This is a genomic window from Oscillospiraceae bacterium (assembly GCA_015067255.1).
In the GTDB taxonomy this organism is placed as follows: Bacteria; Bacillota; Clostridia; order Oscillospirales; family SIG519; genus SIG519.
The window spans coordinates 115,344-159,830 of record SVMS01000001.1 but is presented as its reverse complement, the minus strand read 5'-3'; the positions used below and the strand labels follow the sequence as shown (position 1 = coordinate 159,830).

At 38.6% G+C, this 44,487-nt stretch carries 32 protein-coding genes and 1 pseudogene (1 of these 33 cut by a window edge); 13 read left to right on the top strand and 20 right to left on the bottom strand.

Going from position 1 to position 44,487, the window contains the following annotated elements:
- Positions 1-66: 66 nt before the first annotated feature.
- The 7 genes and pseudogenes from E7480_00665 (at position 67) to E7480_00635 (ending at position 9,199) form a co-directional block, all read left to right on the top strand.
- Positions 67-114: pseudogene (locus E7480_00665) on the top strand (hypothetical protein).
- Positions 115-846: 732 nt separating this feature from the next.
- A complete protein-coding gene (gene lepB / locus E7480_00660; protein ID MBE6903106.1) occupies positions 847-1,386 on the top strand; it encodes a signal peptidase I in 540 nt (179 codons plus the stop codon).
- A 24-nt stretch (positions 1,387-1,410) separates the two neighbouring features.
- On the top strand, positions 1,411-5,046 hold the full coding sequence (locus E7480_00655; protein ID MBE6903105.1) for a Cna B-type domain-containing protein: 3,636 nt from the start codon (positions 1,411-1,413) through the stop codon (positions 5,044-5,046).
- A 48-nt stretch (positions 5,047-5,094) separates the two neighbouring features.
- Positions 5,095-6,834, top strand: coding sequence for an isopeptide-forming domain-containing fimbrial protein (locus tag E7480_00650; GenBank protein MBE6903104.1), 1,740 nt, complete (start codon positions 5,095-5,097; stop codon positions 6,832-6,834).
- A 101-nt stretch (positions 6,835-6,935) separates the two neighbouring features.
- Complete coding sequence (locus E7480_00645) at positions 6,936-7,796, top strand: class C sortase (GenBank protein ID MBE6903103.1); 861 nt, start codon at positions 6,936-6,938, stop codon at positions 7,794-7,796.
- The gene (locus tag E7480_00640) at positions 7,768-8,655 is read left to right on the top strand and encodes a Cna B-type domain-containing protein (protein MBE6903102.1); all 888 of its coding nucleotides are present in this window, start codon (positions 7,768-7,770) and stop codon (positions 8,653-8,655) included. Before E7480_00645 ends, E7480_00640 begins: the two co-directional genes overlap by 29 nt.
- Complete coding sequence (locus tag E7480_00635; GenBank protein ID MBE6903101.1) at positions 8,639-9,199, top strand: sortase; 561 nt, start codon at positions 8,639-8,641, stop codon at positions 9,197-9,199. The genes E7480_00640 and E7480_00635 overlap by 17 nt, the downstream gene beginning before the upstream one ends.
- A gap of 57 nt (positions 9,200-9,256) precedes the next feature.
- Here the strand turns inward: E7480_00635 and E7480_00630 are convergent, their stop codons facing one another.
- From E7480_00630 to rsmD, 4 genes are read right to left on the bottom strand one after another with little or no spacing between them, the layout of a single operon-like run.
- Positions 9,257-10,465 (bottom strand): mannitol dehydrogenase, encoded by a 1,209-nt coding sequence (locus E7480_00630; GenBank protein MBE6903100.1) that lies wholly within the window; start codon positions 10,463-10,465, stop codon positions 9,257-9,259.
- Positions 10,466-10,510: 45 nt separating this feature from the next.
- The gene (locus tag E7480_00625; GenBank protein ID MBE6903099.1) at positions 10,511-10,960 is read right to left on the bottom strand and encodes a hypothetical protein; all 450 of its coding nucleotides are present in this window, start codon (positions 10,958-10,960) and stop codon (positions 10,511-10,513) included.
- Entirely contained in the window at positions 10,960-11,460 is a 501-nt protein-coding gene (gene coaD / locus E7480_00620) for a pantetheine-phosphate adenylyltransferase (protein ID MBE6903098.1), read from the bottom strand. Before coaD ends, E7480_00625 begins: the two co-directional genes overlap by 1 nt.
- On the bottom strand, positions 11,435-12,016 hold the full coding sequence (gene rsmD / locus E7480_00615; GenBank protein ID MBE6903097.1) for a 16S rRNA (guanine(966)-N(2))-methyltransferase RsmD: 582 nt from the start codon (positions 12,014-12,016) through the stop codon (positions 11,435-11,437). The genes coaD and rsmD overlap by 26 nt, the downstream gene beginning before the upstream one ends.
- A 192-nt stretch (positions 12,017-12,208) precedes the next feature.
- Between rsmD and E7480_00610 the strand changes: the two genes are divergently transcribed.
- Positions 12,209-14,914, top strand: a complete 2,706-nt coding sequence (locus E7480_00610; GenBank protein ID MBE6903096.1) for a hypothetical protein — start codon at positions 12,209-12,211, stop codon at positions 14,912-14,914.
- 160 nt (positions 14,915-15,074) lie between these two features.
- On the opposite strand, the gene E7480_00605 is transcribed toward E7480_00610, so the two are convergent.
- Both E7480_00605 and E7480_00600 read right to left on the bottom strand, forming a co-directional pair.
- Positions 15,075-15,527 carry a hypothetical protein gene (locus E7480_00605; protein ID MBE6903095.1) on the bottom strand — a complete coding sequence of 151 codons (453 nt, stop codon included), beginning with the start codon at positions 15,525-15,527 and terminating at the stop codon, positions 15,075-15,077.
- A 331-nt stretch (positions 15,528-15,858) separates the two neighbouring features.
- On the bottom strand, positions 15,859-16,284 hold the full coding sequence (locus E7480_00600) for a hypothetical protein (protein MBE6903094.1): 426 nt from the start codon (positions 16,282-16,284) through the stop codon (positions 15,859-15,861).
- Positions 16,285-16,553: 269 nt separating this feature from the next.
- Here E7480_00600 and E7480_00595 point away from each other — a divergent pair, with 269 nt between their 5' ends.
- Both E7480_00595 and nifJ read left to right on the top strand, forming a co-directional pair.
- The gene (locus E7480_00595; GenBank protein ID MBE6903093.1) at positions 16,554-17,378 is read left to right on the top strand and encodes a hypothetical protein; all 825 of its coding nucleotides are present in this window, start codon (positions 16,554-16,556) and stop codon (positions 17,376-17,378) included.
- An 89-nt stretch (positions 17,379-17,467) separates the two neighbouring features.
- Positions 17,468-21,019: a pyruvate:ferredoxin (flavodoxin) oxidoreductase gene (gene nifJ / locus E7480_00590; protein ID MBE6903092.1), complete on the top strand. Its 3,552-nt coding sequence runs from the start codon at positions 17,468-17,470 to the stop codon at positions 21,017-21,019.
- 409 nt (positions 21,020-21,428) lie between these two features.
- Here nifJ and radA read toward each other — a convergent pair whose 3' ends face one another.
- From radA to E7480_00570, 4 genes are read right to left on the bottom strand one after another with little or no spacing between them, the layout of a single operon-like run.
- Positions 21,429-22,805 carry a DNA repair protein RadA gene (radA, locus tag E7480_00585; protein MBE6903091.1) on the bottom strand — a complete coding sequence of 459 codons (1,377 nt, stop codon included), beginning with the start codon at positions 22,803-22,805 and terminating at the stop codon, positions 21,429-21,431.
- 53 nt (positions 22,806-22,858) lie between these two features.
- Positions 22,859-23,638: an amino acid ABC transporter ATP-binding protein gene (locus E7480_00580; GenBank protein MBE6903090.1), complete on the bottom strand. Its 780-nt coding sequence runs from the start codon at positions 23,636-23,638 to the stop codon at positions 22,859-22,861.
- 4 nt (positions 23,639-23,642) lie between these two features.
- The gene (locus E7480_00575; protein ID MBE6903089.1) at positions 23,643-24,287 is read right to left on the bottom strand and encodes an amino acid ABC transporter permease; all 645 of its coding nucleotides are present in this window, start codon (positions 24,285-24,287) and stop codon (positions 23,643-23,645) included.
- A 25-nt stretch (positions 24,288-24,312) separates the two neighbouring features.
- A complete protein-coding gene (locus E7480_00570) occupies positions 24,313-25,134 on the bottom strand; it encodes a transporter substrate-binding domain-containing protein (protein MBE6903088.1) in 822 nt (273 codons plus the stop codon).
- 138 nt (positions 25,135-25,272) lie between these two features.
- Here E7480_00570 and E7480_00565 point away from each other — a divergent pair, with 138 nt between their 5' ends.
- The gene (locus E7480_00565) at positions 25,273-26,466 is read left to right on the top strand and encodes an HD domain-containing protein (protein MBE6903087.1); all 1,194 of its coding nucleotides are present in this window, start codon (positions 25,273-25,275) and stop codon (positions 26,464-26,466) included.
- Positions 26,467-26,641: 175 nt separating this feature from the next.
- On the opposite strand, the gene E7480_00560 is transcribed toward E7480_00565, so the two are convergent.
- The 9 genes from E7480_00560 to E7480_00520 form a co-directional block, all read right to left on the bottom strand.
- Entirely contained in the window at positions 26,642-28,960 is a 2,319-nt protein-coding gene (locus E7480_00560; protein MBE6903086.1) for a hypothetical protein, read from the bottom strand.
- Between the two features lie 157 nt (positions 28,961-29,117).
- A complete protein-coding gene (locus tag E7480_00555) occupies positions 29,118-32,015 on the bottom strand; it encodes a hypothetical protein (protein MBE6903085.1) in 2,898 nt (965 codons plus the stop codon).
- A 268-nt stretch (positions 32,016-32,283) separates the two neighbouring features.
- On the bottom strand, positions 32,284-33,198 hold the full coding sequence (gene whiA / locus E7480_00550) for a DNA-binding protein WhiA (protein MBE6903084.1): 915 nt from the start codon (positions 33,196-33,198) through the stop codon (positions 32,284-32,286).
- Positions 33,199-33,210: 12 nt separating this feature from the next.
- On the bottom strand, positions 33,211-34,275 hold the full coding sequence (locus E7480_00545) for an aminopeptidase P family protein (protein MBE6903083.1): 1,065 nt from the start codon (positions 34,273-34,275) through the stop codon (positions 33,211-33,213).
- A 3-nt stretch (positions 34,276-34,278) separates the two neighbouring features.
- Positions 34,279-34,695 (bottom strand): YjbQ family protein, encoded by a 417-nt coding sequence (locus E7480_00540; GenBank protein ID MBE6903082.1) that lies wholly within the window; start codon positions 34,693-34,695, stop codon positions 34,279-34,281.
- Positions 34,696-34,707: 12 nt separating this feature from the next.
- Positions 34,708-35,196: a cytidine deaminase gene (locus E7480_00535; protein ID MBE6903081.1), complete on the bottom strand. Its 489-nt coding sequence runs from the start codon at positions 35,194-35,196 to the stop codon at positions 34,708-34,710.
- Positions 35,197-35,217: 21 nt separating this feature from the next.
- Positions 35,218-37,635, bottom strand: coding sequence for a PBP1A family penicillin-binding protein (locus E7480_00530; protein ID MBE6903080.1), 2,418 nt, complete (start codon positions 37,633-37,635; stop codon positions 35,218-35,220).
- A gap of 17 nt (positions 37,636-37,652) precedes the next feature.
- Positions 37,653-39,116, bottom strand: a complete 1,464-nt coding sequence (locus E7480_00525) for a hypothetical protein (GenBank protein ID MBE6903079.1) — start codon at positions 39,114-39,116, stop codon at positions 37,653-37,655.
- Between the two features lie 11 nt (positions 39,117-39,127).
- Complete coding sequence (locus tag E7480_00520) at positions 39,128-39,895, bottom strand: sugar phosphate isomerase/epimerase (GenBank protein MBE6903078.1); 768 nt, start codon at positions 39,893-39,895, stop codon at positions 39,128-39,130.
- A 369-nt stretch (positions 39,896-40,264) separates the two neighbouring features.
- Between E7480_00520 and E7480_00515 the strand changes: the two genes are divergently transcribed.
- Entirely contained in the window at positions 40,265-41,083 is an 819-nt protein-coding gene (locus E7480_00515) for an ECF transporter S component (protein ID MBE6903077.1), read from the top strand.
- The gene (locus E7480_00510; protein MBE6903076.1) at positions 41,084-41,917 is read left to right on the top strand and encodes a pantothenate kinase; all 834 of its coding nucleotides are present in this window, start codon (positions 41,084-41,086) and stop codon (positions 41,915-41,917) included.
- A 411-nt stretch (positions 41,918-42,328) separates the two neighbouring features.
- On the opposite strand, the gene E7480_00505 is transcribed toward E7480_00510, so the two are convergent.
- On the bottom strand, positions 42,329-44,487 hold the 3' portion of the coding sequence (locus E7480_00505) for a hypothetical protein (GenBank protein MBE6903075.1). The gene runs 1,627 nt beyond the window's last position; only the last 2,159 of its 3,786 coding nucleotides appear in the window; its start codon lies beyond the right edge, outside the window; the stop codon is at positions 42,329-42,331.

Below are 44,487 nucleotides of genomic sequence, written 5' to 3'. Positions count from 1 at the left end.
TATTTTTTTCATTACTTCTTACTATAAATACTATATATTATGCATAATACTAGCCAAAATTAGGCCTGCGGCAGCGGTAAAAAATATAAGAAGTGTTGTGGACAAGATGAATAAAATACAACAAATTAAGGGGATGTAAAAAAGCACAGAACGCATAAAACAAGTAAATAAAAGAACATATAATATGTTTTTTAAAAGTAAAGAGCAAAAATTAATAGAAAAATATCTTTTTGATAGTTCTTTCAAGAAATATACGTTTTATGCTATCTGCCAATTTCGCCCTCGACGTACCTCTGTACGCCAAGTAGGGTAGAGTAAATAATTCGAACACGCCTCAAAGCGTAATCTTTCGGTTCTTTTTACCCAATTTATTCTTGCAAGGCACGAGCCTTGCTTCGCCTAAATTTATCAAAAATCCCTCGAAATCTTTTCACTTTGAGGTCGAAGATTTTAAAAAGAGAGGATTTTTGTTCGTATAAGGCATAAAACGGAGTTAATCCTTAATGGATTAACGAGTATTTTAACACAGTACGGGCGAAAATCCGCCTTTTTAAAACGTATTCGGATTATTCGCTCTACCCTAAACCGCCGACAAGGCTTTGCCGGCGCGAAATTGACAGATTCTGCTTGATTTTCCTATCCCCCAAAAAAGGGACTGTAAAAAACGAAAAAGTTTTTTACAGCCTCTTTTTGTTTAGATAACTGCCGAAAAAAACTTGATATTATTCGAATTATATGATATTATGAAATGTGGGACATTAGCATTTTTTTATAAAAAACTTAAAAAACAAACTTATTACAGGATATTAAAGATATTATCTGTATTTTTGTTTTTAGGAGAAAATTATGGGTAAGCATTCAGCACCGAGACAGAACTTTTTTAAAAGTCAGGTTTTTAAAAAAGCATTAACAATTGTTCTCACAGTTATTGTCACTGCTTCTCTTTTGCTCAATTTATTTACTTTTATTATGCCTGTTGTAAAATATTACGGAAACAGTATGTCGCCAACACTTAAAGACGGACAGATTTTAATTGTAAACAAGATGGCAAAAATTGAAAACGGCGATATCATAGCTTTTTATTATAATAATAAAGTAATTGTGCGCAGAGTTATTGCTTCGGGAAACGATCAGGTTACCATTGATGTTTTCGGAACTGTATCAATAAACGGTAAAGAGCTTGAAGAAAACTATATTGAGAATAAAACTTTAGGACAAAGTAATCTTAATTTCCCTTATAACGTGCCTGCAAATTCATATTTTGTTTTAGGAGATAACCGTGATGTTGCTATGGATAGCAGACTTTCGGAAATTGGCACAGTAACTAAAGACAGACTTTTGGGAAAAGTGATATTCTCATTAAAGCCTTTTGGCGATGTAAAATAAAATCCAACAAAGAGATGGCTTGTAATGGATGCTTTTAAAAGCAACAAATTACAATTGAATATCAGAAACATTTTGTTCTATACAGTATGTACGCTTTTCTGTGTTGCCTCCTGTGTGTTTTTGTTTTTTCTCAGCGTTACTCACGCGGTGGCTTTAGAACAGGAAATCCGTTGCGGAATAGAGGAGCATACTCACACAGACTCTTGCTATAACGGAGATTTTCTTACTTGCGACAAAACGGCGCACACTCATGACGGTAACTGTTATATCGTTCTTTTAAAGGAAAATGACATTAACGAAATTCTTACCTTGATTGGTGACAATGATGACCATTCTCTTGAAAATGTCATTACGGATACTATGTCTACGGCTTTAACCTTTAATTCCAACATAAACAGTCCAAATTCTGATACGAATAATGAGGTGCCGCTTACCCGTGATACGGTAGAGGAACTTAATAATACAATTTCCGATGAAGAAAATTTACCCGATATCGTTCTCAATGAAAACATTAACAGCGTTCAGATGCTTGCGGTAGGTAATCAGAATCAAAATACAGCGCAAACTTTTGCTGTCGATATCGGAGGAAAACCTGCCACAAGCGGAATGGTTGCCAATGTTTATGTTTATATCGACGGCGCGTGGAAATTCATTGGTACAACCGATATTACAAGAAGCGGAAGCGGTTCAAACTATTCGGTTCACGTTGCTACAGACGGACTTTTATCTCTCGTAAACGAGGCTCTTGATACTGATTACACTTATCAATCCTTTGATATTTCGGCTTCAAGGTATCAGTCATCAAGTTTTACTAAATATACTCTTGATGACCAGAGCACAACTATCGCAACAAGACAGAGTAACAGCAACTCTTCAAAGGTAAGATATATCCGTCTTGTTCCAAAGGGGACTAATTCGGCAACCAGTACAGCCTTTAATTTTTATACTGTATCATATTATTATCCGGACGGAAGTTCAAATCAGAAAATTCTTCGCGCAGGCTCAGAAGTAACCATTCCCGAGGGAAATTATCAATGGTCTGACGGAAGAAATACATATACGGCAGGAGATACTGTTACTGTAAATTCAAAAACCACTTTAACTGCAACACCTTTCTATACCGTTACTTATCAGTATCTTAACGGTACTGTAAGAGAAGAAGTCGTTTTGTCGGGAACTTCAATCAGGCTTCCTTCGGGAAATGCCGATTGGCAAGGCAACGGAAATATATATGAAGCGGGTGCATCCGTTGTTATTTCTAAGGATACAGTCTTTATGGAAATGCCCCCTTACATAAGAGTAAATTATAACGTTGCATTCCCGGATGTAAACGGAGTAACTGTTTCCACAAAGCCGACTGTTGCGGGACTTTCCGTAACAACTGTTAGCGATGGCTTTGCAGAGGGCATCTCAGCGGTAATAAGGAACGTTTCTCAGCAAAGTGTTTCGGGCAAGGTTTCAAACAACTCAACAGGTCTTTCCCGTGTAATTCAGTTCAGAGGCTGGAGAATTCAGAATACAGATATCATTTTACAGCCCAATACAACTCTTGTATGGGATGAATTAATGCAATATGCCACAGATTCAACCATTAATCTGACAGCTATATGGGAATACAACGCTTTGCAGACAGCTAGCTTCTTTATTCGTTTTGACTCAGTGGCGGTAGATACCGAGGGAAATATTACAGGACAGGACTCCAATAAATATACAAAAGAGATTTTTGCAGCCTATGTTGGCGGAGTTGATACCTCTCTCGGCACAGGCACTCTCCAGAACAGATACGGGATTGCCGACACAACCGCGGACAACTCTTACGGCGCCGACCAAAAAATCAGAGCGCTGTACGGTGAAAGAACTGACGGAGTATGGCTAAGCGCCTTCCCAAGCGATGAATTCGTTTTCTCAAGTCTTGTTCAGTACGCAAATACGGGCTACCTTTCTGTTGACGGTGTTCCTGTAAAAGCAGAGGACCTCAACGATAGAGAGTATGCAATTCGCTGGTACGTATTCAAATCGCAGGATGATGCGTGGCATATTGACGGCAAGCTTGTTAAAAAGGAAGGTCTTATACACGTTTATAAGACCTTTGCAGGTAACAAAGAGCTTATAACCGAAGCTAAATCTGATTTCTATATTGATGCAACCGACGTTTCAACAGGAGTAAATACTGTTTTAAATCTTAGCAATGCTACCTCTTACAACTCTGCTACTGATACTTATATGTGGGAGATTACCAACGTCGATTACGGCGAGCTGTGGACAATTACCGAGCATCCCCACTTATTCAGTGACCCCAGCGTTGAATTCAGCGTTTATTCAGAATATACCGTTGTAGATGCCCACGAAAATCAGTCAATAACAGGAAGCGGCACATCGCTGACAGTCCGCGGTATGACCTACGCTCTTGATGAAGGTACCGATGAGGTGCTTCGTGCGGAATTTACAAATATTTATAACAAGAGTAACTCCATTATCATTAAAAAGCAAGATGCTTTGACAGGAGTATCTATCGGCGGCGCTACATTCAGACTTGTACAAAACGGAAAACCGTTGAAATTCAGCTATGACAGCCAAAGCGACAGATATATATACGATGAACAAAACGGCACTCATACGGTGCTTAGCGGAACAGCAAACGGTTATTTCGAAATTTCCATTCAGAATTTCAGCTATGATTTCGGAAACATTATTGTTGAAGAGGTTAAAGCGCCTACGGGATATTCACCTATAGGAAATATTGAAATCGGCTACATTGATGACGATAAAACAATCGGTATTATCGGCGGTAACAGTCAGATGATTAAGTATGTCAACGGCATACTTATTGTGGGAAACAGTACCGACTCTATGTCGGTAACCGCTAAAAAGCTGTGGGACTGTCCCGAAAACGAATGGCAGCCTGTAACTCTTCAGCTTCTTGCCAACGGCAAGCTTGTTACAACGGTTATAGCAGGTGTTCAGCCTCAGGTGGTACTCAGCGCAGATAATAATTGGCAACATACCTGGAGCAATTTGCCCGTCTATGTAAACGGTGTTAAGATTGAATGGTCTATCAAAGAAACGGTAATCGGCACAGAACATACAAAGGCAGACGGTTCATTTGTAAACTGGCTGGCATCCTACGGAATACCTATTCAGTCTACTGATGAAAACGGCAACCCTCACGTTACACTGACCGTTACCAACACCACAAAGCGTGTTATGCTTCGACTTACCAAAACCAATATGAATAAAAGCCTGCAGCTTCAGGGTGCAACCTTCCTTCTTGAAGCGGTGGATGCAAACGGAAATGTAATTTCCTCTGAAATTGCAAAGAATGCTACAACAGGGGAAAACGGAACTCTTATTTTTGATAATCTGAAATGCGACATCCGTTACAGGCTTACTGAACAGCAATCCCCCGAAGGCTACCTTGAACTTTCCGAATATATATATTTTACCATTCACGAAAGCGGCGCAGTTACCGTTGAAGAAAGCTATTATGCACAGGCAAGCGGTACAGCCTACAACATTCTCGTCCGAAACGCCGAGGCAATTCCCTTACCTGAATCGGGCGGCATTGGAATTGATATGTTTTATGCATTTGGTTTAATGCTAATTGTATTATCCTTTTGCATTTACATATATTACCTCTGTAAAAGGAGGTGCCAAAATTAGAAAGTGCTTTCAAAAAATAAAAATATTAAAAGAAAGGAAGAAAAACAAATGAAAGCAATGAAAAAAATCTTAGCAACAACCCTTTGCCTCTGTATGATTTTAAGCTGTGTATCAATGATAGCTTTTGCAGCAGGCGAAAACGAAGGCAGTATTTCTATCGTAAATCCTACCAACTCCGAAGCTACAGTGGCAGGAAAAACCTTCAGCGTTTACAGAATTTTCTACGCTACAACAGCCGATGCAAGTATTGCATATTCCTGGTATGCAGACCCCAAAACTCCCGTAGTTAACCCCTTCTATGAGTTCTTTGCAACTGTAGAGGATGCTAACGGAGACCCCTTGGTAACAGCAGGAAAAGCTCCTGCAGAGTATGACAACATTCAGAAAGTTGTAGATTACATCAATGAAAATCACAACTCAAACTATGCACTTTCTATTTTTGCAGAGCAAATCCACGACTATATAGCTGCAAACACTGCTAAATTCAGCGATGTTGTTATCAGCAAGAGTGCAGCAATAGGTGAGACCAGCGTAACCTTTGATAGCCTTCCCTTTGGTTATTATCTTGTATATGATGATACCGATTTCGGTACTTCAGGAACAAGTATGGTTCGTTCCGCTGTTATGGTTGATACAGTAGATACCGATATTTCCATTACTTTAAAGGCAAACCGTCCTGAACTTGCAAAACAGGTTCTTGAAAATAACGGCAGCTACGGTGAAGCTACCTCTTCGGAAATCGGCGAAACAGTAACCTTCAAAGTTACAACTCACGTTCCCAGCCATGAGTATTACAAGACAAAGTACAACTACTACATCACTGATGAGCTTCCTGCAGGTCTTTCCTTAAACACAGATTCTATTGAAGTTTCAATCGAAGGCGTTGCAGATGCTGATATCGAAGATTATTGCACAATAGAATCAAATGAAGCAGACAATTCATTTAGCGTTACAATGAAGCAAACAGCTATGATTGGCGCAGATAAGCTTGCTACAAACACAGAAATTGTAGTTACATATACTGCTGATGTTACCGAAGAAATCTCTCTTGGACGTACTGTAAATACAGCAACACTTCACTATTCAAACGACCCCAATGAGCCTGACAAAGAAGGTAGCACAACAGACGATGCGTCTGTATATACATATATGTTTGTATTGACTAAGTTTGCTATCGACGAAACTAATGCAGTTTCTGCAACAGACCGTCTTGCAGGCGCAAAATTCCAGATTTACAGCGTTGACGAAAACGGTGTTGAAACTCTGTTGAAGTTTATTGAAACTCCCAACCCCTTTGTTTCGGGAAAGGTTATGTATATTCTTGATCCCAGCAATACAGTTGGCGCAATTGATGAGATACAGGTACTTGACGGAGAAGCTATTCCCAATCCTGTAAGAAATGCTGACTACTACGGCGGCGGTCTTGGTGATATCACAATCTTCGGTTTGAAAGAAGGAACATACAAAATTGTGGAGACTGTAGCTCCCGCAGGCTTTGTTCTTCCTACAAATGGTTTTGAAATTACAATTTCCGATACTATTGATGCTAACGGCAACATTTCTATTTTAAATGCAACAGTAGGCGCACATACAGGTGACGGCGCAATCGGTAAGTTCGGCGGAGAAACAACTACCTTCCTTGCCTGGATGGATATCGGTAACAGAGCAGGTTCTGTTCTTCCCGAAACAGGTGGTATGGGTACAACCATCTTCACCGTTTTAGGTATTATTTTGATGGCAGGTGCCGTAGCTTTTTTTACTTCAAGAAAAAGAAGTAGTGTGGCATAAAAGAAATAACTCTTTTTGACGGAGCGACTTATTTCTTCAGCCACCCCGCGCAAAGCTATTTCTTTTTCTAAACACAAATTTTTGAAAGGAGGGAAAGACCTATGAAAAAGCATATACCTACAATTATAGTGGTGTTTATTTTTCTATGCGGTCTTTCCCTCTTTCTTTATCCCACCGTCAGCGATTTATATAATCAATATCTCAATCGAAAGCTTATAGGAGATTACAGCAAAACCTTTGAAAATACCACTCCCGAGCAGTTTAACAAGGCTATGAGTGATGCGGTTTCTTATAATGAAAATAAGTCAGATCCCGACAAACTGCAAAAGCTTGGTTTAACATATGAAAACGTTCTAAATGCCGCAGGAAACGGCGTAATGGGATATATTGAAATACCTAAAATAAGCGCATCTCTTGTTATTTATCATTCAATTGATGAGAGCGTGCTTCAAAAAGGCATCGGACACGTGCCCGAAAGCCATCTGCCTATCGGAGGAAAAAGCACGCATTGTGTTCTTGCGGGGCACACAGGCTTACCTTCAGCTAAATTACTTACAAATATCGACCACCTTAAAATAGGTGACCGATTTTATATTCATGTGTTAAACGAGGTTCTTGAGTACAAAATAGATGATATATCCGTTGTTTTGCCCGAAGAGGTATCACGCCTCAATGTAATCAGCGGTAAGGAATGCGTGACGCTTGTTACCTGCACACCCTACGGTGTTAACTCTCACCGTCTTTTAGTGCGTGGCGTTCGGGTTGACGGCGTTGACCTCTCTGCAAGAGAAGACGGAATTATCAATGAACTGCTGAATATTGATTTGAAATATCTGATGACGTTTTCTCTTATCGGATTATTTATAATATTTATTGCTGTTAAAAAGTTAAAAAGTATCCGCAAAATGAAAAGAAATACAGAAGAAAAAGGAGATGAGCAAACAGATGAAAACGATAATTAAAAATATATTTATTGCTGTATTGCTTATAAGCCTTACTCTTCCTTGCTTAGCGGCAGCAGAAAGCGGTAAAATAACGGTTACGTTGGAAGACAAAGATAAAAATAAAATAAACGGACTGGAAGTATATTTTTGTCAGATTGCAGAGCTGAATAGCACGGGATATCATCTCACAAACGCTTTTGAAAATTCGGGAATATCCATTTCGGGAATTGTCAACACTCCCAATGAAATGACGGCGAAAACTATTGCTGACTATATAAAGAGTAATAATGTCAGCGCAAAATCTGTAATTTCGGAAAACGGAAAGGCAGTAGTATCTGATTTAAATTTAGGCATCTGGATTGTATACCCTCAGGAAAACAGTAAATATACTTTTAATCCTTATATTGTATTTCTTCCCTTTGAGTCAAACGGCAAGCTGTATTATGAGATCTCTTCTTCTCCAAAAGTTGAGGACAGCAATCTTAATGAAATGAATATCTACGTTGTGAAAAAGTGGGATGACAGAAATAACGCATCAAAAAAACGCCCCGACTCAGTAACAGTTGAGCTTTTAGAAAATGACACCGTAGTAACCGAAGCAGTTTTAAGCGAAGCAAACGGCTGGACACACACATTTACAAAGCTTTCAAAAAACGGCAATTATTCTGTAAGAGAAAAAGCGGTTGCCGACTACAAAGCAAGCTACAGCGGGGACTTTCAAAACGGCTTTATAGTAACCAATACCTATGTAGGAGAAAAGCTTCCGCAAACAGGTCAATACTGGTGGCCGATTGTTATTATTGCTATTGCGGGTATCGGATTTGTTTTACTGGGAATTTTCGAGCTTGGAGCAAAGAAAAATGGCAAAAAGAAATAGCAGTATAATTCTTTTGCTGATTGGCTGTATTTTGCTTTTGATTGCAGGCGGATGGTATATCTATAATATCCTTGAGGATAAAAATGCAGGCAAGCAGGCGGAAAAAATTTTAAGTCAATTAGATAATGCTCAGAATAGTATAAATAAAGATAGCGCCCCTGTAATAACAGTAGGCGGCGATGCTTTTTGCGGAAAAGTAACCATTGAAAAGCTTGGGGTTGAGCTTCCCGTATATGATGAGTGGGACTATAACCGTCTTGAAACTGCCCCCTGCCGTTATACAGGCAGTATCGAAACTAACGACCTTATTATAGCGGCACACAATTATAAAAGCCATTTCGGCTCACTTGATAAGCTTCAAAACGGCGATGAAATTATATTTACAGATGCTTACGGTACAGCACATAGCTACGAGGTTTGTGAGCTTATACTTTTAGATAAAACGGCTGTTTCTGATATGCAGTCTGGCGGATGGGACTTTACACTGTTCACCTGTACAAAAAATCTCGAATATCGTGTAACTGTCAGATGTATTAAAAAATAATTTATTGCATAAAAAACGGTGTAGCCTCTGATTGAGGTTACACCGTTCTCTGTTTAATTAGCAGCCTTTTAATCTTTCGCTTTCGAAAACAAAATCGTCGAAGCCTTTTGTTTTAAGCATTTCGTAATTTTTCTCTACCATTGAAACTATTGTTTCATCTGTGATTTCGCTGTATTTCTCCAAAGCTTTTCTTACGCCGTTTTCTCTTGTGAAAGCGGCAACCTCTTTTGCAGCCTCGTCAGCTTCCGGCTCGAAGAGAAGACCTGCAGCAAGTCCTAAAGCAATATATACGGGCTTAATACCGTTTTTAGCGCATAGCTTTGCAGCGCCTGCCATTCTGTCATTGGTGGAAAGCTTTCTGATTGTATCTTTTCCGACTCTTTCGATTGTATCGCCTAAAAGTACGTTTTCAAAACGGCCCAAAAGGTCGTATGCGTGCTGAATAAGAGGAATGATATCAACCTTATGCTCTATGCTCAAAGCGGTAGCAGACTCTATAAGAGCGCCTAAAGCAAAGAATTTAATTGCCATATTGTTCTGAGCTTCATATATGAATTTATAATCTTTAAGATATCCTAAATATGCGCTGAGAGCGTGGCTCATATTGTGCATATAAAGTTTTCTCTGAATAAACAGCTCAAAGGGAGCAAAGGGAAGCATATTTTTTATGTCGGGGATTTCGCCCTTGAAGGCTTCTTTGTCAACAGGTAATGTGCAGAATTCTTCAACACAAACGGAAAGAGGATTTTTCTCTGCAATCTCCTTGGGAGTAGCAGGTACCATTCTGCCGATAGAAGCTTCTACAAGACCTATTTTCTCGTTGAAGAATTTGTTTTCTTCATCGGTAAGCTCTTTTGAAATAAGCTCTCTCAAGTATTTATCTGCACCGATTTTGTTTTCGCAGATAATTATATTAAGCTCTGTGGGGTTTTCAAGCATTCTTGCTTTAATTCCTGCTGCTATGGGTTTTACTATGTAGGGTAAAATATTTACGCCGACTGCTGTTGCCATAACGTCTGCAGTAGCAATTTCCTTTGCTACGTTTTCGATAACCTTTCCGTTTACTGCACGGGCATTGGTTACTGTAAACTCTTCATATTCTCCGTTTTTTGTAATAAAAATAGGATAGCTTTTATCGGTGTTGAGCTTGTTAACAACAACCTCGTTTATATCAATAAAAACTGTTTCCATTTGACTCATGCAGAAAAGCTGGCCCATAAAGCCTCTTCCTATATTTCCTGCACCGTACATAACTGCCTTTTTCATTTGCTTTTATATCCTTTCGTTAGTCCTTTTGGACTATAATTAACTTTATTCGTTTTCACCGTTTACAGCACGTCTTGCCTGTTTAACGGCAAGAATATTGTTTTCCATAATTGTTTCTGTTTTCTTCAAAGCGGCGTTGACATAGTCAATTGCAGCCTTGCGAAGCTTAGCGGCTTCTTCGTTTGCGTTTTTAAGAATTTCTTCGGAACGGATTTTTGCATCAATAACTATCTGCTGCTCGTTAAGAAGAGCCTCACGCTTTATTGAAGCGTTGCGGATAGTATGCTGAGCATCATTTTTTGCCTTTTCAAGTATGCGCTCACGCTCATCAAGAACGGATTTAGCCTTTTTGATTTCAGCAGGGAATTCAAGGCGAAGCTTTTCCATCTTCTCCTTTATCATTTCACCGTCAACAAGAGTTTTGCCGCCTATGGGGAAAGTCCACGCTTCCTCTAACATTTCATCAATTTCATCAATAACATCTAAAAAAGCCATTAAAAATCCTCCCTTTTAATTTCTTTTTCTAATATTCTTTGTTTAACCTCGTCCGCAATTATCTCCGGAATAAACGGACGGATATCACCGTTAAAACGGCATATATCCTTAACGTTTGAAGAGCTTACGCAGATAAGCTCGGGACGGGAAAGCAAAAACACAGTTTCGATTTTTGAATTGAGAGCCTTGTTTATCTCCGCCATCTGAAGCTCATACTCAAAATCTCTGATATTTCGGATTCCTTTTATAAGCACATTGGAATTTTCACGCTCAAGAAGCTCGACCAAAAGACCGTCAAAGCAGATAACCTCGCAGTTATCGGAAATTCCCGCCTTGATTATAAGCTGTTTTCTCTCCTCAGGTGAAAAAATCGTATTTTTATGTGAGTTGTTTGCAATAGCTATTATAACTCTGTCAAACATTTTGCTGGCTCTGCCTATAATGTCCATATGCCCTTTTGTAACAGGGTCAAAGCTACCGGGACAGATTGCTGTTCTCATCTGTTTCCTCCATCATATTACGAAAGATTACTACGGTAGTATTACCGTGTCGGTATTCTTTTTTTGAAAATTTTTCAAAAATATCTGGAAATATCATTTTATCTGAAGCTTCGCAGACAATTTTTGCATCGTCGGAAAGCATATCGCCCTCAATTAACATTCTGAGCGTTTTTTCATACAAATCAGATTTGTAAGGAGGGTCAAGAAAAACTATGTCGTAGGGCGCAAAGGAAGAAATTCTTGAAGCGTTTTTCAAAATATCTCCCGACAAAACAGTACAAAGCTTTTCAAAGCCTGTTTTTTTAATGTTTGAATGAATTACCTTAAGCGCATTTGAATCGCACTCTGTAAGTACTGCTTTTTTTGCGCCTCTGCTCAAGGCTTCCAGAGAAAGCTGACCGCTTCCTGCAAAAGCATCTAAAACGCAGGCATCTTCGATTTCAAACTGAAGCGCTGAAAAAACTGCCTCTTTTACTCTCTGAGAGGTGGGACGGGTAGTTTCTCCCTTAGGAGCATCAAGCCATATCCCTTTTTTGCTTCCGGTAATAATTTTCATATTTACACCACAAAAAACAATTATATTACTAATTTTATATTATACTACCTTTGATGCGGAAAATCAATACTTTATATATGTTTTTTAAAATTAACTTTTGATAATAAAAAAATAACAATTGTTTATTGACATAGCTTTTTTTTCAAGTATAATTAGGGTAATAAGTATATTTTTCGCAAGAGAGGTATTGTTATGAAAAAAGAATTTAGCGTTGTATCCCATACCCATTGGGACAGAGAATGGTATATGTCATTGGAGAAAATGAGATTTCGTCTTGTCGATTTGATTGACAGGTGTCTTGTTACTCTTTCAAAATATCCTCAGTATATTTTCCATCTTGATGCGCAGACCATAGTTTTAGAGGACTATCTTACAGTACGTCCCGGAAAGCGCGGAGAGCTTGAGCAATACATAAAACAAGGAAGGCTGATAGTCGGCCCCTGGTATCTTCAGAATGACTTTTATCTTACAAGCGGTGAAGCTACTGTAAGAAATCTTTTGGAGGGTGAAAAAATAGCGGAGGAGTTTGGCGCTTGCGCTAAGGTCGGCTACGTTCCCGACCAGTTCGGAAACATTTCTCAGCTTCCTCAGATTTTGAATAATTTCGGAATTGACAATACGATTTTCGGAAGAGGAAATTCATATTATACTAAAAACGAACAGGGTCAGATTAGCCGTGTTCCTCAGAAAAGTGAATTTATCTGGGAAGGCGCTGACGGAAGTAAGCTTCTTGGCGTATATATGATGTATTGGTATAACAATGCTCAGCGTTTTTCCGAAAATCTTGATACTGCCAAGCTGTTGATTGATGTTATTGACAAATCGTTTGAAGGCGTTGCTCTTACTCCGTATATCCTCTGTATGAACGGTGTTGACCATTTGGAAGCTCAGGATAATCTGCTTCCAATTTTGGAAAAGCTTAATGCTAACCTTGAAGAAGGCAGAAAAGTTAAGCAAGTTACAATGAAGGAATACATCGAGAAGATAAAGAGCTATATAGAGCAGAACAATATACAGCCTGATGTATACAAGGGCGAAATGCGCCACGGACATACTTGGGAGATTTTAAAGGGAACCTTATCTTCAAGAATTTATTTGAAAAAGGCAAACGTTATTGCTCAGAATATGATGGAAACTATGCTTGAGCCTGTCTACAGCTTCCTTGAAGAAAACGGAGCAAAGGGCGCTTATTGTAAAGACCATCTTAATTTCGTGTGGAAAGAGATTATGAAAAACCATCCTCACGACTCTATCTGCGGTTGCAGCCGTGATGAGCTCCATAAACATATGGAGGATAATTTTGAGCGTATTGACGATATGCAAAACGACCTTCTCAACAGAGGCCTTGTAATTGCTGCGGAACATTCTAAGGCAGTTAAAACGGGTAATAAGGACGACTACGCTATAGTAGGAGTAAACACTCTTGAAAAAGAGTTTAACGGCGTAGTTAAGGTTGTTTTAGATATTCGTGCTGACGATAATTACGAAAGCATTGAAATTTTTGATTTGGATAATAAGCCTGTGGATTTTGCCGTTATTTCCAAAAACAGAATAATAAAAGACGTATTTACTCCCATAAATCTTCCCGGCTGTGTTGATGTTGACAGATTTGAGCTTTACCTCTATGAAACCAATATAAATCCCTTTGCGATAAAGAGCTACACAGTTAAGAAATCCAATAAGCCTTACAAATGCGTAAAAGAAATTGAAAACGCAGACAAGGTTATGGAAAATGAATATCTTAAAGTTAAAGTAAATGCAGACGGCAAAGTGGATATATTTGACAAGGTAAACGGTTTTGCCTTTGAAAATGCAATAGATATCGAAGAAACAACAGACAGAGGCGACTCTTACATTTACGGCCCCAGCGATGACAGAGCTATATACGGTTCTGAATTTGATGCTGAAACTTCTGTAAAAGAAAACAACGAATACGTACAGGCAATAAGCATAAAGCGTACTATAAAGGTGCCTGCAGAATATGATTTCAGTAAGCTTGAAAGGTCTAAGGAAACAGTTGACTGTGATATGGAGCTTATTCTTTCGTTGAAAAAGGCAAGCAAAACAGTAGAGATTGACTATGTTCTTGAAAACAGAGCCAAGGACCACAGAATAAGATTGCTTGTAAATACAGGTATAAAATCTCTTGTAAGCACTTCTGATATTCCCTTTGACATTGTTCATAAGGAACAGGAGAGCAACGATTATATATATCAGCTTTCAAAAGAAAATGCCAATACATCCTTTGCTCTTTTGGAAAATGAGGGCAAGGGCCTTGCAGTGTTTAATTTGGGAAATCACGATTATGAGCATGTGGGCAATTCTCTTGCATTTACTCTTGTTCGTTCCACAGGCGTTATAAACCGTGATTTGAGCGATTATCAGTTCAAAAGCGGCGAAGTATGGACCTGCCCCGGAAATCAGTGCATAAGAACTCTTACAGGCCGTTTGGGAATTTATTCATATTCGGGGAATTATATTTCTGCAGATGTATTCGGAGCCTCAAAACGCTTCAGAACACCCGCTATATTTACAACCTCTCCTGTTGATGTTAAAAAGTTCAGCTGCGGAAGAAGCGCCGTACAGGACAGCAATCTTACAGAAACCTTCTACTTGCCCGATCCTTACGAAAAGGTTGTTATTGAGGATAATAAACAAATATTTAAGCTTGACGGAGAAGGCATTTATGTAACTGCAATCAAGCAGGCACAGAGAAACGGCTCAACAGTTTTAAGACTCATTAACTTAAATGAAGAGGATAAGCAGGCAAGCCTTGAATACACAGGAAATATTTACGCTTCGGATATGGCGGAAAGAGGCTATAAGCTCTTAGGCGAAGAAAAAGTAACACTTTCTTTCAGAAAGAAAGAAATCAAAACACTTATTTTGGAAAAATAATAAAGGAAAGGAAGCACGAGATTTTCGTGCTTCCTTTTAATCTTGTCTTATACAATAACAAGCAGAGCATTTGAACGCCAAATACCACTTGTTATAAGAATCTAAAACCCTTAACATAGCAGCCGATTGCAACCTGTGTTGCTATTAGCAAAGAGGAAAATTAAAGTTCGATTTTAGAGGCGTATTCTTCGAGCAAACGATTAATCTCTTCCTCATTTTCATAGAATACATCATCGTACTGTTTCAAAATCTCCTCTGCTTTTCCGTCCTCCTCTTTTTCTTCTAATGACAAATATGTTCCATATGCCCTATTCAAATTATTTTTCAATTTTTCTGACAAGATTTGCTCCAAAGCGGATATTTCTTTTTTAAAATCACCAGTGTTTTCGAAATTGGCAAAATATTGGTTATGCCCTCCAATACCAGTTTCACTTTTATAAGTCATTAGTTCTTGATAAGGTGATTCAGCTCTTTCCTCAAACCACAAATTCCACATTTTTTTCCATTTTAATAGTTCTTCGGTTAACGGTGGTTTCTTTTTCTTAAAGATATCAAATAAACCCATAAAATCACCTCTTAATTCTATTATAACACAAAATATATCTTCTTTCAATGCAAACAGAAAATCCGCCCGAATTTCTTCGGACGGATAGTTTTACTTTATAAATCTAATTATTTAGATTTTTTAAGTGATATTCCGTCTTCGACGGAGTGATATTTTCGCGTTGCGAAAGTGATATTGCCGTTTTTGCGGCAGTGATATTATATTCGCCGCTAAAACTGCCCGAAGGGCAATATAACTTGCGAAGCAAATATCACTGGCACAGCCAATATCACTCGCCGCAGGCGAATATAACTCAAGGGCATTGCAACAAAAAATCTCGCTTAAAAACGAGATTTTTTTGCTACTGTGGTAATGGATATTAAACGTAAAACGATGCAAACTAAGCAGAAAGCTGCATAGCAAGCTTTTTGATGATTTTGTTGTGGATATTGAAGGGCTGACGCTGAGAATAATTGAGCATAGTTTCTATTACGCTCCATTTTTTACCTTCAAAATACCGCAAACGGATGAGTCTTTGCTCATGGGGGAGAAGAGTGTTGATAAAGTTGTCAATAAGATTTTTTTGAGCTTTTAAGCGCTCTATATCGGCAATAAGCCTTGCCATATCCCTGTCAAACTGGCTGTTGAGCTGCCATATCAAATTAAAAGAAGAATCATACGGGGCTTTGTCCCTGCTTAAATCCTTATTGGAGCAAAGATTGGATTTTTGCATTTTTATTCTTTCAAGCTCGAGAGTTTTAGCTTCTATGCAAAATCTTATTGACTTGTAGCCTTTTAAAAATTCAATAACCTCTTTTTCGGTCATGTTCCCACTTCCTTTTCGAACATATTTTCTAATCAACCATATATTACCATATTGGCCCTTATTTGTCAATGTTTTGCCCCAAAGTATGCATTAAATTGCACACTTGCAAACAAATTCGACATTAAGTGAAAAAAAGTCTTAAAAAAAGCATTTGTTTTCCATATAATGTAAAATTATGTAGAAAAAGAAAAGAAAAAATAATAGGCAATAACGCTATGAATTCAATTGACAAATATACTGATATATGCTATACTAAACTGTAAAACGTCATGCTGAATAAGAATGGCTTAATCAATCGTACGTTTAGGTTTTTATATTTTAAAAACAGAGGGAGGGTTGTATATATGGCTGTTAAATTCAGGTTCGGCAGTGAAGGAAAGATAAGAACAAAAGTTAAGGACCACGTGCTTGCGTATATGTCCCTTGAAATTCTTGTGGATAAATGGTGGCTTTTATTGGGCTGCTCTCTTTTATGCGGAATAGTTGTGCTTGTATATACGACTTTTTTTATCCCACCTGTTTACGAGGCTAAGGCAAGCTTGCTTGCGATTAAGTCCGACGTTGATATAAACAAGGTTAAGAATAATATTGATATCAGTAACAAGCTCTTAAAGGACTATGTTATTCTTGCAGAGTCTGATATGACATTTAATTATGCCATAGATACTCTTGATTTGCCTGAAGAATATACGGTTGAAAAGCTCCGTTCTCAGATGACTGTTTTCCGTAAAAGCGCCAGCAATATAATAGTTATAAGTGTAAAAGACCATTCCCCTGAAAATGCGGCAGATATTGCGAACGCGTTGGCTGACGGACTTCAGAATACCGTAACGAACATTATGGTAGATACAAGTAAGGATTTTGCGCTTTTCTCTTCTGTTTTCGAAAAAGCGGTTGTGTCTACAAATCAGGTTTATCCAAATGTTCCCTTATCGGTAATATTGGCTTTGCTTTTTGGCTTTCTTGCGGCTATGACAGTTCTTTTGCTTTCGGTTATTTTCAGTTCTAACGTTGTATCTCCCGGTCAGGTAAAGCTTATTACCAATTTAGAGATTTTAGGGCATATTGCATTGTTTAAACACGATGAAACTTAATATGACAGTAAGGCTTTAAAAAACGCACAAGTACTACCCAAAATAGTATTTATATAATTATCTCATATATTTTAAGGAGGAAATTAAAAATGGCAAGAAAAATGAAAACCATGGATGGTAACACCGCTGCGGCACACGTTTCGTATGCTTTTACCGATGTTGCCGGCATTTATCCCATAACTCCGTCATCTGTAATGGCTGAGTTGTCGGACAAATGGGCTGCTGAGGGCAGAAAAAATATCTTCGGACAGGAGGTAAGAGTAGCAGAGCTTCAGTCTGAGGCAGGAGCATCGGGAACAGTACACGGCTCTTTGGCAGCAGGCGCTCTTACAACTACCTTTACCGCTTCACAGGGTCTTCTTTTGATGATTCCTAATATGTATAAAATTGCAGGTGAATTACTCCCCGGAGTTATTCACTGTTCAGCACGTGCTGTTGCAAGCCACGCTCTTTCTATTTTCGGCGACCACAGTGACGTTATGGCATGCCGTCAGACAGGCTTTGCTATGCTTTGCGCAAGCAATCCTCAGGAGGTTATGGATTTAGGTGCAGTTGCACATCTTTCTGCTATTAAAGGCAGAGTTCCTTTCCTTCATTTCTTTGACGGTTTCAGAACAAGCCACGAAATTCAGAAAATTGAAATCTGGGATTATGATGAGCTTGCTCAGATGATTGATATGGATGCTGTTGAGCAGTTCCGTAAAAATGCTTTAAATCCTGAGCACCCCGTATTGAGAGGTACTGCTCAGAACCCTGATATTTTCTTCCAGGCACGTGAGGCTTGCAACAAGTATTATGATGAGCTTCCCGCTGTTGTAGAAAAATATATGAACGATGTAAACAGCCGTGTAGGTACAGATTATAAGCTGTTCAACTACTACGGTGCCCCCGATGCTGAAAAAGTTATTATAGCTATGGGCTCTGTTTGCGATACAATCGAAGAAACTATAGATTACCTCAACGCAAAGGGCGAAAAGGTAGGTCTTGTAAAGGTACGTTTGTACCGTCCCTTCTCTGTAGAGCATTTCCTCAATGCTATGCCTAAGACAGTTAAGAAGATAGCTGTTCTTGACAGAACAAAGGAACCCGGTTCTTTGGGCGAGCCTTTATTCCTTGATATTGCTGCTGCAATTTCAAACACAGAATTTAAAGATGCTCTTCTCGTTTCCGGCCGTTACGGCTTAGGCTCTAAGGATACAACACCCGGAGATATTATCGCAGCTTATAAAAACCTTGATGCTGCTGAGCCTAAGAAGAGATTTACTCTTTCAATCACAGACGATGTTACCTATCTTTCATTACCTGTTGATGAAAACCCCTACACAACTGCAGCAGGCACTGTTTCCTGCAAATTCTGGGGTCTTGGCTCTGACGGTACTGTTGGTGCAAATAAAAACTCCATCAAAATCATCGGTGACCATACAGATAAATATGTTCAGGCTTATTTTGCATATGACTCTAAGAAGTCAGGCGGTGTAACAATTTCTCACCTTCGTTTCGGTGATTCACCCATTAAGTCAACATATTATGTATCTCAGGCTGATTTTGTTGCTTGCCATAATCCTTCATATATCGGAAAATACGATATGACAGCGGATATTAAAGAGGGCGGCGTATTCCTTCTTAACAGCGGCGCTACTGCTGAAGAATTAGAGAAGACTTTGCCTGCATCAGTTAAGAAAGACCTTGCTGTTAAAAAAGCTAAATTCTATACTGTTGATGCTATTTCTATTGCAAAAGAGTTAGGTCTTGGCAACAGAATCAATATGATTTTACAGTCTGCTTTCTTTAAGCTTGCAAACATTATTCCCATAGACGAAGCTGTAAAATATATGAAAGAGGCAGTTATTACCTCTTACGGCAAGAAGGGTGAAAAGGTTGTTGCTATGAACCACTCTGCTATTGACAGAGGTATTGATTCAATAGTTGAAATTCCTGTTCCTGCTTCTTGGGCAAATGCAACTGAGGAAGCTGCTGAGGTTAAGGTAGACGGCGAAAGAAAAGACCTTGTTGATTTTGTAAACAATATTCTTATTCCCGTAAACGCTCAAAAGGGCGATAAATTACCTGTTTCTACTTTCGTAGATGCAGCTGACGGTACATTCCCTCAGGGCTCTGCCGCATATGAGAAGAGAGGCGTTGCAGTTGACGTTCCTGTATGGCTTCCTGAAAACTGTATCCAGTGTAACCAGTGCTCATACGTTTGTCCTCACGCTGTAATCCGTCCTGCTGTTCTTGATGCAGAAGAGATGAAGAAAGCTCCTGCTGATATGAAAACAAAGCAAATGGCAGGTAAGGGCTGTGAAAATTATCAGTATTCAGTAACTGTTTCCGTACTTGACTGTACAGGCTGCGGTTCTTGTGCAAATGTCTGTCCTGCTAAGGAAAAGGCTCTTGTTATGAAGCCTTTAGCTTCCAATATGGGCGCTCAGAAATCCTTTGATTTTGCTATTTCCAAGCTTTCTGAGAAAACAGATCTTCCCTTCGCTGTAGAAACAGTTAAGGGCTCACAGTTCAAACAGCCGCTTCTTGAGTACTCCGGTGCTTGCGCAGGCTGTGGCGAAACACCTTATGCTAAGCTTGTTACTCAGTTGTTTGGTGACAGAATGTATATAGCAAATGCAACAGGCTGTTCTTCAATCTGGGGCGGTTCTGCTCCTTCTACTCCTTATACTGTAAACAGAGAGGGAAGAGGTCCCGCATGGGCTAACTCTTTGTTTGAGGATAATGCAGAGTATGGCTACGGTATGAGCCTTGCAGTTTCTCAGATGAGAAAGAAAGTAAACGTACTTGTTGACGAGCTTGCACAGAAAGCTACAAATGAAGATGTAAAAGCAGCTATTGCTGAATATAAGAACACATTTAATAACAGTAAGGAAAACGCTGTTGCTACTAAGAAGCTTGTTGCTGCTCTTGAAGCTTGCAACTGCTGCGGCGAATGCAAAGAGCTTGCTGATAAAATCCTTAAGGATAAAGAATTCCTTGCTAAGAAGTCTATGTGGATATTCGGTGGTGACGGTTGGGCTTACGATATCGGCTTCGGCGGTCTTGACCACGTAATCGCTTCCGGTGAAGATGTAAATATCCTTGTATTTGATACAGAGGTTTACTCCAACACAGGCGGACAGGCTTCTAAGTCTACACCTACCGGTTCTGTTGCTCAGTTTGCTGCAAACGGTAAGGTTACAAAGAAGAAGGACCTTGGCGCAATTGCTATGTCCTATGGCTATGTATATGTAGCTCAGATTGCTATGGGTGCTGACTATAATCAGGCAATCAAGGCAATCACAGAGGCTGAAAGCTACAATGGACCTTCAATCATTATTGCATATGCTCCTTGTATCAACCACGGTATTAAGGTTGGTATGGGCAATTCAATGGCTGAAACAAAGGCTGCAGTAGCTGCAGGTTACTGGCATATGTACCGTTACAATCCCAGACTTGCAGACGAAGGCAAGAATCCTTTCATTCTTGACAGTAAGGCTCCCACAGCTAATTATAAAGACTTTATTATGAACGAGGTTCGTTATAATTCTCTTGTAAGAAGCTATCCCGACAGAGCTGAAAAGCTGTTTGAAGCGGCTGAAAACTATGCTAAGGAAAAGCTTGAAAACCTTCAGAACAGAGCAAAAACTGAATAATAAACAAAGAAGCACAGAGCAAGGCCAAGTATCCTTACGGATACTTGGCCAGTTTTATTTGCCTTGCGTCGAGTTGTATTGCTTCGCAGTGTTATTCGGCTTTGCCGAGTGCTATTTGCTTCGCAAGTTTTGAGGCAAATAAAATACCACTAAAACCGATAGGTTTTAATATCACTTTTGATTTGTCAAAAATATCATTGTGAGACCTGTCTCACAATATCACTATTAAAATGATTTTCTTTTGAGTCGGGAAAAGGGTTTTAGGTTCTCTTAACAAGTGGAATTTGCCGTACAAATTCCCTGCTTGTCAAGATATAAGACAAAATTAAAAGAAGCACGAGATTTTCGCGCTTCTTCTTTTACGGTCATTTTGGAGACAACACAAAGGATTTGTGCTTCTTTTATAAAACTAATTTTTGTTTTTTATAACGTCAATGGCTTCATATATGCTTCTTACCTTGAATATTTCCATACCGTCGGTGTTGGTTGTTATTTTACTACGGTAGGGGATAATACAGCTTGTAAAGCCGAGTCTTTTAGCTTCTGCAATTCGATAATCAATTCCCGAAACATTACGGATTTCTCCCGCAAGACCAACCTCGCCTGCAATAAACATATCAGCGGGGATAATTAAATCCTTAAGCCCCGAAGCTAAAGCGAGAAGCACGCCTAAATCTGAAGAAGGGTCATCAAGCTTTATTCCGCCGACAACGTTTACATATACATCGGAGGAGGAGAAAAAGAGACCGCCTCTTTTTTCAAGCACTGCAAGTAAAAGACAAAGTCTGCTGTAATCTACACCCACAGAGGTACGGCGGGGAGAGGGAAAGGAGGTTGAGCTTATAAGAGCCTGAACCTCAGCAAGTAAAGGACGGGTACCCTCAAGAATACATACAACGGCAGTTCCCGAAACGTTTTTAGGTCTGCCCGAAAGGAACATCATAGAAGGGTTCATAACCTCGCAAAGACCTTTATCGCCCATTTCAAAAACGCCTATTTCGTTTGTTGAGCCGTAACGGTTTTTAACAGCTCTTAAAATTCTGTAAGCTAATTGACGCTCGCCCTCAAAATATAAAACAGCATCAACCATATGCTCCATAACCTTAGGGCCTGCAATAGCGCCCTCTTTGTTTACGTGGCCTACTATGAAAACGGGAATACCTTCTCCTTTAGCAAGCCTTGTGAGAGCAGCGGTACATTCACGCACCTGTGAAACGCTTCCGGGAGAAGAGCTTACGCTTTCAAGAAACATAGTCTGAATAGAGTCGATAATAACAATGTCGGGCTGTTGAGAAAGCGCTGTGCTTACAATAACGTCGGTATCGTTTTCCGACATTATAAAAAGACGTTCTGAATAAACGCCAAGACGGGAAGCTCTTAATTTAATCTGACGTGCAGATTCCTCACCCGTGGCATATAGTATCTTAAGATTTTTATCAAGAGTTGCGCACATCTGAAGCAAAATAGTGGATTTACCAATGCCGGGGTCACCACCCAATAAAACAACGGAGCCTTTAACTATACCGCCGCCTAAAACACGGTCAAGCTCGTTAAGTCCTGTATGGTAACGGATATCCTCGTCGCTTTCAAGCTCATTTATGGAATATACTTTTCCGCTTTTTTTGACGGTTTGCTTAATTGCTTTTACATTTGTAGCGGCAGGAGCAGACTGAACAGCTTCCTCCTGCATTGTATTCCACTCTCCGCAATCGGGACAGCGGCCTACCCATTTTGCACTCTGAGAGCCGCAATTTGTGCATACATAGTAACTTGTCGGTTTTGCCATATAAAGAAACTCTCCTTTTTGACAAAAACGGTAGCAATAAGCTACCGTTTTAATTAGTCTGACATCGCACTTAAAAAGGCTTGAAGTCTTTCTGTTTTGGGATTTGCAAAAAGCTCGTTAGGCTCACCTTGTTCTGCGATAACGCCGTTATCCATAAATATAATTTCGTTGGAAACCTCTCTTGCGAAATTCATTTCGTGGGTAACGATAATCATAGTTATATTATGAGAAGCAAGATTTCTTATAACCGAAAGAACTTCACCCGTAAGCTCAGGGTCAAGAGCGCTTGTAGGCTCGTCAAAGCAGAGTATCTGAGGATTGAGAGCAAGAGCTCTTGCAATAGCAACACGCTGTTGCTGTCCCCCCGACAGCTCACAAGGGTAGTTAAATCTTTTATCGTAAAGACCAACCTTTGTGAGAAGCTCGCAGGCATCCTCTTCAATCTTTGCATAAATTTGCTTTTTATCAGCTTTGAAATTTTCAAGCTCCTTAGCCTGAAGCTTAACAGCAAGAGTAACATTGTCAAGCACGTTATACTGAGGAAAAAGATTAAAGGACTGAAAAACAAGTCCAAACATCATTTGATTTTTACGTTTCTGAGCTGATGATAAATTGTTGAGAGAAGGGCTGAAAATAAGCTCGTCATTAATGAAAATTTCACCCGAATCAGCTTTTTCAAGAAAGTTCAGGCAACGCAAAAGAGTTGTTTTTCCGCTTCCTGAGGAGCCGATAATAGATAAAACCTTACCCTTTTCGAGAGAAAAGCTTATATCCTTTAAAACTTCGGTTTCACCAAAGCTCTTTTTTAAATTTTTAACTTCAAGTAAAGCCATAAAATTACCCCTTGTAATAATTAAACTTTGATTCAACGTAATTTATAAGCAAGGTAATAATTCCGCAGAAAGCAAGGAAGAAGAGGCCGGAATAGAACAGAGGCCAGATAAGACCTACGGCAGTAAATTCCGTTGATGCCATAATAATTTCCGATACTGCAATAACTCTTGCAAGAGAGGTATCCTTGACAAGAGTAAGTATTTCATTTCCCACAGGTGGAATGATACGCTTTATAACCTGCATTATAATAACCTTGTAAAATACTTGAAACTTTGTCATTCCGAGAACCTGTCCCGCCTCGTATTGCCCCTTTGGAATACTTGCAATTCCGCCTCTGAAAATTTCGGAGAAATAAGCAGCGTAGTTTATTACAAAGGCAATAACAGCCGCTGTCATTCTTGAACGGAAGGGCATATTAAACACAAGTCCCGGTACGTATAAAACGACAAAAAGCTGGAGCATCAGGGGAGTACCCCTGATGACCCAGACAAAAGTTCTTGTAAGCCACCGTAGCGGTGTAAATTTTGACATTGAACCAAAGGTTATAATCAAGCCCAAAGGAAGAGATAAAACCAAGGTTAAAAAGAAGAGGTTGCAGTTTTGTGCAAAACCTTCCAACAACTTCAATGTTACTTGCCAAAAGGACATAATATAAATCCGCCTTTAATTATTCTTATTCAACTACGATATAGTCTTGAAGCTTATATTTCTTTGCGATTGTATCAAGAGTACCGTCTTTTTTAAGTTCTTTGATAGCAGCGTTAATCTTTTCAAGAGTTTTGGGGCTGTTCTTTCTGAAAGCAATACCGTAGAATTCGGGTTCACCGAAAGATAAGCTACCGTCTCCAACAACAGCAAGGTCAGTATAGTCTGTACCTTCGCCGATGGAGCCTAATGCCATAATATAGTCAATAACAGCAATATCTGCTGTGCCTGCTTTAACTTCTACAAGAGTCTTTGCTTGAGAATCAACAGCAGTATATTTAGCCTGAGCAAAGAAATCATCGTTTTGAGCAACCTTTTCGCCTGCAGATTTCATTTCAGCTACTAAAGCAGCATCTTTAAGACTTTCAGCAGTTGTATATTTAGCAACGTTTTCTTTCTTTACAATCATAACCTGTCTGTTGCGCATATAAGGTATGGAAATATCCATATTTGCTTTTCTTTCATCGTCAATTGTCATACCGTTCCAGATACAGTCAATGTTTTTAGCGTTAAGCTCTGTTTCCTTAGCATTCCAGTCAATTTCCTGGAATTTGGGAGAAACACCTAATTTAGCGCAAACTGCCTTTGCAAACTCTGTTTCAAAGCCGATAAGCTCCTGAGTTTCTTTGTCGATATAGTTCATGGGAGCGAAATATGTAATACCGATAATCATTTCGCCTTTATCAGCAATATAATCCCAATCTGTTTTGTCAGATGTTTTAGCACCGCAGCCTGCGAAAACCATAGTAACAGTTAAAAGTGCAAGTATAAGACAAATAAGTTTTTTCATTTTCTACAAACCTTTCTTTTGGCTTTATAGCCATTCATTATATCAGTATTTTATCACATCACTACGCTAAAGTCAACAACTAAAATAAAACCGTTGAAAAAACACGGTAATATTGATATACTTAATAAGGGTGAGAAAATGAATTATAAAAGACTATCGGCAAAAACAGAAAAAAGAATAAGAGAAGATATAGAGAATAATACTGTCTTGAGTCTTGCCTTTGATGAAAAAAACGTTATAAGAAGAAACTCTCAGCGTGATAATGCAGATATTATCAGAACGGCATTTATTCGGGATACAGATAAAATTATTCATTGCCCCTATTACAACCGATATGCAGATAAAACGCAGGTTTTCTCTCTTTATAAAAATGACGATATTTCAAGAAGAGGACTGCACGTACAGTTAGTATCAAGAATAGCAAGAACTATAGGCAAGGTATTAAAGCTCAATCTTGATTTGATTGAGGCAATTTCCCTTGGACATGATATCGGGCATACTCCTTTCGGTCATAAGGGAGAGGAGTTTTTAGACGAGCTGCTTTTTGAAAAAACGGGCAGACATTTCAGCCATAATATTCATTCTGTGCGTGTGCTTGATAAAATTTACCCCTACAATATAAGCCTTCAGACCTTAAGCGGAATTGCTTCCCATAACGGGGAAATGGAGCTTTGCGAATATCATCCCGTACCATTAAACAGCTTTGAAGAATTTGACAGACAAATAGAAAGCTGTTATACAGATAAAAACAACATTAAAAAATTAGTGCCTTCAACTCTTGAAGGCTGTGTTATGAGAATATCCGATATAATAGCCTATTTAGGCAAAGACAGGCAGGATGCCGAAAGAGCCAAGCTTTTTTTAAACAGTAATTTTGAAAAGGGTGAAATAGGTACTTATAACGCCGAAATTATCAATAATCTGATTGTAAACATAGTTGAAAACAGCTATGGCAAGCCCTATATTAAAATGGACAAAGAGATTTTTAATGCACTTGAAAAAGCAAAGACTGAAAATTACAGGCAAATTTATAAAAACAGTGATGTGCACGAAAAGACATATGATAAAATAAAAATTATGATGAGGGAAATCTATGAAAAGCTGTTGGAGGATTTAAAGCAAAACAACAAAAACTCTTTAATATATACTCATCATATAAATTATGTAAATCAAGCGCATTATTACAGAGAAAAGCCTTATGAGCAAACTGAATACAATCAAATAGTAGTCGACTATATTGCCAGTATGACCGATGATTATTTTATAGAGCTGTATGGGCATCTGTTCCCTGAGAGTGATATAAAAATTATTTATAAGAGTTATTTTGACTGATTTCCGAAAGAATGAACTTGACAAATTAAATAAATCGGATATACTATAATTAGTAGTAGACATTATCCCCTCAATGGATACGCCGCTATGCCTTGTGCAAAAGTGCGCCCAGAGGATAAGCCTGCTGCTTTTTATTATATTAAAGATTAAAAGCACCGTTTTGACGGTGCTTTCTTTATTCGTTTTTGTTTATATATGCCGCTATTACTGTCATATCGTCATTTTCTCCGCATATTTTCTTTATGCTTTCAAGAATAATACGGGAAATTTCAGAGGGGGAATTGCCGTTATAGTCTGTGAGGATTTTTGATATTATTTTGTTGCCTGCACAGGTTATTCCGTCTGAAACCATAACCAATAAATCACCTTTTTTAAGACGGCAGCGGGATTTTTCAAATTTAACCTCACCTAAAATGCCCACAGGTAAACAGGAGCAGCCCAATTCATAAATGCTTCTGCCTCTTTTTATAAATGTCGGTGCGGCACCCGCTTTTATAAATTCGGTAACACCGTTTATCAAATTTATTATTGCGATATCTACAGTGGCAAAGCTTTCATCATCGGACTTTAAAATAAGAGCAGAGTTTACAAGCTCCATAGCGCTGTCTTTGTCAAAGCCTGCCTTGAGTAATTTTTCAAGAAAAGCAACTGTAAGCAAGCTATCCCTTTGAGCCTGATGTCCGCTTCCCATTCCGTCACTTAAGGTTATTGCGTATTTACCACGTCCTGCGCGAAAAGAGGAGGCAAAATCTCCGCACACGGTTTCACCGTTTTTTTGGCACATAGCTTTTGCACAAAAGACAGATAATTCTTCCTTTTCACAAAGCTTTATTTCATAGTTAATGCCGTCGCTTTTCATAAAGAGCATTTCCATATCACAGCCTATAAGCTTTGAAATTTCATAGCATATTTTTTTAGAGCTGGGCATAGGCTTTTGCATTTTACCCTGAGCCTCTATTACGTTAAAGCCATCGGCATCGCTGTAAGCGAATACTTTTTCGCATTTAAGCCCCTCTGAGCAAAGATAGCTTGTAACCCTTTGAGTGTAAAGACTGTTGAATTTCACCACATCTTCAAGCTCAGAGGCTATATTGTCCATAATCTGAGATACTCCCGAATATTGCTGTGCTAAAATAGCTCTGTTTTCCTCTTGCTTATGCTCCATATCCTCCTCTGAATAAAGAGCATAAAGCTTTAAGGAAAGCTTAGAAGCCAGGGCTTCGCTTTTTAAACAGCGTGAACGAAAATATCCGGGCAAATCCAAGGCATCAATAGAGCCCTTTTCCTTAAAGACAGTGATGCAGTCATTTAATACCCTCATAGTATCGTCAAAGGAGTTATTCCAGCAAAACATTTTGTTTTTACAATCGTTGCAAAGCTCACTGCATACGTTACTTATTATCTGGTCGGGTGTTTGCTTTACTGCTTTATTTGAAAAAATTTCTCCCGAAGCTTTTACTGTATATGCAAGCTGTGAAAAGGAGGAGGCGGCATTTTTTAAGCGTGATACAAAAAGCTCTTTAAATTTTTCCTGTGCCTGAACGGAAAGGTTTTCGCCATAGGTTAGGCTGTTGCCGATGCGGTTTAATAAAAATTTTGGCATAATAAGATAAATTAAAGAGCCTAAAGCCGTTTCCGTTAAATTTATGAGAATAAATTCTGAATTGTTTATATATATTCCTACAAGTATATTTGCAAGCAAAAAGGAAATGACGCATATTATTTTTCTTCTTTCGGAAAAAATGCCTGCCACCAAAGCGCCGAAAGCATAGACACCGATTGTGGAAGGGGAGGAGTTCTGACTAAGACTAAGCACAGAGCCTATGGCTATTCCGCTTACACCTGCAAAGGCTATACCTCCGCATCGGGCGGAAATAAGAATTATAAGACTTCCCAGAATATGTCCCAAGGAAATTTCAAAAAGCCTAATTTCGCATAGAGAAAGCAAAAAGCTTGCAACACATATCAAAACGCCTATAAGCTCATTTTTTGTAAGGCGTATATTGCGTCCTATTGAATTTTCAAAAACAGGGATAGTTTTTATATAGAAAAAGCAAATACCGCCGCAAAGTATTCCTATTGAGATAGAATACATTATATCAAGCGCCGTTGCGTAGCTTTGGAGAAGTTCACCCAAAGACGTTACAATAATTATTATGCCTGAAGCAAGGGCAAAGAAAGAGTTGCCGTCATACTTAAAATTGTTTTTCTTAAATACTTTTCTAAGTGCATAAATACCCCATACCGCAACAGCATATTTTATACCCTCTGTTCCTTTGATAAAATAGCTTGCCGAAATTACTGCTACGGGCAAAATTGAAAGCTTGGATTTAATGGAAAATGCGGCAGTAAGAGCAACTCCAAAGGGTGAAAGATTTGAAAATATGTATCCGTTTGTCAGTATAAAGCCAAGCAGAGAAAACAAAAGATTTGATATTATATTTTTATCAATAATTTTTATGCCTTTAATTTCTTTAAAAATCTGTCTTTCCATTTTTGCTTGTTTCCTTTCTTTTTAAGGTGAATGATACCATTTTATATCAAGCAAAAAGAAAATTTTGTAGCTTTAAAGATTAAAATTAAATTTTCATAAAACAAAAAAAGCCGTCTATATTCCAAAAGGGACATAAGACGGCTTTTTATGCACTTATTTACAGAGAATTTTGCCATATAAAGTATTCGGTTATACAAGAAGCTATTGACTCTAAGAAGAGTGTGCGGTAATTTTTATTGTTTAGTAAAGTATATTCATAAATATTTGTAATATAACCCATTTCCAAAAGAATAGAGGGGTAAGCCCTTGTTCTTGTTACAATGTAATCAACATCTTCAAGGGTTGAGGGGATTTTTGTGTTTTTGGAAATACCTTTAAATACTGTTTCGGCAGCGGCTTTGCTTTCAAAAGAGGAGTAATAACATTCAAAGCCGATGTCATCTATAGGCTCAGCGCCTTCTCCTACAGCGTTGTGATGAATTGAAACAGCAAGGTCGGGAGAAACTGTATCATAAAAGTCTACAACCTCTCTTGTTTCAAGACCGTTGCTCTTTTCCTGCCTTGAAACAAACACCCTTGCGCCCTTGGCTTCAAGTATTTCTTTAAGCTCCATAACAGTTTTGAAATTGATTTCACGCTCATTGTTTGCATCTGCCGCTGTAGCGCCTGCCACAGCGCCGTGACCGGGGTCAAGAGCAATAACTATGTCCTGTAAAGGATTGCTTCTATCCTTGATTTTCACAGGGTTTTTAAAAAGAATTTTAAAGCTTGTATCGTGATTTTCAATTTTAAATCCGAAAAAGGCATTTTTGTTTTTAAGAGTAAGCTCTATTTTTCCGTCTTTAAGCTCAGCCTTTGAAAAAAGTGGGTTTTCCTTAAAGCTTATATCCTGACAGACAGGGCTTTGACCTATAAGCTGTAAAACAATAGTGTTTTCGGAATTTACAGCCTTAATCGGCAAAGGAGTGCCTTGGAAAGTAAAGACTGTATATTTTTCTTCACAGGACACTGAAATTTCGTTGACGGGAAATATTTCTTTTTCGGCTTCTATTATTTCTATATTGCTTTTTTGTGTCCAAAGTCCGTTTTCAAAGCGTACAAAGGTATCCTTCTTTTCAGTTTTGGCATCATAGAAATAATCCTCTGCCGTTATTTTGCCGACAAGTCCCTCGTAGCCGTAAAAGCTGTCTCTGAAATTCTTGATAACGGAGTGGGGCCTTAGCCACGATTTAGCTTTAAGACGTGCAACTTTAATTTCAGAGGAGGGAAGCAGGGTTATATCGGTTTTTGCTGTTTTGGTAAGAGCTTTGCCGTCAGATAGAACAGCAGTATATTTAACTTTTCCCAGATTAAGCTTTGTATCTGTTTCAGGTAGCTGATATTTTCCTTTATAAAGAGTTTTGTTCTCTTTGTCAGCTTCAAGAATAATATTTTTTTTGTTTACGGTTGCTGTTACAGAAGCGTTTTCGGGAGCAGATACCTTTATTTCCAAAGTGTCCCCTGAATATCTTATAGCGTTGTGGTCATCGGGATAACAGTCGGAAAGCTGAGTGGCTGTTGTCTTTGGTTTTTTTCTTGTGATTATTACTTTTTGCTCCTCGTCACCGTTTTTTACGGTAATCGTATTTTCACCTAAGCTAAGGTCAATTACGGTGCTGAAAAGTCCGTTTATATTTTTTTCTTTTATTTCTTTTCCGTTTACTGTAAGAGAGAGTAAAGGATTATATGTACCTAAAACTCTTATAGTATCTGTCGTAACTGACATATTTTTTTCGGGATATGCAACCTTAAGGGAAGAAAAGTCAGCCTTTTTTGCATAGTATTCTTTAATTGCATCTTTGATTTTAAGTGTATTTTTCTTTAATGAGCTATAATTATAAAAAACATTTCCCGAACATCCTATGCTTTTTTCAAGCTGATTTGTAATTACTTCGGCGCTGTCAAAATCGGGATAATTTTCATCACCGAATTTATAAAGAGCGTGCCCTATAATAAGCTTGACATTACTGTCCTTAACGGCGTTTTCCCACCAGTCAACAAGAATGTCAAAATTGCTTATAGTGCTTTTATTTGTCCAGTACAGCTGAGGACATATATAGTCAATTATTCCTTTTTCTATCCAGGCTAAAGAGTCAGCACAGTGAGAAATAAGACTTTCTCCGCCCTTTGTGTCAGAGCCTCTTTTGTCTGTGCTTTTATTTGCCCAGATTCCCATAGGAGAAACTCCGAAAATAACAGTTTTATCCGTTTCCTTTATAGAGCTATATACTCTTGAAAGCATATTGTTTACATTTTCACAGCGCCACTCATGCTTGCTTTCATATTTAGAACTGTAGGGAGCAAAGGAGCTGTCATCATCAAAATCCTTGTCGGGATAAAAATAGTCGTCGAAATGAATACCGTCAATATTATAATTTTCTACAATTTCCTTTACACCGTCAACAATAAGCTGAATTGAGCTTTCAAGGGAGGGATCAAGATAATATTTACCCTTATGAAGTACTAATTGCTCACGGTTTTTCAATGCAGGGTTATCAGGAGAAAGCTCGTCAAGGGACATATCCATATTTCCCGTAACCCTGTATGGATTTATCCAGGCGTGTACTGCTATTTTTCTTTTGTGAGCCTGCTCAATCATATATTCAAGAGGGTCAAAGCCATCGGGTAAGGGTGCTCCTTGAGTGCCGCTTAAATATATACTTGTAGGAAAAATCTCAGATTTATATAAGGCATCGCAGGAGGGACGCACCTGAAAAAATACGGTGTTAATTCCCGTATCAAGACAAAGGCTGATTATATCATCAATTTCACTTTTCATTTGCTGTGAAGTAAGATTGTCTTTAGAAGGAAAATCAATATTTAAAACAGAGCTTACCCATAAGCCTCGGATATCCGTAAAATAACGGGAAGCAGAGGGATACTCATTTTCAATAGGCGGATTTTCAATATCAGAGCTTGTATCACCGTCGTTGAGAGGCTTTTTACAGCTTGAAAACAAAATACATATACACATAAAAACAGCAACGCAAGCTGAAATCTTTTTCCGTATTTTCAAAATAAAACCTCCTTATTGGCTATAGAACGAAATAATGGTTATATTCTTTTTACAAAGAGTGATATTATTATCATATGGTAATAGTGCTATTAAAACCTATTGGTTTTAGTTTTATTTTATTCGCCCCCAAAAACTGCCGAAGGCAATATCACTTGTTTTAACAAATATCACTGCGGAGCAATACCACTCGCCGTAAGACGAATAAAACTGAGGAGTGTCCTTACAGGCACTCCTCTACCACCCGAAAACAATTATATGAAAATTTTTATTATTTTATGTCCTCTTTTTTCTTTCCGTTTGCAATCGCTACAATTTGCTTAAGGCAACGGTTTACTGAAGCCTTGCTCATAGGTGGGTCTGTCATAGCTGAAAGCTCGGAAAGAGAGGCAAGCTGATTTTCACTTCTCAGCTTTGCTATATAGAGAAGCTTTGGCGGAAGAAAGTCAAAACGACGGCTTAGCTTAAGCTTTTTTATTGCCGCTGTCTGTGCCATAGCCGCTTCTACGGTTTTGGAAATATTTGCAGCTTCACAGTTTGACCTTCTGTTAGCATCGTTTCGAATTTCTTTGACAATTTTTTCATTTATAAAATCAAAAGAGCTTTTAACGGCTCCCATTATATTGAGAATATCCTCTATTTCGCTGCTGTCCTTAAAATAAATAATTCTATTTGATTTTCTTAAAGTAAGCTTTGGGTGAAGCTCATATTCCATAAGAAGAGTTGTAAACTCTTCTGCAAGCTTGACTCTGTGAGTAGTAAATTCTAAATGATAGGCTTTTTCGGGAGAGGTTATAGAGCCTGCCGACAAAAATGCGCCCCTTATAAAAGCGTTACGGCAACAGTCTCTTGAAAGAAGTCTGTGGTCTATTTTCATTGAAAGGGGAGAAATGTCAACTCCAAAGCCTAAAGAAATTCTGCGTATATGCGCAGCGGAGTCAATAAAAACAGTATAAGAAGTAGAGTTTTTACCTGTTGTTTTTTTGATTTGAGGTGTTATATTGAAAAGTCTTAATAATTCGTGAGAGATATATTTTGAAAAGCACTCGTTTTCGGTGGTGATTTTTATTAAATCTTTATTCCATATGTTTGCAAAGGATAAAGCGCCGTAAACAAAGGCTAAGGAGCAGCAACGCTCTTGCCTTAGTGAGCATAATTCGTTTTTTGTATTTGTGGAAAAAGACATATTTTAATCACCTCACAATATAATAAGCTTTTTCGGGGAAGTAGTCAGATTTATATTGGAGTTTTCCTTTAATACAACCAAATCTTCAATTCGAACACCGAATTTATTTTCAAGATAAATACCCGGCTCTACTGATACAACGGAATTTATGGGAAGACGGCTTTCGTATTTTGGAGATAAATTAGGTCTTTCGTGAATATCCAAGCCTACGCCGTGGCCTAAAGAGTGTCCAAAAGTACCTTGGTAGCCGTTTTTGTTTATATAATCCCTTGCAATTTTGTCAGCAGAGCTTCCGATCATTCCCGCTTTTAATTCGGAAAGAGCCATATTCTGAGCATCAAGAACGATAGAATAAACCTTTTTCATTTCTTCGCTTGCATTTCCTACAGCAACAACTCTTGTCATATCGCTTTTGTAGGAAGAGAATTGAGCGCCGAAATCAAGTAGTACAAAATCCCCCTGCTTTACAGCTTCATCAGAGGGAACTCCGTGAGGCATAGAGGTATTTTTACCTGTCAGAGCAATAGTGGAAAATGCACTGCAATCTCCGCCAAGCTCTCTTATTTTAGTGTCTATTTCAAGAGCCATTTGCCTTTCGGTAATTTCAGGACGTATAAAGCCAAGCATATGCTCAAAAACAGCATCTGTTATGCCTTGAGCTTTTTTTATCATTTCTATTTCGTATTCATTTTTGCTCATACGAAGATTTGAAATAATATGGTCGCTTGCAATAAGCTCAATATTGTGAAGAGAATTTTTTAATTCAAAATATTTTGCAACTGTCAAGTGTTCTTGCTCAAAGCCTAATTTTTCAATATTAAGCTGACTGCACAGCTCAAACAAAAGCTGTTCTATTGATGCTTCAAGCAAAACAGGGCAAATATCCTTATTCTTTTTTACAGCTTCAATGTAACGAAAATCTGCAATAACGTATACCTTTTCTTTTGTAATAAGGACATAGCCTTCGTCTAAATCAAGCTTTGAAGAATAATGTCTTGCTGAAGCTGAGCTCAGAAATAAAGCGTCAATATCCAAAGAAGCTATGCAGGCAAATATTTTTGAAAAAGAGTCATTCATTGGTTATTCTCCGATAATTTTAATCATTACTCTTTTGTTTCTCATTCCGTCAAATTCTCCGTAGAAAATTTGCTCCCAGGTACCAAAATCAAGCTTGCCCTCAGTAACTGCAACTACAACCTCACGGCCCATAATTGTACGCTTGATATGAGCATCTGCATTGTCCTCATATCCGTTATGAGCATATTGGCTGTAGGGCTTTTCGGGAGCTAATTTTTCGAGGAAACGTTCAAAGTCGCTGTGAAGTCCGCCCTCATCGTCATTTATAAAAACGCTGGCAGTAATATTCATAGCATTACAAAGCAAAAGACCTTCTTTGATATTACTTTCTCTGAGAGCCTTGTTTACCTCGGGAGTTATGTTTACAAAGCCTCTTCTTGCAGGTATGTTAAGCGTAAGTATTTTTCTGTATGATTTCATTTTTATCACCTTTTAATAGCCGAAGCTTCCGCTTAGTGAATCGTCATTTTCAATCCACTCGTCAGTATTTATAACAGTAAAGGCTTCGGGAGTGTTTCTTATAATAACTCTTGAAATGCCTGCGTTTATTATAAGTCTTTTACACATAGAGCAGGAGTTGGCATTGGGCACAAGCTCACCTGTTTCCATATCCTTTCCTACAAGGTAAAGGTCAGCGCCTAAGGTTTCCTCTCTTGAAGCGGAAATTATGCAGTTAGCCTCAGCGTGCACAGAACGGCAGAGCTCGTATCTTTCGCCCCTGGGAATGTTTAACTGTTGGCGGATACAAAAGCCTAAATCAGAGCAGTTTTTACGGCCTCTGGGAGCACCTGAATAGCCCGTTGCAATAATAACATCGTTTTTTACGATAATTGCTCCGAAATTTCTTCTCAGACAAGTGCCTCTTGAAAGCACTGTCTGTGCAATATCAAGATAGTAATTTTCTTTATCTCTTCTTTCCATATGAATAACTCCTTAAATAAATTATTGCGCAGGTAACAATGCGGGATTTGCAGGGTTGTGAGCAGTACAAAGAGAATTGTATATTGTAGTGCTTCCTGTAGGCTTACCGGGGAATTTACCCTCGCCGTATCTGTCCATATAAACGGGCCATACAGGGTCAGAGAACAAGGGAGTTGAAAAGTCAAGGTGAGGAAGCATATACTGAGCATCTCCCACAATAACCTCTGCAGAGAACTGGCGTTCAAAATCTACAAATGCAATTTGCTTAAGATTTTCTTTAGGACAGTTGCTGTGAGCAAGCTTGCCCGATGCTGTACAGATATATTCAAGGTGGTGCGCTGTGCAGGTTTCGGTGGGAAGGCTTTCATTGCTTACCCAACAGGTTTCGGTACGTAAGCCTCTTGGGTCAAGAGCACATGCATCTCCAACGGGCATACCCGAATCAAGACAGTAGGTTATCTGTGACATACCTCCGGGTACGGGAGCAAATTCTGTATTAGATATACCTTTTTTGGTATTGATTGTATCAAGCACTAATTTGAAAAGCTTTGAACAGGGGTTAACAGAAAGAGAGGTAAGTCTTTCACCAACCTTAAAGCCAAACCAAGCGCCGCAGGTGTATTCGGGAGTATAGCCGATAAACCAACGGTCCTTATCGTCTGAGGTAGTACCTGTTTTTCCTGCGCTGACAGTGGTAGAAAGCTTAGCAGGAGTACCTGTACCGTAAAGGTTATTTTCAAAAAGGAACTGGTGAACGCTGTAAGCTGTCTGAGCAGAAACTACCTGAGTTGTGTCAACCTCTTTTTCAAGTAAGGTTCTGCCGTCATAGCTTTCAACCTTTGTATAAACTCTGGGGGTGTTGTAAAGTCCTTGATTGGGGAAAATCTGATAAGCCGCTGTCATTTCAAGAACAGTAGCACCGTGGCTTATACCTCCCAATGCTAAGGAGGGGTTCATATCGTTTTCAACAAGAGTTGTCAAATGAAGCTCGTTCTGAAGGAAATTAACGGAATTGTCAGCACCAAGCTTTTGAATTATACGAACGGGAACGGCGTTGTTTGACTGTAAAAGAGCCTGACGTACCGACATAAGTCCTGAATAATATCCGTTGTAGTTATGAGGCCAGGTTCCGTCATTGTTTGAAGGAGAGTCGTCTATAATTGAGGCTGCATTTATTATCCCTTTTTCAATGGCAGGGGCAAAAACTGCAATAGGCTTCATTGTAGAACCGGGCTGTCTTATACCCTGAGTAGCATAGTTAAAGCCTCTGTTTATGGTCTTTTCGCCTCTGTCGCCCACAATTCCCAAAACATCACCTGTTTTCTGGTCCATTATAACCATAGCGGCACGGGGAATTTCACCCTTTGCGTTTTTGGTTGGAGGGAAGTTTGCATCATTAGTGAAAACCGCATCCATAACAGACTGAACATCATTGTCCATAGTGGTATAAATCTTAAGACCCTTTGTATATACAACGTCTGTTGCATATTCCTTGGTATAGCCTTTTTCTTTTACAAGGTCATCAATTACCTGAGTTATAACGTGGTCAACAAAATAGCTCTGCTTTGAGCCTGAATCGGTGTTTTTGATGTAGGTGAGAGCTTCAAGCTCTTCTTTTGCCGCATCATATTCCTCTTGAGTGATAAAGCCTTCCTCAAGCATAGTATACATAATTGTCCTTGCCCTGTTTTTGTTGTTTTCTTCCTTCAAGAAGGGGTCATAAAGGGAAGGATTGTTTGTAATACCTATTATAGAGGCAGCTTCTACAAGAGTAAGCTCGGTAGCGTCCTTATTAAAATATCTTTTTGCCGCAGACTGAATTCCTTGACAGGTGCCTCCGAAGGTAACGGTATTGAGATAATATTCAAGAATTTGGTCTTTGTTATATTTACGCTCTATATAAAGAGCTCTGAGAATTTCTTTGATTTTACGCTCAATACTTCTTGCACCGTCGCCTGTAATGTTCTTTATAAGCTGTTGGGTGAGAGTAGAGCCGCCAAAACCCGAACGGTCTCCCAATGCGTATTTGAATACCGCCTGACCGGTACGCCACCAGTCAACGCCCTTGTGCTTTTCAAAACGTCTGTCCTCTATGGCGATAGTGGCATCCTTTATATATTTGGGAAGAGTATCAAGGCTTATCCATATACGGTTTTCATCCTTGTAAAGCTCTTCGACAGCTTCATATTTTCCCGTCTGAGTATTTTTAGCGTAAATTACAGTGGTGTAATCAAGATTCAGATTTTCAAAAGCTATATCAATATCCGAATCGGTATAATTATAGCATAAAAATACAAAAGAACAGGTGAGAAGAATAGCCATTGTAATTCCTGCGGATACTGTTCCCAGCATTATCTTTTTAAATATTTTGTAGCCCTTGCTTTTTCTTAAATTTGAAAACCACACTTTTAGCTTTTCAGGTATAATGTTTCTTTTCAAAATATCATTTCCTTTAATTAAATAGTGATTTCTACAAGAGAGCCTCTTTCAATGGCCCCTGTGTAAGTGTATTTCTTTAATCTGACGTGTTTTTTTTGTAAGATACCTAAAATTTCATCGTGAGTCAAAGCATCACTCTGTATATGAAAATATCTTTTGCCCTTTATCTTTATCTGATATGCAACCTTTTTAAGATATTCTTCAGCTTCTTGTTTGTTGTGAATGTTAATTTTATAATGGTCATAATAGCTTATATGAGCGCTGCAAGAGGGCAGAGAGGGGAAGGTATAGGAATTTTCCTGTTTCTTTAAGGTGTTTATTTTCAAAAGAGAAATATCGTCTATGTTAAAATAGGCATAATTGATAACGGCATCCTTGCTGTTATCTGCATTTAAAATATACTTTGTTTCACCTTTGTTGCTTGTAGAGGTGTCTCCGTAGGTTGCATCTACATAGGCATACTGTCCGTCTATGCAGACCATATTCCATTTATGGCCCTCATTGTTTTCTTTACTGCTTCCGACAACAGCCATTGATTTAAGTCCCACGCTGTCAAATAAAAGCTTAAGCATTTCCGAATAGGCTTCGCAGACACCCTTGCCGTTTACTGCTCCTGTAAGATTATATGCATCCTTAGGGTTTTCCTGAGTATATATTATGCTGTGACACACGAAATTATAAAGAGAAAGCTCTTTTTCAAACTCTGACATAGAGGAAGAAAGATTTGACTGCGCCTGTAATATAAATTCGTGGATTTTAGCAAAGGTATCTAAAATTTCTGTATCTGTATAGATAAACGGAAATTTAATTTTAATTACTGAACCGTTATAGCTTACAGAAACAGCAGAAGGTAAAAAGAATGCCCAGGAATTGTCTAAAACATAGGTATAATAAGCAGGCCATATATTATCCTGATAATATTTATTAAAAGCATCTTCGTTTCCATTAAAAGAAATTTCGGCAAAAGCCTTTCCTTTTTTTATTTCTTGGTCGATTTTATCATAAACCTCTTTTGCAGAGGAAGAAAGCTTTGAATAATAGTATCGGTATATATTAAAGTTTTTCTCAAAATAATGGGAAACTGCAGCGGGTATTGTCGTACAGCAGTGAGAAGGGTGGCAGACATAGGATTCAAGAGAATTGTAAAGAGTATCAAGGGGCTCCGTTATAGTGATAGGCTCCTCCTCTTCTTCGGAAGAATCGGCAGGAGTGCTTGGAATATCAATTGTTGTTGATGAAGCAGGGGGAATTATAATTTCGGAAGATGTATCCGAAACGGCGCTGCTGCTTTTATCATCAGGCTGAGAAACAACAGCAGACGAAGTACTCGTGCTTGAAATGTCTTCGATATCGCTTGAAAATTCAATATACTGATTGATGCTGTCAGAAGAAATACTGTCAAAATCTGCAGTTACTCCCTCCTGACAGGAAGCCAAAAGAATAACGCTTGCCGTCAAAAGCATAAAAATTCTGATTTTCACTGTAAGCCCTCCTAAAAAAGTTTTGTTTTTAATTGCTTGAATATGTCGGTAGAGGAATAGCAGTTGCTATAAACCTCAACAATTGCAGGTCCGTTATAATATTTGGAAATAGCCTTATTTATTTTGCTCAAATCCGCTGTTCCGTAGGTAGGCAAAAGACAGTCACGCTCTTTATCACTGTCGCTTATATGATAGTTTACAATGTTTTTTTCCATAAGCTCTATCATTTTAAAAATATCCTGCTTAGCTCTTATTGCCTGCTTTAAATCAAGTGTAAAGTATATTTCGTCATTAAGCTCGTTTTTAAGTTCCTTTAAATAGTCAATATATCCGCATTTGCAACGGGAAACATTTTCCTGTGCAAATTTTAAATCCATAGCCTTCGCTTCTTCAAAAAGCTTTTTATAAACCTCGGCGTATTGAGCAGGAGAGGTAGAGTAAACGTCCTTATAATCTCCGTGAAAATTAAAAACCTCAGCGCCTAATTCCTTTGCCGCCTCAAAAAGCCTTTTATAAAGCTCAACAGTATCGTCAAAACGGCGTTTATATCCGGAAAAAAGCATATAAGGGTCAACAACACCTGTAAAAGGATGAAATGAATATACATTGAGATTATATCTGTTTTTAAGCTCTTTTAATTTTTTAAGCCCTTCGCCTGTACACTCTGAATAGGCATTGGCAAAAATTTCGATAGTATTAAATCCGGCATTACTTATAATTTCAAGGGTATCAAAGGTATCCATAGGATAAAAGCAAGCGCTGGAAAGACCGTATTCCAAAACAGTATCATCTCCACAATATATATTTTTTTAAAATACTGCAATCATATTATACTATATTTTAAAATAAAAATCTACAAAAATTTTATATTTACATTGATTTTTCATTTTTTTGGTACTATAATGGTTATAATGATTATCGAATGTCGAGAAATTGACCCAATTTCTCGACAAAGCCGATGAAAATCGGCTCTATGTTGCAAAAACATCTTAAAATGTTATTTTGCAACTTCGATATCATTTCAATGAATATGTTCAATTACCGTTGGTAATTGTTTGCGAATTCAAAGAATTCGCAGTCGAAATAAGGCTTTGCCCTATTTCGACATCCACATAGTCATTATATTATTTTTAAAAAGAGGTTTAAAAATGAAAAACAAGAAATTTTCCATACAGTTTTTTGTAAAGCTTGCTTTGCTTTCCGCCATAATTATAATTCTTGCGGTTACTCCTATAGGATATCTTCCTGTAAGTATAGGAATTAAGCTTACAATAATTCAGGTTCCTGTTATAGTGGGTGCTGTTTTGCTCGGGCCCTCAGCAGGCGCTTTTCTGGGTCTTGTTTTTGGTTTGACAAGCTTTTTCCAAGCTCCTAATGATATTCCCTTAGGACCTGCTATGCTGTCCTACAGCGTATTTGCAACCTTTTTAATATGTGTACTGCCCAGAGTTATTATGGGCTTTTTGTCAGGGCTTCTTATTAAAGCCTTCCAGCATAAAAAAATCAGCCGTTTTGCAGTAAATCTTGTTCCGTATATTATATCAGCTTGTATATCTGCATTTATAATAACTCAGTTCGGAAGCGGAAAGGGAAGTATATTTATGATGATGGCTTGCCTTATCCCTGCTGTCATTATGGGTATTATAGTATCTTTGATTTCTATTTTGACTGAAAATAGATTTGAAAACACCTTTGCTTTCGGTGCTGTAGGTCTTTTAGGCTCTCTTTTAAATACAGTTTTGTTTTTAGGCAGTATATATTTGTTCTTAGGAAATATTGCTGCTAACGCTTTGGGAACAACAGTAAACGGTTTATTGGTTTTGTTTATGTCTATTGCAGGCTTTAACGGTATTCTTGAAGCTGTGGCTTCCTGTATTATTACAGGAGCTGTATGTAAGGCTTTGGGAAAAATCAATAAAAAACAGCCCGTTTTACAAGAGGCTGTTTCTGAAAAAGAGGAAGAATAAGTGAAAATTACACTCGGAATAGATATAGGCGCAACAACGGTAAAGATAGTAGGCTTTGATAAAGATGAAATTATTTGTCCTATGCGTTTTGCAAATACAGAGCCTAATAAATCGGCAATTGATGCTTTTGACAGCTTTATTGAAAAAGCAGGTATCCTGCTTTCCGATATAGAAAAAATAGTGCTTACAGGCGTAGGCGCTTCTTATTTTAATGAGGGTATTTACTCAGTTAAAACTTATATTGCAGATGAGCTTTTTTGTATAGGCAACGGCGCTATGTATGTAACAGATGAAAAAAGCGCTTTTGTTGCAAGCGTAGGAACAGGAACCTGCTTTATAAAGGCTGATAAGAAAGGCTTTAAGCATTGCGGCGGCTCAGGAGTCGGCGGGGGCACAATAAGAGGTCTTTCCAAGCTTATACTTGACAAGGATGATTTTGACGAAGCCTTGCATCTTGCAAACGCAGGAAAGCTTCATAATGTCGACCTTTTTATAGGAGATATAAGCAAGAAGAATGTGGGCAGTATGGGCTCTGAAATAACCGCTTCCAATTTCGGAAACATAAAGGAAACGGCAAACAGCAGCGATATAGCCTTAGGAATATTCAATATGGTTTTTCAGACTGTGGGTATGCTTGCTAAATTCTGTTTTGAGGCTGAAACACCCGAAAGTATTACAGTTATAGGCTCAACAGTAGAAAATGACGTGGCTAAGCTTTGCTTTAAAGCATTTTCAGAGTTTACAGGCATAGAGTATAATATTCCTGAAAAAGCGGCATTTGTAACGGCAATAGGCGCCGCAATAGCTCAAGAGGATGAGCTAACAGAAATTTAAAAGCTTAAAAAAGCTGTGCAGAATTGGCGTGTTGTTCTTATCGGAGAAAATGAAATTCTTTCAAATTCGGTTAAGAACCAGCATCGCATTTGTATGTACAAACGCACTTGGGCAGCAGCCCAAACCCACTAACAACAGAAAAGAGAAGATTCGTACTTGACGAGTCTTCTCTTTCTTTTTGTCTGTAAAGTGATATGCTGACTGTCGCCAGCGTGATATTTTCGCTTTGCGAAAGTGATATGAAACCTATCGGTTCCGTGATATTCTATTCGCATATAACTTGGCGGAGCCAAATAGCACTCGGCTAAAAGCCGAATATCACTGCGAAGCAATATCACTCGCCGTAGGCGAATAGAGTTGCGTGATACTCCGTTAAGAGTATCACGCTAATTCTGCACAGTTTTTTTATGGTTATTTCCAGCTTGTTGTAATTATTTGTCTGAAAAAGGCTTCGAGTCCTGCGCCGTTTTTAACCTTAGAGGAAGCATTAAACATATATTCAACCTCTCCGTTTATTATACGGGTAGAATTACGGCGGAAGGGAAGGGCAAAATAGCCAACACCGTCGTCAAAGGAACGAATAGCGGCTATTGCCTCTGTCATAAATTGCATCTGAGCTCTTTTGGGCTGTAAAGCATACCAGGTAATTTCGTCATAGCCCCAGGGAATATACGTGCCGGTTGCAACTCCGTCAGGCATACTTTCGTGACCGAAGTTATCAAACTCAACCAAATAAAGAGCATTTTCCATATAATAGCCTTGGGGAGACATACCCTCGGGAGTTCTGCCATACAGAGAGTCAATAAATCCGACCTCTATGGTACAGGGCATATATCCGTCACTTTCAATTTCATAGCTTCCGTTACCGTCATATATACGGGAGGGGAAGGTAAGATAGTCAAAATTCAAAAGCTTTGTAGATGGGTTACTGTAAAGTATTTCAGGCCTTAAATTATAATAAACGTGAGCTGTAATAAGAACATTGTTGTTTCTTCCGTTTTCGGCGGCATATTCTCTTACCATATTAAAGAGCTTATTTACAGCAGTACCGTCATCATTTGCGCTAATTAAAGCTATTTGTCCGAAGTCTATAATATCAAAGCCTGCATCAATATACTGGGTGGCTAAGTAATAGCACCACATTTGTCCTTCCAAGGTTGTCATATCAGGAACGGAGGTACCGTTACCCCAAATATTCAGATAATCATAATTTATTATATTCCAGTAATCAAAGGGTCTTGACTTTTCAATGGGTTCTCCAAAGGCTTCAAGTACGTATTCGGGAATTATAGTTCTTGAAGATGTTTCTTCTCCGATAGCTTCAAAAATACAAGCCTCAAGAATAATTCTTGAATCAATATCGTGAACATATTTTGCATATTTTTTGCTGTTTGCAAAGTGAGTAATAAGCTCAAGTCCGTTAGACCAGATAAAGCCTGCACGGGCAATCAATCTCGAGCCTGTTGTTAAAACAGTTTGAAGGTCTTGTTCAAATGTAGGGTCAACACCGGGAACAAGGTCTCCTACTGTAGTAGCACTGATAAAGCCTTCAAGAGTTGAAGCAGAGGCAAGATAATTTTGAAGTGATTCACGGGAAGCCTGTCCTTTTATTGAAAATTCACCGTCTAAAGAAATATACTTTGGACAATATTCTTTTTCCTCTTCAAATTTTTTGCCGTTAAGGATATCAGATTTTAAAGATAAAAGGTCAATAAGAGAAGGTGTTTTAGTATTTATTGCTTCTTTTGAAGCATCACTTAACTCATAAATACCTAACAGACTGTTTCTTACAGTAACAGCATCAAGAATGTTAAAATCAGCGTCGCCGTTAACGTCATTTTCAAGAACGATATCATACTTGTTGCCGTCAACAACTGCATAAGCGCCTGTGCCCAATATAGTATTGGACGCAAGAGCTTTTCCGTCAGCACTGAAAAGTGATACAGTCTTGCCGTTGCCCATGATAAAGCTGTTTACACTTGTGCCGTATTTAATATTGTTAACCTTTCCGTCTGCAAATGTATATTTGGAAGAAACATCAGCAAAGCTCAAGGTCTTGAAGCCTGCAAGGCTACCGCCGTTGATGCTTCCTGTAGAAAGCATTGTGCTGTCGCCTTCGTTGTACGCTGCAACATGGAATAAGAATTTATCGCAAACTGTGGAACGGGGAACAATAAAGGATACGCCTGTTTCTGTAGCCTTAGCGTCTTTAGCTTCGTCTGCAGAGAATACGCCGCCCATATTGTCTGTTGTGAATTTACCTGTTGTTGCATTGTAGGAGATTTTTCCGATAGCGCTGGAAACATCGCCGTCAACGTTAGCAGGAATGTTGAATAAATCAAATACTGTGTTGCCTGTTATGTTCTGAAGGAAGTTGATGTTGTTGATATAGTAGAAATCAACGATATCAGCATCAGTTTCAACGTTAACATAAACGTTGCTGTCGTCATAAGAGTAGTTAACATTAGCAGAGCCTGTAGCTGCAGCAACTGCGCCTGTTGCTTTATTGAAGGTATCTAAAGCAAAGGTGTTGTCGTACTCGGGAAGAGTTACGCCGTCAACTGTAGCTT

Excerpts from the sequence above, each read along its gene's own strand:
- E7480_00515 (MBE6903077.1), top strand. The coding sequence starts at position 40,265 with ATGAAAAACAAGAAATTTTCCATACAGTTTTTTGTAAAGCTTGCTTTG.
- E7480_00610 (MBE6903096.1), top strand. The coding sequence starts at position 12,209 with ATGAAAAAAGAATTTAGCGTTGTATCCCATACCCATTGGGACAGAGAA.
- E7480_00640 (MBE6903102.1), top strand. The coding sequence starts at position 7,768 with ATGAGCAAACAGATGAAAACGATAATTAAAAATATATTTATTGCTGTA.
- rsmD (MBE6903097.1), bottom strand. The coding sequence starts at position 12,016 with ATGAAAATTATTACCGGAAGCAAAAAAGGGATATGGCTTGATGCTCCT.
- E7480_00600 (MBE6903094.1), bottom strand. The coding sequence starts at position 16,284 with ATGACCGAAAAAGAGGTTATTGAATTTTTAAAAGGCTACAAGTCAATA.
- whiA (MBE6903084.1), bottom strand. The coding sequence starts at position 33,198 with ATGTCTTTTTCCACAAATACAAAAAACGAATTATGCTCACTAAGGCAA.
- radA (MBE6903091.1), bottom strand. The coding sequence starts at position 22,805 with ATGGCAAAACCGACAAGTTACTATGTATGCACAAATTGCGGCTCTCAG.
- E7480_00535 (MBE6903081.1), bottom strand. The coding sequence starts at position 35,196 with ATGGAAAGAAGAGATAAAGAAAATTACTATCTTGATATTGCACAGACA.
- E7480_00630 (MBE6903100.1), bottom strand. The coding sequence starts at position 10,465 with ATGAAAAAGGCAGTTATGTACGGTGCAGGAAATATAGGAAGAGGCTTT.
- E7480_00645 (MBE6903103.1), top strand. The coding sequence starts at position 6,936 with ATGAAAAAGCATATACCTACAATTATAGTGGTGTTTATTTTTCTATGC.
- E7480_00575 (MBE6903089.1), bottom strand. The coding sequence starts at position 24,287 with ATGTCCTTTTGGCAAGTAACATTGAAGTTGTTGGAAGGTTTTGCACAA.
- E7480_00625 (MBE6903099.1), bottom strand. The coding sequence starts at position 10,960 with ATGGCTTTTTTAGATGTTATTGATGAAATTGATGAAATGTTAGAGGAA.
- lepB (MBE6903106.1), top strand. The coding sequence starts at position 847 with ATGGGTAAGCATTCAGCACCGAGACAGAACTTTTTTAAAAGTCAGGTT.
- E7480_00635 (MBE6903101.1), top strand. The coding sequence starts at position 8,639 with ATGGCAAAAAGAAATAGCAGTATAATTCTTTTGCTGATTGGCTGTATT.
- E7480_00560 (MBE6903086.1), bottom strand. The coding sequence starts at position 28,960 with ATGGAAAGACAGATTTTTAAAGAAATTAAAGGCATAAAAATTATTGAT.
- E7480_00595 (MBE6903093.1), top strand. The coding sequence starts at position 16,554 with ATGCTGAATAAGAATGGCTTAATCAATCGTACGTTTAGGTTTTTATAT.
- E7480_00565 (MBE6903087.1), top strand. The coding sequence starts at position 25,273 with ATGAATTATAAAAGACTATCGGCAAAAACAGAAAAAAGAATAAGAGAA.
- E7480_00580 (MBE6903090.1), bottom strand. The coding sequence starts at position 23,638 with ATGGCTTTACTTGAAGTTAAAAATTTAAAAAAGAGCTTTGGTGAAACC.
- E7480_00545 (MBE6903083.1), bottom strand. The coding sequence starts at position 34,275 with ATGAATGACTCTTTTTCAAAAATATTTGCCTGCATAGCTTCTTTGGAT.
- nifJ (MBE6903092.1), top strand. The coding sequence starts at position 17,468 with ATGGCAAGAAAAATGAAAACCATGGATGGTAACACCGCTGCGGCACAC.
- E7480_00650 (MBE6903104.1), top strand. The coding sequence starts at position 5,095 with ATGAAAGCAATGAAAAAAATCTTAGCAACAACCCTTTGCCTCTGTATG.
- E7480_00570 (MBE6903088.1), bottom strand. The coding sequence starts at position 25,134 with ATGAAAAAACTTATTTGTCTTATACTTGCACTTTTAACTGTTACTATG.
- E7480_00540 (MBE6903082.1), bottom strand. The coding sequence starts at position 34,695 with ATGAAATCATACAGAAAAATACTTACGCTTAACATACCTGCAAGAAGA.
- coaD (MBE6903098.1), bottom strand. The coding sequence starts at position 11,460 with ATGAGAACAGCAATCTGTCCCGGTAGCTTTGACCCTGTTACAAAAGGG.
- E7480_00655 (MBE6903105.1), top strand. The coding sequence starts at position 1,411 with ATGGATGCTTTTAAAAGCAACAAATTACAATTGAATATCAGAAACATT.